Source organism: Mycobacterium sp. NGS11 (genome assembly GCF_059813315.1).
The window spans coordinates 1-40,669 of sequence record NZ_JCALEJ010000035.1 but is presented as its reverse complement, the minus strand read 5'-3'; the positions used below and the strand labels follow the sequence as shown (position 1 = coordinate 40,669).

Below are 40,669 nucleotides of genomic sequence, written 5' to 3'. Positions count from 1 at the left end.
GCATGATCTCGTCTTCTGGTTCGATGCGGCCACAGGCTCGTTGCCGATCAACCGGATGGCCACGCTCAACTTGCATGCAGTGTCGAACTTTTCAATCAGGACCGTCCCACTGCTGCGCGGCGCCGTGCTGATCACGGGTATGTGCGCCGGTCACCCCGCGGGGCTGAGTTCGGCTCAGATCAAGGCTCTGCGCAACGAACACGAACCGGCGTGGCTCGCGGGATGGCTCATGCATATCCGCATTGAACAAGACACGCGGCGACGCCGACGTCATCGTTGAGCCCTTGCCCCGGGCGGCGTCACGGCCGGGCTGGCTGGCTACAGATAACTTGTCGGTCGTCTCTGCGACGATGACTGAGTATGGACACCATCGTGATAGCCACCGGAATGCCGTTTTTGCTGGCGTTCCTCGATCAGCACATCAATGAGGTTGTGCGGCTGTGGGAATCGTGGGTCGACTCTGGCGAATTGGTGCCGGCACGCTACGAACACAGTCAACGCGACGCGGTCATGCGGTTGCGTCCTGCCGTGCTGGGCGCCGTGGAATTTGTACCGAATGAGCCCGGCGGACGGCTTTTCCAGGACCGCGTGTTGTATACCCTGCCCGCCTTGGTCAGGGCCGATCAATCTGCGGATTTGGCCCCTGAACATTCCCACTACTGGACGCTGCAAATGAAGGGATTCGCGGCCACGCCGGAGCCGCTTGCCAAGGGCCGCACCGGTTTGGTGCTGGGGCATTGGGAGTTGGGCCGGCTTTAACGGGAACGCGTTGAGCGTCCCTTGGCCGGGCTGCTGTCTTCGGCGAGGTCGGCTTGGTCAGGTTGAGGGCGACTTGCACGCGGCTGACCGGTCGCGCCGGACCCAGGACCGGCGGGACTGTTGGTGGGCGGCGGCTTGGGGCTGGTGGCGCCGGCGCGGCCCGCGACGGGCGTTGTGGGGGGTTGGGCGGGGTTGCGGGCGGGGCTGGCGTGAGGTGCTTGGGTGGCTGTGCCGGTGGCGGTGGGCTGGGCGCTCCCGCCGGGGTTGTGGTCACGGCGCTGGTGGTGGACGACACGAGTGGCGACTGCGGCGCCGGCGACGACTTCGGGTGCCGCGACGGCGGCGCCGGCTTCTCCGGCCATCACCGCCCCGTCAACAGCAGCCGAGGAAGTTGCCGCAGCGGGTGTTTCGGACGTGGCCGTAGCACCCGGTGTCGAGGCGGGGGTCGGCGCTGTTGGTGTGTGATGGCGGGCGCGGCCGGGCGAGGGTGGTCGTCCGCCGGGTGGTCGACCGTTGACCGGGGTGCCAGTGAGGGGCTGGTCGGGCTCATCAGGGGCATCGGTGGGGTCGTCGCCGGCGGTTTTGGACCAGGGGGCGCGTGAGTTGAGCTCGCGGGCTCGGTCGTAGGCGTCTTGCCCGCGTTGGTAGCCCTCGCGGCTTCGGTGGCCGAGATCGCTGATGGCCTGGGTGAAGTCGTGGCGGGTGTGGTCGCCGAGTTCACGTTTGAGCCACCAGAACACGCCGATCGCGACCGCGGAGACGATGGCGATCATGAAGAGTCGGGCCAGCGGGTGGCTCATGCCGACCTGATCGGCGTAGCCGCCGCGGGCACCCATTTTCAGGACGATCATCGCGGCCATGGAGATGTAGGTGGTGTAGGCGAACACCAGGGCGGCGTGTTTGAAGAACATCTTGATACGCCGGGCGGCGCGCCGCCGCGGGTGGCCATGAATCATGGCGGGCGCGGCGACCACGATGGACAACAGCGCGTTGACGAAGGCCGCGCAGCACACCATGACGTAGCTGTAGGTGACGTAGCAGACGAAGAAGGCGAAGACCGCCCCGAGCAGGCCATAACAGCTGCCTAGGGCGAGGTTGGCGCCGCTGAGGTGTTGGGCGAACGACAGGGCCTGTGGTGCCCCGCAGGACGCCATGGCGTGGGCGGGACCGGCGAGGTCGCTGCCGTCGTGAGGGGTGAGCATGGCGGCGGTGTAGGCACCCCCGCAGGTGCCGATGTCATCGACGGTGGTGCCGAAGTTCATCAGCTGCAACGGCATCCGCACCGTGGCGTCGGCGATGAGGCCGGTCAGGTGTTGCAGCTGGGCTTGACCGCCCCCGGTGGTGATGGAGCCATTGTTGAACGCCGCCTGGGAGACGCTGAATCCGAGGTTTCGGCCTTGGGTGAGCAGCCCGTTTTCGTTGTAGAGGTCAGACAGTGGGTCATGCGTGAGCACGATGCCCAGGACGCCAACAGCGATGGTGGACAGCATGATTCCCGATCCGAAGCCTTTGCGGCCGTGCCACAGGATGTGGTATGCGCCGACGCCGAGGCCCAGCATCAGGCAGATGGGAAAGACCCACAGATCGGCCAGGATGACTCGGATGGTCTCGAAGATGGGACGAAACCAGGTGGCCAGCCACAATAGCCAGGTGTTGGACATGGCGAACCGCAGCAGCCACAGCGACATGGCGATCATGAAAATGTAGATGCCGGCCTGGGCTTGCAGCAGTTCCACGATCAGCTCATGGTCGAGTCCGACTGTGACGGCGTTGGCCAGCCAGCGAGCCCAGCTCGACGGGTCGACGCTCAGACCCGGGCCAGCTTTGGTGATGGCCTCGCTGGTGCTGACCACCGACAGGTAGTAGCTGCCCACGGGCACACCGTGGCTGTCGGTCACACCAGTCCAGTTGAGCGCACCGGCCAGGGTGGAGGCAGCCGCCGGTGGCGCGCCGGCGAGCGCGGCCGCTGCCAGGGTGTGGGTGAGGAGCCAGAAGGTGGTGAAGCGGCGCAGCCGGGGTCGGATGGCCATCTGGTAGCCCAGGTATTCGGCGGCGCGTTGGCTGAATGTGGTTGGCGCGGTGGTCATGCCGCGCGCCCGGGGGTGGTGTCGTAGGCGTGGTGCACGGCGGTGTCGGGTTCGCTGGCGACCCAGATGGGGGATTTGCGGCGGAACTCGTCGACGAAGAATCCGTAACCTTGCCGCCCAGCCCGGTTCGGGCCGGTCTCGGCGGTGGGGCGGTCGTCGAGCTCGTCGAAGGAGGTGGGGTCGCGCATCTCTTCGGGGGAGGGCTGGGCGAGGAAGAATTCTTCGATGTCGGGGTAGTCGTCAAGGCGGATGCCGACTTTGGCGGCGACTTGGCGTGCCAGTTCTTCGTTTTCGAAGGGCATGATGAGCTGCTGGGTGATGAATTCATCACCCATGAGGGCTAGGTCTTTGATGGGGTTTTGGGTGATGATCAACAACCCCGTGTAGTGCTTGCGAGCGCGGCGACTGATCAGGTGTGCGTCGTCGGCGCCGGCGCGCGAGTTGAGTAGCCCGGCGGCCTCTTCGAGGACGATGAGGCCAAAGCGGGTGCTGTCGGCGAAGAATGTCACTCGAGCTAGCCGCACGAGCATGCCGTAGATGGCTACCGAGGCGCGCTTGCGGTCGGAGAGTCGCTCGTAGAGGTGGGGGGTGTTCATTTCGTCGGCGGTGGGAAGATCGAGGCTGCCGGTGAGCCAAATCGTGACGTCGAGTGTGGCCAGGTCGGGAACGGGCAGCGTGGGGTCGAAGATGGCTCTTGTGAAGTCGTGGGTGGCCCACGATTGTAGGGCGGCGCCGATGGGTGCGAGGTCGTCGGCGAGTCGGATGACCTGGGGGGCGCGGTCATCGGGCCCGGTGGTGGGGGCTTGGATGTGGCTGATGTATTTCATGAGCGCGGCGGTACTGGTGATGCCCAGGGCTGCCGCGACGTCGGCTTGCAAGATGGCGCGTAGGCGGCGAACCGCGACGCTGTGCGGGTCCAGGCTCATCATCGGAATCATGTAGTCGAGCCAGTAGCCGCCAGCGAGACCAGGGGGAAAGACACGCAGTGGGTCGCAGCTGAACTGGTTGCCGGCCATGTCGATGACCGCCTTGTTGGCGACGTCGACGAGGGCTTTTTGCCATTCGGTACCGGGGTCGACGATGAATGCTTGTGCGCCGCGCTGGATTTCGCCGCGGGTGATGCGTTTGGCGGCATAGGATTTTCCGTATCCCAGCGCCCCGCTGCACACCAGGCAGGGGTTGCGGTTGCGGCGTGCGGCGGCGGGCAGGTCGAGCAGCACCGCACTGTTGAGGGCGTTGTTTCTGTTGAATCCCAACAGGATTCCGGTGCTGTTGCCGACCATGGAGGAGGTGAACGGCACGAACCGTGACCACTTCTTGGTGGTGGTGGGTTGGGTGAATTGGTCGACGGTGGTTTCGTGGGTGGGTGCAGCGGGGTTGAAGGCCGCCCACAGTTTGGTTTGGGCGCCGCGATAGTGGCGGATGGCGATTTGGCCGGAGGCGGTGAGTTCTTCGCGTAGGCGTTTGATGCTGTAGTCCAGCGTTTCGTGGTCGGGCGCCCCGACGGCGATGAGAAAGGCGGCGTGCAGGGGGCGTTCGTCGATGTTGGCTTCGAGCTGGCGGCGGTATTCGGCGAGTTGGCGCAAGGTGGCGATGAGTTCGGCGTCGCCGTTGCGGACGTCGCGGCGCTGGGTGAATTGGTCGTCGATGTTGCCTTTGGCGCGGTCGTTGCGCACGAATTCCATTTCGCGGCTTAGCGTGACGAGGTTGACGGCGAAGTCGAAGGTGGCGCCGGTGTCGAGGTCGTCGAGGGCTTGGAGAAATTCCGAGCCGGGAAACACGATGCCGGCCTTGGGCATATCCACGACGGGCAGGATGGCTTGATAGCTGTCGGGATAGGTGCCTTCGGGGCTGGACACCCGCAGGGTTTTGCTCCACGAGGGGATACGGCGGATGCCGGCGCTCCAGGCCCCCATCGCCGCCGCGGCCAGGGCGACGATGGGGGCGGCCAGCGCGGGTCCGAGCGCGGTGCCGCCAGCGGCGCCCGCCAGGGCCAGGGCGGCGGCGATGAGGCGCAGCGGCAGTACGCGCCCACCGTGGTGGTGTTGGTCGCCGTCGTCGAACACTGCGGCCGGCAGCGCGGTGGTGTCGAGCTGGCTGGTGGTGTCGCGCCGTGGCAGGGGGCTGTTGAACACTCCCCGCCAGGCGTTGTGGCGCCAAAACCAGGCGATCATGTTCGCGCTGACGGGTTGTGGACCGAATTCTTCGGGCAGGGCGGTGATGATGTCGTGGGCGAGGCGTTGGTAGGCGGCCACCGAGTCGTCGGAGTCTTTGTCGCGGCCGATCACCCAGTCGCGCAGTTTGGTGGCTTGGCCAACAGGGCTGTGCCCGGCCCGGCCGGCGTCGACGGGCATCGCCAGCCAATAGATGCGGTTGCGGGGGGTTTGTTCGGCGATGACGGGCGCCATCTGCTGGCAGGCGTTGATCCAGGGGGGTTTGTCGAGGTGACCGTCGAGCATGGCGCGTAACAGTTGGCGCTGGTTTTGCGGCACCGAGAGCCCGAAGATCCAAGTGCCGGCGGGGATTTCACGGGCGAGGGTTTGGTGTCGGTCTGCCACCCCGATTCGGCGTTTGGTGGATTGCAGGTAGTAGGGCAATCCACTGATCAGGTAGTGGGCGTATACGCCGTGGCTGGTGAAGCTTAGGTTGCCGATGACGGTTCGTGGCGGCGCGAGCAGCGGATCGGTGGAGCTGCTGGCCAGGGCCGGGCGCAGGGCCCGCCAGGCGCTGGCCACCCGAAAGCGCAAGGTGGGCCGGCCGCGGGGCATGAGGGCTGCGGTGCCGCCGGCGGCGCCGGTCGCCAACAGCCCGCAGATCAAGATGGACCGAGCGTGCCCGGAATCCAGTGCCAGGATGGTGAATACGGCGGTCAGGGCGGTGCCCCCGTAGAGGCTGATCGCCACCCACAGCCGCAGCGGCTTCTTGAACAAGATGTCGGTGTAGACGGGGGTGTCGTGGACGCCTTTGAACAGCTGGGCTGATTCGGTCACGGGCTTTCCTCAAGCGTTGTGCCTGCCGACCGCAGAGCGGCTCGGCACTGAAAGGCAGCGTGGCGGTTCGGGTTACTGGCCGAATTGTCCGGTGGTGATGCCGGTGCGGTCGACGGTGTGCTTAGTCGAGACGTAGATGGCGTAGCCCGAGCCGACGATGACGGCGACGATGACCGCGGTCAGCGCCCAGCCCACGGTGGCGCCGATGCGCCCGCCGAAGAAGGAGCCGGCAGCGCGTGCGCCGCCGGCGAGCAGGATGAACACAACCAGCACACCCACACCGATGGTGTAGAGGGAGTGGCTGCCCGAAACCAAGTCGGTGGCTGCCAGAAACGTTGGGGCCGAAGCGATACTCATGTCAGATTTCCTTTCGTGGTTAGTGAGGTCACAAGGGCTTGCAGAAGGGGGCCGACGGTGATGGCGTGGCCGGGTCCGGCGGCCAGCATGAGTGCGCCGCCGGCGAGGGCGACAAGGAGCAGAGCGGTGAGGATCAGCGCGCGCAGCTCGCGGTGCATGAGTCGAAGCAGCCGCAACAGCAGTGTGACGGAGACGATCGCGGTGGGAATGTGCTCAAGGCTCATGGGGTCCTCTAGCGCGGCGCGGCGGCGGTCGGGATGACGGGGGTCAGTTCGGCGCCATCGGCGAGCAGGGGCGCATAGTCGAGGCTTGAGACGCTCCAGCGGCCGCTGGTGACGGTCAACACGATGGGGTAGTCCAGCTGCAGCGGGGCGTATTGGCTGGTGACTGCGTTGACGGTCGCGAGCACGTGCACGGTGGTGCCCTCGGCGGGCACATCGTGGTCACCGAGGCTGTGGTTGGCGATGAGTTTGATGACTTGGGCGGATCGATAGTCGGCCGCGGGCAGCAGCCCGGAACTGGTGGTGACGTAGCGTTCCAGCCCGCCAGCCCCGGTCAAGAAGCTGGTGATGAATCCGGTGACAGTGGCGAACGCTGGTGAGGTGTCAGCGACCGCGGTGGAGTATCCCAGCGGGGCGTCAGCACCAGCGCCGGGCCCGTTGACCCGGGCCGGTAGCGCGCTGGCCCGCAGGCCGTAGTTGCTGTAGACGACGGGCAGCCGATAGTAGGCGGTGCGGGGGGTGGCGGCTTCAAACGCCCGCTCGGAGACAGTGATCACCACGCTCCACTGTTGGGTGGTGCCGGCGTCGCTGACCAAGGTGACCGCAGAGACCGCGGGGGAGGTCACGATGAGCGCGGGGGTGGTGGGCAGCTTAATCGGGTCGCGCAGTGACCAGCAGTCGTGCAGCACCTGTTGGTGGGATGCGGTGGCGGTGAGCCAACGGGTGACGCAGTCTTGGGCGTAGGAGCCGACCAGGGCGGTGCGGTTGACGGCGCTGCGCGCGGGCCCGGCGACGTCGATGGGGTTGTTGAAGATCCAGCCCCAGATGGTGGCGATGGCCACCACACTGCACGATCCGAGGCCGACGACGAGGCCGGCGCGGCGCAGCGCGTTGTGGGTGCCGTCGAGGCGTTTGCGCCAGGTGTTGGTGAGCATGGTGGGCGAGACCTTTACTGGGGCGGGTGGCCGAAGATTTTGATCGACGACACGGCGAAGGTGTTGTCGGCGGGGTCGGTGTGGCTGGGGTCAGCGGGCAGCCCGGGCAGTGCGGGAGTGCTGGTCGGCGTGGGGTCAGCGGGTGCCGCCGGGGGACCCAGCACCTCGCCGAGCACCCCGCCGCCGGGGGCGGGGCTGGTGGTGGTGTCGGCCGGTGCGCGCCCGGTTTCTTGGACGAGCATGATGATGCGCGATGCCAGCACGCCGCGGTTGGGCATGGGTTTGGTGGCTTCGCCGTGCACGCTGCCGGTCTCTTGGGGCACCGCGGTGGGTGGGGCGTCGTTGAAGCTCCATTGCACACGGGTGAGCACGCGGTGTTGGTGCCATTGGTCGGCGCCGGAGGCGTCGGCCCCGACCCAGCCGGGGGTCAGGGAGACGGCGGTGACGACCATGGTGCGGCCGAGATTGATGGTCAGGAATTGGCCGATGTTGCCGCCGGTGACACACACCCAGGCTTGGGTCGGGTCGGCGCCGGCCACGGATTGCGCGGCTGTCGAGCCGGGTAGGCATCCCACCGCTGTGGCGGTATAGGGGATGGTGGAGTCCTGGTTGTCGGGCGCCGCGGTGGTGCTCGACGGCGCGGCGAGAACACTGAGACGAGTGCTGGGCTGGGGTGGCTCACTGGTGTGTGGGTCGCTGCGCATGGCCAGCAGGGCGCCGCTGACAACCAGGGTGGCCGCTACGGTGGCGGCGCCGAAGCCGACAGCGATTCTCTTGTTGTAGCGCGGGCTGCGTGCGGATTCTTCAGCACTACGTGCGGCGTCGTCTGTGTCGCTGCTGGCGGTGAGCTGGTCGACCAATTCCGAACCTGGCAGCGGTGTTTCGTCGCCATCGGGTGCCGCGCTGGTGCCCAGATCATGGTTGTCAGCGCCGTGGGTGTCGGGCTGATCATCGCAGTCGCTGGGCCCGTCGCGATCAATGGGTGGGTCCTCGCTGGGCCGCCGCACATCAACGTGGTCGGCACCGTCGTAGGTGGTGTCGTCGACGTCGATGGGGTCCCCGGCTGGTGCCGCATTGAGTGTGAGCGCTGGGTCGTGGTCGTCGCCGGGCGCGCAGCGCGGTTGACCCTCCAACTGCGCGGGCTGCTCACCCTTGATGGCGCTCAGGTCGTCTCCGTAGATGTCGGCGAGGAAACCTTCGGTCGCCGCGATCGTGTGATCGCGCTGGTGGTCGATCGGGGTTTTGCTCATGACACGCTCCGCGGCGCCAGGGCGGGCCGGTGGCGGCGGGCCGGGACAGCTGCTGAGGACATCTGCGTTGGCGTGCCCCGGACCGGGTGGGGTTGTGTCCGGGCCGAGACGGCCAGGTATCCCGGGGCAGGGTGCGAGCAGCGGGCCTTGCGTCGCCGACGCGCGATGCTCACCAGGGCAGCAGCGGTCACGCCCGCGATCACCGCACTAGCAAACAGATGCTGGGTCACGAAGATCACCGCCGTCATCACGGTGAAAACGGCTCCCATGATGGCGATGAAAGCGACGCCGAAAACCACGCGCATCCACTGACCTCCTGTCCTTACGGGTCAGCCTAAGGGGTGCAGTAACGGATATTCCACGGCCGTAGCGAAATAACTTGATCGGTTGTTACCGTCTTTTGTGTGAACGCATTCCCAGCAGACGGAGTAAGGCGGCTGCTCTTTTTCGTCGAGGACCGTCTGGCGCAGCTGCGCTGGACGCGCGAGGACCTCGCCGCCGCGGGCGGCCCAGCCCCGTCAACGTTGTATAAAGCCGCCGAACGTGACGGTGGGCTGGCGCCCAAGACGCTGGCACGCCTGGATGTGGCGCTGGGGTGGCAAGAAGGTTCCGCCCAGCGGGTGCTGGCCGGCGAGAGCCCCGCAGTTCGCATATCAGAGCAGATCAACCTGTGTGCAGCGGCGATCAACGCGGCGCGTCGCGACGCCGAATGCGGCGGCGTCTCGCGCTGCGCGAGCGAGTTGAAAAACTTTTTGATGGACGTCGCGCAGCGCCTTGACGACTTTTACACTGAGCCTGTACGAGCCGTGGGGGATGCTGCTGATGCCAGTGCCTGCTGATCGGTTCGACGAGATCCGCCGCAAGTGGATCGCCCGTAACCAACGCACGTTTATATTCCAGAAAAGGCGCTCAGAAATTCTCGCGCGCCAAATACGAGACCGTGATACCGCAGCCACCGGTGCGCGGGTTGATCCCGCCGACGATGATGTTATTCACCCTTGGTATGCGCGCCCGATTAAAACGTCGTACGCAATGTTCGATGCGATCATTCTTATGTCGGCAGCGGTATTGGCGCCGCTGGGCTGGCCGGTGGGCAAGGCCATGTCGGTGCGTGTGGTCCAGCTAATTCCCGGTGAGCTACGCTCGTACCCGATCGCCGCGTTCATGTGGGCGGCGGTAGTGGTTGGTCTGCCGCTGCCGCTGCTCTATGAGCCCGGTGATTCCTTGGTGTCAGCGGCTGTGGCGCCGTGGCTGGTGGCCCAAATCCCGGCCGCGCTGCTCACCGCCGGCATCTACGGCATTTTGGAAGGCTGGTTGGCCGTGGACGGGGCCCGTGATTGGTGGCCGATGCGCCCAGCCGAGGAGGTCGACGACATCGATTTCGGCTTCCTACAGCCCGATGATCTCACCGGGCCAGGGGTGTTTCCCACCCGCCGCGATGCGCCACCCGGTGACCCGAGCCCGATCCGGAGGTTCTAGCGATGTATCGCCCGCCGTCTTCGCCGTACTGCGGATTCAGCCGTGACAGCTCGACCCAGCAGCTTTCGGTTGCCGAGGGTGCCTGCCATCTGCTGGTCTCTGCCCCCACCGAAACCGGCAAGACCCGCGGAGTCTTAGCGCCGGCGGCGGTGTTGTGGGGCGGGCCTGCGGTATGCGTGTCACCTAAAGATGACCTGCTGTGGCTGGTATGCCAACGCCGTTGGGGCCCAAAACAAGTGATCGACTTGCGCCCGGACTACTCGCCGGTCTACCCGGCCGATGCGCAGGTGCGCTCGTTTGACCCGACCGCGCTGATCAGCACACCAGACCAGGCGGTGACTGCGGCCAACACCATGATGCAGATGTCGGCGGTCGGGCTGGGCTCGAGCATTGATCAGGTCTCTGATGCTGGGATCTGGGAAGCCAACACCGAGGGCCCGCTGGCCGCGATGCTGTACGCGGCCTCCCCTCGTGGGCACGGCAAAGGCATCGAATGGGTGCTGCTGGCCGTGGACAACTTGGAAAAAGACGACAAGGACCCCGACGCGCCGGGCTGGCACAGCGCCGCGCGTCAGGTGGCCAGCCAGCCGCTGTTTCGCAACGCGCTGATGCGCACGCTGGCCATGGAGCCCAAGCAGCGCGACAGTATCGCGCTGACCATGCGCAAGGCGGTCACCCCGTGGATGCGGCTGGGGCTGCGCGGGGACACCGCACCGTGTTTCGACGATGCGTTTCTGTCTGACCCGGATGCGACGTTGTTCATCCTGGCCCCCGCCGAAGGGTCGATCGCCGGCGCGGCCGTCACACTGCTCGACCACCTGGTGCGCAGCTGGCGCGGCAAAACCGCGCGCAAGGAAATGCTGCACCGGCTGCTGATGGTGATTGACGAGGCCACCAACGTGGCGCCGATGCCCGCGCTGCGCCGCTATGTCTCAGAAGGGCGCGGGCTTGGCGTCAATCTGGTGCTCGCCGTGCAGGCGTCCTGCCAGTTCGACACCGTCTATGGCAGCGCTTATGCCCGCGAGCTGCGCGCCACCTTCCCGGCCGCGCTGATCATGTACGGCGCTGACGAGATGGAAATGTTGCAGCGCGGCGAACAGTGGTCACGTGAGACCACCCGCCGCCAGGAAAGCTTCGATCAGGCCACCGGCGGGAAAACGTTGTCCTCTCAGCTAGGTCCCAGCCTTGACTACCGGCGACTGCTTCCGCAAAACCGGGGGCAAGCCCGGCTGCTGCGCCGCGGAACGGCAGGCATCACCACCGAGCTGCCCGACTGGCCTGACTTCCTCACCAAATACGACCGCGCAGTGAAAACGCTGCTGCAGGCTGACCGGGCCGCCGTGGATAAGCCCAGCACCATGTGGGAATGGATTGTGGCACGCCACCGCCGCGCCGCCGAAGCGATCGCCCAGTGAACGCCGAGCAGTTACGCGAGCATCTCGTCGCGGTTTTGGCTGACGCGAATCAACCGATGTCGACCACCCAAGCCCGCCTGGCTGTTACCGAGGTGTGCCGCCGGCGTGGCCGCCCCGTGGTGGCCGAAGAGGTCTATCGCGCGCTGGTGATTTTGGCGCGGCGCGGTGTCGTGCGCCGCGTCGCAGAGCAGCCTGGCCGTATCACCCACTGGGAACTGACCCCCCACCACCTACGGCGTCCTCGTCAGGTCGCGGCGGTGTTGTCATCGACTGAAAGCCGTGGCGAAAGTGAATGATTCGCGTAAGTTCCCGTGGCTTGGCGGCCTGCTGGCGGCCGTGCTGATCGCTGTGGCGCTAATCGCGGTGGTTGTCCAGGGCACATGGCAGGTGGTCAACGATTTCGCCACCCATGTCGCCGACACCATCTACCAGCCCTGAACCAGTCCGACAGTAGGGAGGCTGCGGTGATCACATCGCATGGCCGCGCAGCAGACAGTCGCGCGCGGCCCAACTGCGTTGCCCGGCAGTCGAAATGACGACGCCGCTGCCGTCGCCTTCGGATACGGCACCGCCACATGTCTGCCATGCCCGCGGCTGCGATGTCGACATCGAGCCGCGGCTATTCATGTGCGCACATCACTGGTCTCTTGTGCCTCCTGCGCTGCGTGAGTCGATCCGATCGACCTATCGGCCCGGGCAGGAAGTCGACAAACAGCCCAGTGCGCAATACCTTGCCTTTGCTGCCGCCGCGATCGCCGACGTCGCACACAAAGAGACCCGTCAGCGCCGGCCAGGCCGTCGCACACCGTCAAAACCGGTGCAGCTGGCCCTGTTCGACATCGCAGCTGGTTCTTAAGCCCATGCTATCGAGAGCCTCACCCCTCGGGGGGAAGCGATATTCCAGAGCTATCAGCGTCGATGAGAACGCTTTTGAGTGCTGGGTGGCGCAATCTTCCTGTGAATTGGCGGTATTCGATGTCTACGACTACCGTCGGGCGTACCCAGCGGGCGCCGCGTAGCTCTGGTATCGGTGCGGCGAACGGTGTGAGGGGTTGCTGCAGGTCGCTGAGGCGCTCCATTAGGCTGGCCCGCGTGCGCGGCGTCATGCCAGCGCCCACGTGCCCGCAGTAGCGCAACTCGCCGTTGGTGTCGTAGGCCCCGACCAGCAGTGCGCCCAGACCGCCGCGGTGGGTACCGGCGCTCGGGATGAACCCGCCGACCACCATGGGCCTTCGTTGGCGGACAACGTGTTTGATCCATGCAGCCGAGCGTCGGCCGGGCTGGTAGGTGGAGTGGGCGTGCTTGAGGACGTAGCCTTCCAAGCCCAGGCCCCGCATAATCTCGGCCATTGCGTCAGTGCCGATACCTGTCCAGTACGGAGAGATGACGATGGGTGGTTTGTGCAGGCGCAGGTCGTCGAGCATCCTGCGGCGCTGCAGGTAGGTGTGCCCGGTGAGGTCATGGCCGTCGAGGTAGATGATGTCGAAAACACAGAACGTCAGCGGCACGGAGGCGAGTAGGTGGGGGCCCGGGCGCGGGGCGCGTAGGCGGCGCTGAATCAGCTGAAAATTTGGTCGAGCGTGGTGATCGAAGGCGACGAGCTCACCATCGAGGATGGCAGTCCGCCCTTCAAGGCCCGCTGAGAGCGCGTCGACGATCTCCGGGAAGCAGGTGGTGAGGTTGGTGGCCTGGCGACTGAATAACTCGACCCGCTCGGCGCATCGCGCAAGCAGCCTGATGCCGTCCCACTTGGCCTCGAAACAGTATCCAGTGGTGTCGGCAGGGGGCGGTGCGGCGCTGGCCAGCATGGGGGCTGGGGGCAAGGGAATGCGCTGCACCACACCATTATGCGTCCGCGGCCTGGCGGGACCCTACGGCGTGGACTGGCGGTCGTCGTTGTCGAAGGTGGCTGCCACGGCGTCGATGACCGGCTTGGCGGTCTGGTTGGTGAGCAGCAAGGACACTTCGCGGTTTTCCAGAAGGTTTGTGGTGGACAGGTTTTGGCTGCCGATGACGAGGACAGTCCTGTCGATCAGGATCATTTTCTCGTGGATATACAGATGCTTGCGGTCGGCGGGGTATTGATGGGTCTTGCATCCGGCGGCAGTGAGTTCATCGACGTTGTGGACGGTGGCCGGGTTGGCGGTCAGCACGATGCGGCAGGTGACGCCACGGTGGGCGGCTTTGGTCAAGGCGGCCACGATGGCGCGGTCTTTGAGTTCTTCGGTGGTCAGTTCGATGCTGTGCCCGGCGGTGTCGAGTTGCTGTAGAAAGGCGGCGCGAGCGTCAGGTGACCAGATCAGGTGGGGGCTTGGCACACCTGGTGCTGGGCGGCCCGTTGCGGCGGTGGCATAGTCGGCGTCGAAGGTGGCGGTGATGGCGGCAATGTCGGCGGGGTCGGTGTCAAGTACCCAGGCGTCGCGGCTAGACGGGTAGTACTTGGCCACGAGATTGGCTGTGCCGATTGCGGTTTCGGTGTCATCGGCGGTCAGTGTCTTTTGGTGGAAGATGGTGGCCGCGGGCGCCCATCGTACGTCGATGCCGGCTGCTTTGAGCTGGTCGTAGGCGGCCGTGTTGGTTTGGCGGCCGTGGAATGCGGCGTCGAGAATGATCTTGGTGTCTACGCCCCTGCGGTGGGCGTCGACGAGCGCGCTGAGCGCGGCGGAATCGGCCAGCTCATACATCGTCATGCGCAGGGTTCGGCGCGCCTGGCCGATGATCCCGAGGATGGCCGCGTAGCCTGCTTCGGGCTCCTGGACCAGACGGTAGACGCCGTGGGTAGCGTTCAACGCCGGCGGCGGTGGGTTGCCGGTGCGCCAAGCCGGTGAGCTGCACCCGGTCAGCAGTGCCGCCGCGGTGGCCACCGAGACGAGGCAACGCCACGCAGGCGAGGTGTGGGCGCAGCTTTTCACTGGATCCTTTTCACTCGTATCGGTTGCAGCACAACGACTGTCGGGGCCAAAGTGATATTTGAATCGAACCTAGCGGTGCTGGCGGGGTTGTGCGACGCCCGCCGAGCAAATCATCGTGAGCGTCGCGCCAGGCCCTGACAGGTCGGTATGGTTTTTCCATGTCGATGCCTGTGGCCCCACCAGTGGATTCGGTGGTCCTCGTGCCTGAGCGGATGCCTGCGCTGCCGCCGGCCCGCGAGTTCCTCACCTCAGCTGGGTTCGGGGGCGCTGCGGCGTTGCTTGCGGCACTGTTGTTGGCTGCGGTGATCCTGATTGGCTTCTGGCGTGCATCCAAGCGGCAAGAGAGCCACAACCGTCAAATTCGTGAGGCCGAGCAACACAACACCGCGGTGGACCGATGCTGGCAGCGGCTGGTGTGGGTGGTGGAAACGGCGGGGATAGAGCCGGCGGCCAGCCGAGGCGCCACGGTGGGTTTGGGGCCAGAACTGGCTCTAGAGCTGTTGCGGGGTTTGTTACGCGACGCCGAGAGTCTCGGTGACGCCACGCTGACGGGCGCGGTGACGGTCTACTTGAGCCAGTTTTCGCAGGTGTTGGCCCAGCAGGGCAGCGTGGCGTCCGAGCCGTCCGTCCCCTCGGCCTCAGCTGAGCCCACGCTCGCTGACGCTCCCTCCGGTCCGAGGGAGACCGTGCAGTCATCGGGCTCACCGGCGCAAGGTGGCGATACCCCACGCCCCCGGCCCGCCAAAGCGGTGGCCGCAGCTCAGGGCAGGCGACGCCGTCAATGACACATCTGCGTCAGCACATCGAAGAACTCGACATCGACCGATGGGCAGCGGTGACCAAGCAGGCCGCGACGGCCGCGGTCGATGCTGCCCAGCGGCTTGGCAAGCCCGCGCCGGCGCAGTTGGCCGCGGTGGCCGCGATGAGCGAAGGCGAGCTGATCGAACATCGCAACCGTAGTGGGCCAGCACCAAAACGGCTCTCACCAGCGATGCAGCTCGTCGAGGCGGACCATTTGCGGGCTGTGGCCGAGCACCAGGCGCGCCAGGCCGAACAAGACAAGCGTGACGCTCAAGCAGCCGCGCACATGGCCCGCGCCGAGGCCGAAGAGGCCGCCCAGGCCGCCGCGCAAGCCCGCGAGCAGGCGCGGGCAGCAGACAGCGCAGCCGCACGTCAGGCTGTCGAACACGCCGCCGAACTGCGCAGCGCCCAACAAGCTGCCGAAGAATTACGTAGCGAATTGGATCGGGTCCGCGCCGACGCCGCCGCCGAGGTCGCCGCCGCACAGGAGCAGGCCCGCGCCGCTGACCGACGGGCCGAAGAACGTGCGGCCGAGCGGATCGAAGAGCGCACGGCGGCTCAGCGTGCCCTCGAAGAACTCCGCAACGAGCTCGAACGGGTACGCGCCGACGCGAGCGCCGAGGTGGCCGCCGCCGCCGAGCAGGCCCGCGCAGCTGACACGCGCGCCGAACAGCGCATGACCGAGCGCGCCGAAGACCGCAGAGCGGCTCAGCAAGACTTGGAAGAGTTGCGCGGCGAGCTCGAACGGGTACGGGCGCTGGCCGCGGCCGAGGTGGCGGCCGCCCGGGGCCAGGCCGACGGTGAGGTGTCAACCGCCCACGCTGCGCTTGCTCGGGCACGCGCAGAAGCCGACGACGCCATCGCCCGTACGAGCGAGGAAATCGAGCAGCTGCGCGCCGAATGCGCGGCGGAAGTGGAAGCGGCGCGTGAGCAGACAGAGCAAGCGCTGGCGTCTCTGTACGCCGCCCAATCCGAGGCGGCGCGGGCACGCGCTCAAGCCGCGCAAGCCCACCCGTCCGCTGAGCTATTGCTGAGTGTCCCTATTCCGGCCGCAGAAATACGCGGTCACACCGGCTATGTCGAAGACGTCCTGACCACGGTGCGGGATCTCGACCTCGCGCTCGAGACGGCGCTGGGTGGCGGCGCCAGACCAGTTGATGCACAGGCGGTGGGCGCCTTGGTGTCCACGGTGCAACGCCAGTCCGGCGATCTCTCTGAGCACTTGCGGGCGTTGACGGCGCAAGGTAGCGATGCCGTGCACGTCTACGTCGAAGCCGCCACCCGCGCCTATGGCGGGCTTCTTGCTCGGATCGCGGCGGCAACCGAACAACTGGCCCGAGAAGGTCGCACCGACCCCGGCGTGATTGAGCGGGTGACCGCGATGCTGGACGCGCATCCGTGGCGGTCCCGTTGATGCCGGCCGCCGCCGTGATAACCCGTGAGCCGCAGATGGAGAGCGCGATGCCCACTTGGCACACCAGGCACCTTCACCCGCTGGGTAGCGACCAGAGCATGCGGGCATGATGGCGTACAAACCCGACGATGGCGAGACCACCAGCCCGTCAGGCTCGTTGCCGTCCGGGGGCCGCGATAGCGCCCAATCCAGCTCTGCTGCAACGCCTGACGACGCGGAGCGCACCATCGTCGTATCCCGCAAGTCGCACGCCGACGAAGAAACCACCGTCGTGGCGAACAAAAAGCCGTTGGTTGACGATCCAGAAAAAACCCTGGTGGCGCCCACACCCAGAGCGCCGCAACGCAATAACGACACCGACAACCCAGACGCGAGGCCCCGCAGTGAGCCAGCCCGGGCGGCGTCCGATGACCAGGACGAACAAACCGTCTACCAACAACCCGTCGTCCACCCGGGCAGCCGTGCGCCAACTGGGCCGCCGCCTGCGACACCCCCATCGCAGCGCCACGGCCCCGACCCGGCTCCGAGCTTCCCGCCGGCAGGGCAGCCCCTCCCGCCGTCACCAGGTCTTGCCCAGCAGCCCGGTTTCGCGCCTCAACCGTTCCCGTATGGACAAGCCAACCCGTACGGTCATCCGCCGCCCGGTCCATACGCCGGCCCGCCCTATGGTCCCCCTGGGTCCGCAGGACTCCAGCGATCCACGCAGTCGACTGCCCTGTTGTGGGGTGGAGTCGGATCGGCTGCTGTCGTCCTGGCAATAGGTCTAGTGATCGGGTTGTCCAATCCCGACTTGCTGTTGACGAAAAAGCTCGACGTCCAGGCCGCCCAATCGGAAATCGAACGAGTGCTGACCGATGAGATCACTGGCTACGGGGATAAGAACGTGGCGGATGTCAATTGCAACCACGGTGAAAACGTCACGATAAAGCAAGGCAACAGTTTTACCTGCCAGGTCAATGTCGACGGCGCCCCGCGACGCGTCACCGCCACTTTCCTGGACAACAATGGGAATTTCGATGTCGGTCGCCCCGACTAACGAGAATAAACCCACAGAGTTTGTTCGCCGAGACCGTATCCTTAAGCCCGACCCTTGGCTGATGCCGCATCAATTCACCCATTAGCACGAACATGGAAAATAGGGGTGCCACGTGACTGGATGGCTCCGTACCGCCGCAGCGACCGCGGTGAGCGTCGTCGTCGTGATCGCTGTGGCCACCGGATGTACCACCGTCGTCAAAGCCCACGGCTCATCCATGTTGTATGACCCTTTTCACGTCGGCGGCCTTCTGGCGGTAGACGGGCCCAGCGGCCCGCGCAGCGACGCGCCGCCACCGACTGGCACCGTGAAGAACACCAACCACGGGGACGAAGACAAGCTGGTACTGCTGTCAATCAACGACATTCAGGATTTTTGGCAATCCAACTACAGCAAATCATTCAAGGGTGACTTCACGCCCGTCGAGGAGCTCATCTCCTATGACTCCGAGGATCCAGCCAGCCCGATCGTGTGCCATCAAAGAACCTACAAACTGGTCAACGCGTTGTTCTCACCGCGCTGCAATCTGATTGCCTGGGACCGCGGCGTGCTGATCCCCACCGGCAAGACCTACTTTGGTCCGATGCCGGTCACCGGAATCTTCGCCCATGAATACGGCCACGCCATTCAGAATATGGCCAAAATCATCGGTCGGGACACCTCGACGATCGTGCGCGAACAGCAGGCGGACTGCTTTGGCGGGGTCTACATGCGCTGGGTAGCCGAGGGAAAATCGACGCGCTTCACCCTCAGTACCGGTGACGGGCTCGATCACGTGTTAGCCGGCCTGATGACTATTCGTGACCCGATCCTGACCCCGCAAGATCAGGAGTTGATCGAAGAAGGGCACGGCACCGCACTCGACCGGGTCAGCGCTTTCCAGATGGGATTCGTATCCGGGGCGTCGGCCTGTGGCGTGATCGATGAGAACGAGGTCAAACAGCGTCGGGGGGACCTGCCGATCGCGTTGACCTACGACCAATCCGGTCGGCTCGAGACGGGGGAGGTGCCGATCAACGAGCAGACCATGTCGTCGCTGATGGACACCCTCAGCGCCATCTTCGCCCCAAAAAGTCCGCCACAGCTGTCTTATAGCGGCGGCAATTGCCCTGATGCGCAAGCCCACCCGCCCGCGTCTTACTGCCCGGCCACCAACACCATCGCCGTTGATCTGGCGCAGCTGCAGAAGATGGGTGCACCCGCTGACGAGCAGTCCGGCCATGTGTTGATTCAAGGCGACGACACCGCCATGTCGGTCGTGATGTCGCGGTATGTCCTTGCGGTACAACACGAACGGGGCCTGAAACTGGACTCGCCGGTAAGTGCACTGCGGACCGCTTGTCTGACAGGGCTCGCGCACCGCAAAATGGCCGGTCCCGTGTCGCTGCCATCTGGCAATGGCCTGACGTTGACTGCCGGCGACCTCGATAAGGCCGTCGCGGGACTGCTCACCAACCACCTGGTGGCCAGCGACGTCAACGGGCAGACCGTGCCCGCCGGGTTCACCCGGATCACCGCGTTTCGCTCTGGGGTTGTCAGCAGCAATGACGACCTGTGTTACCAACGCTTCCCCGACGCCTGAGATCGGAGTTGACAATCGTGGGCCGCAGGCGGCGCCAAAGCCGTCCATCTTCGGGTTGACGGCCTTTAATGCGCAATCCCACTGAGCAATTCACCGCTTTGAGGCAGGCTTACCAACATGAGTGACGAATGGGGGCCCGGGCCTGACGACGAAACGATGAGCGCACACAAGTTTCGCGGCGAGGAGACGATGGACCTATCGCATACCCGGCCGCCGCAATACCCGGTGCCACCGTTCCCGCCGAGTGGATCGCCCGCGCCTCCATCGGGCCCGCCGCAGCATGGGGCGCACGTCGGCCGACCGCCTGGCGCTTCCCCGCCCTGGCAAGCCCCGCCGCCTGGCCCCTCGCACTGGCAGGTTCCGCCAGCCGCGCCGCCATGGCCTGTGCTACCCGGGCAACAGCCGCATCCCTACCCGGCCGGCGCAGTCGGGATAGGTCCGGGCGGATACCCGCCACCGCGGCGCCGTCCGCGTTGGCCATGGTGGGTTGCGGGTGCGGCCGCCGTGGTGGTGACGGGGCTGGTGATCACGCTGGTGGTGCTGGGCAGCAACGAGTCAACAACGACACCGAAGTCAGCGGCGCCGTCGTCCACCCGTGTCCCTTCCTCGAGCAGACCCGCGCCGACGTCATCGGCGACGAGCGCCCCGCCAGCGGCGCCGCCGGTAGACACCGCGGCCTTGCCCAGTCTGTTAGCGTCTGCCGAACAGGTCAGCAACATACTCAACCATGTGCAGATGAACCCGCGTGAGGTGTCGACGTCGCTTTCCTCGGATGCGTCGATAGACCCGGCCAAGTGCGCAAGCGCCGTGGCGCCGGCGTTAGAAGCCACCTACACGGGGTCGGGGTATACCGGGGTGGCGGTCCAAGGGTTGATGGAACCCAGTCCGGGACGTCATAAGGTTATCCAGGCTGTCGCTGCGTTCCCGGATGAGGCCGCCGCGCAGCAGTTTCGAGCCGAGCAGTTATCGGCGTGGCAGGGGTGCCGACTTACCGACGTCACCGTGTCCTTTCCCGGCGGCCAGCCGGCTGACCACGCCACGATCACCATCGTCAGCGACACAGACGGTATCGCCAGCACCGTCCTGTTGCCCGCCGGGGCAACAGGACACAAAGATAGCGAATGCGAACGTGCGATGGCCGTGCGGCGCAACATCATTGCCGATGTGCGCGTGTGTGGGCAAAACACCATCACCGCGGGCGTCATGCTGGTCCGGGCGATCAACGACAACATCACACGCCACCCCTAGCCTAGCCGCGCGAGACGCTGGGGATGGGACGTGCTCGAGACCGTATTCATGCACGATGCATTCGTCGAAACACAGTGCAGCACAGTGCAATGGCCTAGAAAACCAGCCCGTAGCAGAGCCACACAACCAGTAGCACCGGAATGATAACCGCTAGTGTGATTGCCGCAACCACCTGCACGAAGGGGTGCGGGCGCACGGCGACCGTGCTTGCGCCAAGACCCGCCGCGACGGGAATCAACACGGTCGCGGCGAGGACCGCGATGCGGCCCGAACGCACGACACTGCCCGAATTTGGTGGAAAATAACCCTCTTCGAGCTTGACTGCGAACACCCAGTTGCCCAACACGTTGAACAAGAGCAAGGCGATCAGCGACATGACCGCCAGCCCCAGCAGTGCCAGGCCTGCCCCTAAAGCGTTGCGGTAGCGCGGTTTAGGCGGGCCGGGGTCGTCGAGTGGCATGTCTTAGACCTTCGTCCCCTTCGGGGCGTCGATCTCGTAGCTACCGGCGTCATCGGTGAAGGTGACCACGAACTGGTGTTTGATGTGGTCGATGGTCGCCTGGCAGGTGAAGGTATCACCCTTGACGATGGTGGGGTTGTGTCCGTCGTTGCAGGTCACGTCGCTGACGTTTCTGGCCCCGTAACCGTTTGGGTCCGATAAGACGTGAGTGACCGCGGCCTGCACCGCCGTGACGTCGAGTTGTTTGGTCATGAAAAAGCCCGGCGCGCAGAATCCCGTGATGAGCACAGTCGCGGCGATCACGGCAAGCGCTGCACCCAGGTACAGCGGCAGACGTTTGCCGCGCACAGCTGCCCGGGCCCGGGGAGCGCGTGGAGGGAACGGGGCTGGCCCCCAAACACTCCCACCACGGTTGGGCGGGTAGTGGTGCGGGTAGGGCATCGGCCCGCGCTGAACCGGCCCCGGGAACGGTTGTAGGGGGTGCAGCGCCTGGATCGGCGGCCCGTAGGGATGCTGGGGGCCGACGGGCGCGAGGCCCGGTGTGGGCGGGTAGTGCTGTGCTGGCGGGGGCGGCTGCAGGTGGCGCATGGGGAAACCTCTCTGACTGCGGCTGCCGGCGACGGACACCACAGCCTTGCGCTCAACACTAACGCAAGCACTAAACATGGCGCAATGTTCAAAACCATAGCACCGAGCTATCGGATTACACCGGAGTATGTCCACCCAGCCGGGTGGGCGTAACGCCTATCGGGGTAGTAAAACCGCTGGATGGCAGCTGTCAGCGTCACCGGTCACGCTCTGTGTATGCGCGGAGGCGATGCTAACAGGGATCGCGGCCATGCAGTGTTTCATTAGAGGGCGCATGGCCAAGGGGTGTACCCTTCCACCGAGCGCTATGTTTGATAACACCGCAGCAGCGCGGACGAGGGAGCGACAATTGACAACCAGCCAACTGACCAACATGCCCACGCTGATTGCGCGGGTAGGTCGGGCGACTCACACCCTTAGCCCGGCGGCCGGCGTGGCTTTTATCGGTCGAGAGGCCGGGGCCGCGGTCGGCGTGGATGACGAGCGTGTCTCGCGGCGGCATGTTCGCCTCGAACCCCAACCCGCGGGCTGGCAGGCCATTGACGCCAGCACCAACGGAATGTTCGTCGATGGCGTGGCGCGCAGCGCGGTGCTCATTACCGGTGCCACGACCCTGCACCTGGGGGCACCTGACGGGGTGGAAGTGCGCCTTACCTTGGACGTTGCACGTGATGAGTCGACCCAGTCATTGAGTCCGGTTCAGACCGAATACCCGTCGTGGGACGGCGAAAAGGATCCTGGGGTGGTGCGCGCGGGCCGCGCGGTCGCTGAGCGCCGCCAACAATTACGGCTCTCTCAGCGCGAAATCGACCGGCGCGGAATTCTCAACGCGAGCGCCCTGCTTAAGTTCGAAAAAGGTGTGAGCTGGCCACGTGCAAAAACGCTGGCGAAGCTGGAAGAGACTTTGGGGTGGCCTTCGGGCTACATCACAAGCCTGCGGCGAGGCGCTGCTCCGGCGTTGCCCGTGTCGCCCGCCCCTGTTCTGATGCCTGCTACCCGTGAGTCGGTCAGCGACGAGGCGACCGAGGTGTTGACCGAGTCCATTCAGGCGCCGATGATGGCGCGGACGGTGGAATTGGCCATGGAAACCCTGGGCACGGCCATCGCTGATTTGCCTGACCCAACCGCGCCGGGGTTCATCGCCAAAGCCACCACCATCCTGGCTGATCTACGCAAGCTTGAGGGGCTTGCTGCCAGCGCTGCGCGCCACGCCACGGGCGGCCCTGAGGCCGTGAAGGCATTGAGTAGGGTGCGGCGCAGCTACAACGATGTGATGATGCGGGCTGCTGGCTCGCCGACGGCCACTTTGGGCCAGCGGCTTTACGGGGCCCGCCACCGTGCAGAGCTAAGCCTGGAGGAGGCCGCGACTGGCGCCGGCTTGCCCATAGCAGTGCTTCAAGATGTCGAAGCCGAACGTCCCATTGCGCCCGAAGTCGCACAAGCGATCGAGAATCTCATCGCCGAGTTGACGATCACGTAACAGGAAGTGCGCGCGGCTCGACGTCGCGGCCGCGTCGTCAGAAAGCAACCAACCTCACGCAAGCTAGGTAAAGGTCGTGGGGTTGGCTGGCACGGTGGGCTGAATTCACGGAGCGCGTTGGGCGGTGTAGGCCTGGGTGGCTTGGCGGTGCAGTTGCTTTCGCGCACTGTGGTTTTCGACTAAGGCAACCCAATTCCAGATCAGGGCTGACCCCACGCTCCACCAACCGGCGAGCAAATTGTGCAGCAAAGCATTGCGTAGCGCGGCCTCGCATTGAGCGAGAGTCCCTGTGACGGTGTAGGTCTGGTTGAACATGAGGATGATCGCGCCGGTGTGCTTTCTGATGCGCACCTGAAACAGGCGTTGATCGCCGGCTGCGGGGTGCATCGGGTGGCTCGCCTGCGATGACGGCGGGACCGGCCAGGGCGCCGCGGCGGCAGGTGGCTGTGGGGGCGGGGGATAGACCTGCGACGGGACGTAGGGATGTGCCGCAGGGGGGTAGGGCTGCACACCGGGCGGGTACGGCTGCGCGCCGGGCGGGTAGGGCTGCGCGCCAGGGGGGTACGGCCCCGCGGCGGGGGGATAGGGGCGGGGTTGCTGGTGTCCGTATGGCTGGGGGTACCCGGATGGTTGCTGGTTGGCATTGGGCCAAGACATAGTCGCTCCGTAAGGGGTATGGGAGTGCAGGTTTCTAGGATATCGAGGGGAATGGGGCTGGCCCGCCGTTCGTGGCGAGCCGGCGTCAAGTCCCTTGGGGCGCGCTCAGTCTCGGGAGATCCCAGCGGTGGTTTTGGCCACGATGTCGCTTGCTTGCGTGGTGGTGTCCAAGCCACACCAGAGAGCGTCGATGATGACGTTGTTGGCGATCCCCATGGCACGTTGGCAGCTGGCGACGCTCGGGCCTGAGTGGGTCTGGGTGGCGGCCAAGGTGGTGTCGGTGCTCTGTGGCTCGCCGAGATTCCAGGTAAGGGGAGCATGGCCGGGTGTGATGACGGTGATTGACTGGTTGGCGCAGCCCGACCAGCGTGTCTTGGCTTGGCTGAAGAATTGCTGGGCTGAATCGGCGTCGCGGAAGCCGATCAGGGCTTGCATCAGCGCGTGCTTGGGCGCAACGGGTGCCGCGTCGTCAAGTATTTGGCCTTGCAGCGCGGTCCAGTTACTCCCTTGGTAGACGGCGGCTTCGGCCGGTTGGTAGATGTCTAGGCAGCCGGGATTGGACACTGTCTCCTCGTCGTGCCACATCTGCGAGATCGGCTTGCGCACGGCCATGGCGGTGGTGTGCGCGATGGTGTTGACGTCGCTGTCTTTGAGCAGCAGATCGGCAAGGTGCTGAGGCAAGACCGCCGGTGGTTGCCAGCGCCCCAGATCGGGTGCGGCGCTGGGGTGCCCGGCTTCTGTGGTGGTGCAGCCGGTCAGTAGTAGGGCTAAGGCGGCGGCGGTGAGGATGGTCGAGCGCACGGTGGCGGTCAGGCGCGGTGTGCGGCGACCGGTGGCGTGCTTGGCGGTGCCCGATCCACGGGCCGGGCCGCAGACGGGGAGTCGTTGGCTGGCGCTGTCGTCGACGCTGGCGATCGCGCGAGGTTCTGAAATGACGGTACTCATGGGGCTCTCCTATGCGGCGCCGGCACGAAAGCTGGGGGATTGGTGGTGGGTCTCGGTGTGTTCGGTGGGCTGCGGTAGCGGGGCCACCGCAATATCACCGATCTCGGCGTGGCGACGCCGCTCAAACTGGGCGGCCAGGAATGCGTAGACGGGTTTGAGGTCCTGCGGGTAGTCGCCGGGCAGGATCACTCCGCCCCAAACGCCGTGGGTGGCGCCAGTGGCGACCGCGTTGTAGCCGCAGCGGCCCAGAAAGGGGCATTCGGCGCACCGCTTGATCGCGCGGTGCCGGCGGCGTGCATCGAAGAACAGCTCGGGGTCTTGCCGGCAGGCCAAATCTTGGTTCGTGTGGAACAGGCGCACGTCAGCTGGCAGCTGCAAAGACGCGAACGGTCTTGCAACAGACCGGGTCTCGCTGGGGAGAGGAGGGAGGTTTGTCATCGGGGCGGTCCTTTCGTCTTTGGATGCTGGCGGGGGTCGTGATCGAGGTCGGGCGTTTGGTGAACGACGCGGCGCTTACGTGGGTGCTGGTGTCCGGTCCCGGTTGGGATGACGCAGACGCTAGCAATAAAAACACAGCAGTGCAATGTTTCAAAGCATTGCGCCCTGTTTCATGCTGTGTTTCAATGTGGGGCATGCAAATGAACGACTTCGCGCCTGGCGGCTGCGGCAGCGGCCCGGCCGGCGCTGATAACGGTCACCCCACCGCAGCGACCGACCTTTGCGCCACGCCGTCACCTACTCCTGGAGGACACCGAATGCCTGACCAGCCCAACGTGCCGATCACCCGTGCCGCGCATGACGCCCCAACATCACATGTGGTGCCGCAGTGGGCTGCGGCTCCCGCTGACTCCCAGGCCGAGGCAATTGATGTCTACCAACCCGGTCAACGGCCGGCTTTCGGCCCTGGCCCGGGCGAGGAGATCACGACTGTGTTGCCTCGCCGGCCTATCGGTTTTGCGGGGCCGGCTTCGATACCGCCTGCAGCACCGGGAATGCCGGCGTGGGGCGCGCCGGCCGGCTATTCGCCGTCGCCGTCCCGGCCCGCACCGAACCGTCGCCGGCTGCCGTTGGCGTGGATAACGGCTGGGTCCGCAGTCGTAGCCACCGCCCTGTGCGTCGGGCTCGTGATCAATTTCGCCAGCGGCTCCGACGGACCCGCCGACGTGAGGATCGCTCCGCGCTCGAGTGCCACGTCAACCGCGCCCAGCCCCAGCTCCACACCTGCGGCAACGATGCCACTCTCTGCGCTGCCAGGCGTGCTGCTGGATGTGACGACCCTCAACAGCATGCTGGGCGTCTCAAATCTCACGCCTAGGGCCGACGTGTCGCGGAATGACACGCTGGCCTTCTCCGGCGGGGACAACGATCACCCTGAGTGCGGCGGCGTCCATCACCCGGCGCTGCAACGAGAACTCGACAACAGCGGCTATCTGGGGGTGCGGATCCAAGCGGTCTCAGACCCGCGCATGACCGAGAACATCGTCGATGACGGAGCGATCTACTACTCAACGGCTAAGGCGGCCAACGACTTTGTCGACAAGCAAGCCCAAGCCTGGGAGAAATGCAACGGCATCACGCTGCATCCCGACCCGGCCCTTCATGACGGAATCTGGATGGTAGGCACCGTCGCCAATCGTGGCGGCATGGTCAGCGTCATCAATACCCAGGAAGGCGCCGAGGGTTGGCAATGCCAGCGGGCGCTTACCGCACGCAACAACGTCGTCATCGACGTGAACAGCTGCGGTTTCAATCGCAACGATCAGGCCATCGCCATCGCCACCCGCATGGCCGACCGCGTCACCCCGCATTAACCTCTGCCGCCGATGGTGGCCGGCCTCAAAATCGGCTGGCAATGCACTCACCGTGTGGCCGCGAGGCTGCACAAAGAAAGGAATGACGATGACCAGGATGTGGTTGTCGCCCAGGGTTATTCGGCTTGCCTTGCTCGTGGTGTCCTCGGTCTTGATCACGATGACGGTCGGGTGCACCGATGTTGTCCACGGCGCGGTGCGGGCAGCACCCAACCTTAAACCTCGCGCCCTGACCGGCCAGGTCATCAAAGGCGCGATGCTGAGCGACACCGAGCTCTCGCACGTATTTACTCAGTCGTTCGAAATCGACCGGGCACCTGTATTCGGCGGCCCCGGGGAGCTGTTCTGGGATTGGCCCGGCGCTAGACAAAGCGATTGCGCGGGGCTCAGCCACATCCTGATGGGTGAGGTGTACACCAACGCCCAGGTCCTCAATGTCGCGCACGAACAGTGGTGGGACTCGCACGCCGATCACGATCCGACGGTGATTGACCTGGAGGAGGGTGTGGTTGCGCTGCCGACAATGGCCGCCGCCGATGCGCTGTTCGCGAAGTTCACCGAGCAATGGACCAGATGTGTTGGCGCACGCGTAGATGCCGGCGTGGGTTATCACTACGAGGTCGGCGACGTGCATGCTGACGCCTCTGTCGTGGAAGCCACCGTGGCAAACCAAGACCAAGAAACCCGGTTGCGCGAGATGCATGCGCTCGGGGCGCGCGACAACTGCATCGTCGAGGTCTCTATCACCTACTTCCGCGACACTGCTGCTACTGCACCCGCCCCAGGCCACAGCGCGGGCGACGTCACCCGACTGATCATGAACAAAATTGGCGATCGCGCCTGACGTGCTGGTAGCAGCGGCTACCATTTTCTGATCTGGTTCCAGACCGACACAGTCGCGCGGCAACGCGGCAAAGGGGGAGAGGGATGGGCACACACGGCGTAGCCGATCCCGAGGGATCACCCAGTGCGCTCGTGACCGCAGCGATGAGCCAACCGCGAGCCCGCCATCTCAACTCCGCTCAGCGGGCCCGTCTCCAACGCGCGGCGCGCGATGCCGCGCTGCTCTACCCTGACAATTCCGACCTGCAGCAGTGCGCCATCGACGCCGCACTCGACTACCTCAACGACAGTGCTGACCTGGACGCCGACGGCGCCAAATGGCACCGAATCCGCCAGGAAGAGAGACGACTTGGTGCCCGGGTACGACAGCTGGCAGTGATGGCGGTCGCCGACAAAGCGATTTCAGAACGCCGGGCGGCTAGCGCGATCTTCGTCGATCGCATGGCCTTGCGCCGCTGGTCGGGAAAAACAGGCCACTCGCGAAAGACGGAGTCACCGCGGGGTCAGGAATCATCCCGGTGACACCGACACACCGAACCATGGCTCACACCGCGGGGATGTATGCACGCTGGAGCGCATCACTGCCGCTACTGACCGCCCTCATTACCGCGGGGATCGCGCTCAGCAGCGGCTGCTCGTCGGTCGTGACCGGTAACGCCGTGAAGTCCGGCGGCCCAGCACCGGCGGCGGCCAACGCGGCGCTGCTCGACCCCGGCAACTATCCGCGCCGACCCCGACCGCCATTGGGCAACGTGGCCGATGACGCCGCCGGGCACCGCGTCGAAGCCCAGCGCATGGCCGACATGGTAACCGGACCCTGGCAGATCGATGACAAGCTCATCAGCCCGACGAACGCGGAAATCGCACCCACCACCGCCATATCCGACCCGGGCCGGCTTTCGGTGCTGGTGCGCGGCGAAACAATCGCCCCGATCGCCACCGCACATCACTTCGTAGCCGGCTTCGTCAGCGGCCGCGCCACCCCGCCACCACCGAAAGGACAGGCCGACAGCGACAATCCCAAGATCCTGGACAACGGAGTGTTGCGCTTCCCCACCACCCAAGACGCCGCCGACGCCGCAGCCGCCATGGGCGCAGCCGACTTGGCCACCGTGCGCCCAGGCAACATTTGGGCCACCCGACTCCCCATTCCGCGCTACCCGGCCGCGGTGGCCGACGTTGCCGCCCTCTCAGGAGGCTTTGAAGCCGAATCGTTCACCGCGCACGGACCCTACGTGTTCTTCCAGTTCGCCGGCTCCAAAGAAAGCGCCGCCGCAGCCGCCGACATGATCGCCAAAACCCTGGACCTGCAAGGCCCTTCGGCCGACCACTTCCAAGCCACACCTGTAGACCAGCTGGCCTCCTTGCCCGCCGACCCGACCGGGCTGCTGGCCCGCACCGTGCCGGCCACCGAGCCCAGCATCAATCAGTCCGCGGTCTACTCCCCGCACGCCTCCCTGCATTTTCGGTCTGACCCAATCGCTACCCAAGCGATGTACAACGACGCCGGCATCGCCCGCGTCGCCGTCGACCGCACCACCGTCTACGAGGCAGTCGATACCACCGGCGCCCAGCGCGCCGCCGACGGTCTCGTGCGTATCGACGTCCCGTTCCTGGGCTACCACTCCGCGCCCGGCATCAACGGGCTACCCTCAGCGCGCTGCTTTGACCGCGGATCCGACAGCACCGACCTGGGCGCCGTGCGTTTCCTGTGCATCGCTACCGCCGAGCGGTACGCCTTCAAAGCCACAGCGGCCCAAGAGGTCGAAGCCCACCAAGTCATCGCCGCCCAATACCTGATGCTGACCACATCATGAAGGTCCGCGCACTCACCTTGATCCTCGCCGTCGCGGCCGCGGCGATCACGGTGGCATGCAGCACGACGATCGCGGGCAGCGCCATCAAAGCCCCGGGAGAGGCCAGTTCGGACGGTGTCGATCTCGCATTGCTCGATGTCGGGAATTTTCCCACCGCCCCGCGCCCCCCGATCGGCGTGGCCAGCGACGCGCTGCAAGGCGGGTGGGCAGAAGGGCGCCGCCTGGCCAGCGCTGTGGTGGGCCCCTGGGAGGTCGACCCCGACCTGATCGACTTCGCGCAAATGGAATCCGGCGTGGTCAAAGACACTGACGCGGTCAACTCGCTGCTGGGCGCCCCGCTGGGTGAGGCCCTTAACGGCCACCACTTGCTGGCCGGGTTTTCCAGCGCCCGTCACACCGACAAAGGCGCCTACAAAGACCTGCTCAACATGGTGTTGGAACTGGCCAGCCCCGCCGACGCCACCGCCGCGATCGCCGACATGGCCGCCAAAGGCGCGTCCTTGACCATGCCATTCGACACCAAACCTGTCCCCACCCAACCAGTCTCGATTCCCCGGTACCCCGCAACGACTGCGCTGAGCTACACCTGGACCGCGCACTACCCCGAACCCGGGGGGCCGCGTTTCACGGTGACCGCCCTCAGCGCTCACGGACAATACGTGTTGGCACAAGCCGCAACGTCGGCCGACAACGCCGATAGGGCAGCCCAATTGATCGCCACCACCCTCGATGTACAGCAGCCGCTGGTCGACCAATTCAAACCCACGCCACCTGATCAGATGGCTCAACTGCCGCTGGATCCTGATGGCCTCATGGCGCGCACCGTGGCACCCCGGCAAGAAAACGAGTCGATCAGCGACGGCGTCTATGACGCGCACGGCGCCCTGCACCTGGCTCCCGACGACCCGGTGCATTTGGCGGCGCTGTTCAAATCCGCTGCCGTGCAACAGGTGGCCTGGGTGGTGGAAACCAGGATCTACCAAACCCCGGACAGCGGCTCAGCCGCGCGCCTGGTGGCTGACATGACCGGCCCGAACCAGGTCGGCGGGATCAGTGGCATGCCCAAAGCGAAATGCTTCAACGAGACCCTGGCCTACTGGTGTGTGGCCCGCGCGGACCGCTACGCCTACGAGATGCAAAACGAACAAGAACACGCACTACATCAGATGATGGCCGCCCAATACCGCATGCTGACCGGAAAGTAAGCCCCTCATGCCGCTTGCCGTAGGAACCGTCATCGCCGGATACCGCATCGAAAACGTGCTGGGCTCAGGTGGAATGGGCACCGTCTACCTGGCCCGCCACCCCACATTGCCGCGCAGCGATGCACTGAAGATTCTGTCCGCCGAGCTGTCGGTGGACCGCCAGTTCCGGATCCGGTTCACCCGCGAAGCCGACCTGGCCGCCACCCTCAACCACCCCAACATCGTGCGGGTCTACAACCGCGGCGAAACCGACGGGCATCTGTGGATCGCCATGGAGTACGTCGAAGGAACCGCCGCTAACGATTTGGCGCGCGCTAACCTCACCCCGACCCGCATCGTGCGCATCATCACCGACGTCGCCGCCGCACTCGATTACGCACACTCGCGCCGGGTGCTGCACCGCGACATCAAACCCGGAAACTTCCTAATCTCGTCACCGGGCAGCGATCACGAGCGAGTGTTGTTGGCCGACTTCGGCATCGCGCGCGCCCTCGACGATGCGACCACGTTGACCGCGACAGGCTCGATGGTCGGCACCGCGGCCTACGCGGCGCCCGAGACCATCGAAGGCCGCCCGGCCGATCACCGCACCGACATTTATTCCCTGGGCTGCGCCTTGTTTCGGCTACTGACCAGCCGCACCCCCTACGAAGACAACTCATTGTCGGCAACGCTGGCCGGACACCTGATGCGACCCGTCCCGCACCCGACAGAAATCAACCCCTCTTTACCACCTGAGATCGACGACGTGATCGCCCGCGCGCTCGCCAAAGACCCCGATCAGCGCTTCCAAACGGCCGGCGCGCTGGCCGCGGCGACCAGCGCCGTATTCACCAATAACCCTGCGCCACCGACCACCACCGGCCCCACCGGGCCCCGGGCGAGCAACGCGACCAATCCCACGCTGAGCTATCCACCGACGCCGCCCCACGCCCAGCCGGTGTGGCCCGCCTATGATCCCCGCGGAGCAGCCGCGCCACCGAACAGTGCTATGCCCCAACAGTTCGCAGGTGTACCGTCCGGCCCAACGCCGACTGGCCCTGCCGGTTCCGCACCAACGCCCAAGGGCCGCAAACGCACTCGTCTCATCGTGGGCGCGACAGTGCTTGTTGCTGCCCTGGTCGCGGCCACCGTGGTGGGCATTCACCTGTTCGGTCACACCAGCGGCGACTTGGGCCCCTACCAGCCACAAACCCTGAACACCAAATTCGGCACCCTCAAACTCGAGCACCGCCCGGTGGCCATCGCCGCACTCGGACCCGGCGACCCCGATGCTGTGCTCTCGCTGGGCGCTCAGCCGGTCTTGATCAACGCCGCTGGCGCCACCACACCGAGCTGGTTGCAACCGCTCATGCACTCAACCCCACCGGTATTCGCGGCCGCTGATGCCGCCGCCATCACCGCGGCCAAACCCGACCTGATCATCGACACCGGCGACGTCGACCAACCTACCTACAACGCGTTGGCCTCGATCGCGCCGACACTGACCCGGCCCGCCGACAACAGCCAAGACTGGACGTGGCAGACACAACTGAACTGGGTCGCCACGGCACTGGGTCGCACCGACGCCGCCAAGACGCTACTGGACAAGGCGCAATCCGAGCAGAACACGATCCGCTCCGAGCACCGCAGCTTTCTCGGCAAATCGGCCGTCGTGATCAACTACACAGGCACCACGACCACGACCACGGCCGCGGCGACCCCGTCACCGCCGAGTAGCTACCTGGAAAGCATCGGCTTCACCTACAACCCCCACTACAAGCGCAGCCCTGGCGGCCCACCGCAGGTTCCCTTCAACATCAACGACGTCGACTACATCGGCCAGCGCAGCGACGTCATGCTGCTATTGCGGACCGACCCCGCCGCCGGCGGCGGCGGGTACGCCGGCTTGCCCGCCAAATACACCAGTTTCGGGGGCACCCTGGTCGTCATCGATGATCCCGCGACCATCACCGCCCTCAATACCGGCGGACCTGCGGCCACCAGCTACCTCAACACCGCACTGGTCACCAAGCTCACCAACCAAATCCACTAGCGCCTGTCCGACAATGTCGAGTCAGACGGCCCGCCACTGGTCCGGCTTCTTCTTGTCGGTGAGATGCCGAACGCGCGCCACCAGTGGTGAATGACCCTGCTTTTTTGCCCAGTCGATCGCATCCTGCTGGGTTGAGGCCCGGTGGAGTTCGCTATCAGCGTGGTCTTCGACGACATAGTGCGAGATAGCGTCTCCTTCGCGGCCTTTGGGTCGCGGTTCGACGTAGACGTTGCCCATGAGTGTTTCTCCGTTCTGCGTGCTGGTCAGACAATCTCTGCGTACCCAGCCCGTGGGCCCGTGTCACACAGCGCCGCGAGGTGACACGTGCGGCAGCCTGAAACGGGCGGCGACCATCCGCCACCTGTAACCAGGAGAGTCAGGACGTTCGCCGCAAGCGCCGCACGTCGTGTTCGACACAACCCACGCGTTCGGCCGCCTCTGCGACCGAGAGCTCGGGGTTAAGGAGGATTTGCAACTCGGCGGTAGTGAAGGTCGGTTCGACGTCCCAGGGAGCCTCATCCCACCCGGTTTCACTGAAGCCAGAAAACAGTTCGTCGCACATAGCTATCCTCACGAAACATGGAGAAGGACCGAAGATTTCGATGAATGAGGTAGGGGGCTGCGTCGCCCGCCGGGATGACCTCCGTGTGTTGATCGTACCGTCGCGGTGTTCCATTTGCTGGCTTACAGCCGCGTGAGATCGCAGGCTGTACGTCACTAGCCGATTCGAGGTCATCGCTCGTAACCACCCGATGCACGATCGAAATTCGGTGAACGACGCAGAAAAGTGCGGAGAGCGACGAGTGGGAAACCTGCGTAGACCCACTGGTGTCGAAGGCGCGAGGTCGGCCGCGATCGGGTGAACTTTAGAGTTCGAGGCCGTTGCCGCGGTTCTGGTGGCGGCCGCGGGTGCGGTCGCGTTCGGCGATGGAGTCCAATCGCTGTGCGGTGGCGGCGATGTCGCGCAGCTGCGCAAGCACTTGGGTGCGTTGGTACAGGACTTCGACGGCGCGGCTGCGCTCGGGGCTGGGTGTGCTGGTGGCGGCGAGGTAGTGTTCGGCGCGCTCGATGGCGGTGCGAGGTTGGGTGCGGCCGGGGTCGGGGGTGCCGAGGTGTTGGGTGTTGGGCAGGTCGTTGGTGAGCACGGCGATCAGGGTGTGGGTGGGCTGTCGATCACCGGGGGTGGCGACCAGTACAAGTTTGGTGTTGGTGGCCGCGGCGGTGTGGGCGAGCCAGCGCAGTTGTGCCGGGGTGAGGGTGTCGGCGTCGTCGACGATGATCAGGCTGCCCAGCGGTGGTTTGTGTCGCTGGGCGGTGAGGTCGGCGCGGTAGTCGTCGATGCTGGTGGTGGTGTCGGCGTAGGTGTGGTCAGGGGCGTTGTCGGAGCCGGTGACCGCCAAGGTGGTCTTGTTGTGGTGGTGGGCGGTGTCGGCGAGGGCGCTCAGGGTGGCTGTTTTGTCGGCACCGGGATGCAGGTGGAGCAGCTGGACGCTGTGAATGTTGGTGGTCAGCGCGCTAACGGCGCGGCGATGCGCGTCGTCGAGGCCATCGAGGGCGGCCGGCGGAGGTGTGTAGAGGGCGGCGGGGCTGGCAGCGCTGGCCGCGTCCAGGAAGTCGACTTCGGCCTGAAGCTGGTCGAGATCGGCGCCCAGATCGTAAGTGTGGGCGGGGGTTTGGGCTAGCGAGCGGGCGGCTGCGGCTTCGGCGCGGGCGAGCTGGTCATCAAGGTCGCGGGCGCGTCGGCGGGCGAGGTTGAGGGTGTCGGTGTCGGCGCGCACGGCTTGCGCGCGGCGCGCGTGCAGGTGGTGTTCGGTGACGATGCCGGCCTGGCCGCCGGCGCTGTCGATGAGGTCGGCGCGCGCACCCTCGAGGCGGTCGCGCGCGGTGCGTACCGCGGCGTCGACGTGCTCGGTTTGTTCGCTGACCTGAGTGTGGTGTTGCTGGTAGCGGTCCGCGATGTCGTGGTCGCCGCGTTCGGTGGCCGCGGTGATCGCGGCGGCAAGCTGGGTGAGGAGTTGATGGTGCAGCTCGGCGGTGTCTTCGGCGTGCACCCAGCGGCCATGCGCCTGGGCGAGAGCCTGCTGGTAGGGGCGTTGTTCGACGAGCCGTTGGTGCAGCTTGGCGAGTTCTGCAGCGGCCGCGCGTTCAGCGGGTCCACCGCCGCCGGACAGGATGGCGTCGACGAGTTGGCGGGCGTGGTGGTGGGCGGCGTCGCGGCGGGCCCGTAGGGCGGGGATGTCGATGTCGTCGACGTGGGCCGGGGTGTGGGGGCGGGTGGTGGGCAGGTCGGCGATGTCGAGGTCGCCGAGGTCGTCTTCGACGAACCCGTAGGAGTAGTCGTGGGGGTCGGGTGGGGGCTCGTGCAGGTCGGCGTCACCGATGTGGTGGTCGGTGAGGTCGAATTGCTGTTGGCCGGTGAATGTTTCGGCGCGCTCGGCGGGGTGGGGGATGTCGGGGTCGATGGTGGCGGCGTGGTGGGTGAGCAGTTCGACGCGGTAGGTGAGCAGGCGGGCGTATTCGTCGGGGCGGATGGTCTGGGTGGCCGAGATGTCGTGCAGGTGTTCGGCGGCGGCGGCGAGCAGATCGTGTGGGGGCCAGCTCGCGGCGGTGACCGCGGCGACCAGGCCGGGCCAGGCGGGGTCGGTGATGATGGCTTCGGCGATGCGGGTTCCGAATAGGTGGTGCAGCTCGGCGGTCCAGGGGGGCCGCAGTTTGGTGTCGGTGCCTTCCAGTGAGGGGGGTGCGAGGGTGCCGGCCAGGCGCCACCACAGGGCGGCGGCGGGCATGTCTGCGGGCAGGGGCCCGTGTTGGGTGGCGGCGTCGTGGAGGAGGGCGGAGACGTCGGCGCCGGCGCGGGCGGCGCCCTCAAGGTGGGTGGCCAGCCGCGGCCAGTAGGGGTCGTCGGTGAGGTGGGGGTTGATGGTGTCGGCCAGTTGGCGCCAGCGGGCGGTGTCGGCGCCGGCGCGGGTCAGGGCGGCGTCGAGGCGCGAGTGGATGACTTGTTGGATGATCGCGGAGCGGTTGGCGTGCTGTTCGGGGCCGGTGATGCGGGTGTCGGCGGGATCGACGTGGTGGGCGGCGCGAAAGACCGCGATTTCGGCCAGCAGGTTGCGGTTGCCGTCGAGCAGGGGCCGCGCCCAGGCGGGTGCGGTGGTGGCATCCCAGGCGCGGGCGGTGCCGCGGATGTGATCGGCGAGCTCTCGCACGAGGTCAGCGCGGGCGTGTAGGTAGGTCGCCCATGTTGGGTCGGTCGTGATGACGTCGGGGATGGCGGGCAGCCAGTGCAGCGGTCCACGGTCTGCCGCGTCGACGCCGGTGGGGGCTGGCAGACGCCAGTCCAGGACGGCGGCCGGGTCATGTGCGTCGCCCAGCGGGGTGGCCGCGGCGTCGTGGAGTGCGTCGATGGGGTCGTGTCCTTCGATGGCCAACAGGGCCAGGTGGCGGCGCAGCACGGGCCAGGCTTGGGCGTCGGTGAGGTGGTGGCCCAGGTGTGCGGCGGCAGTGTCGATGCGGGCCATGACGTCGGGGCCGGCGTGTTGTTCGGCGGCGGCGGTCAGCGCGTCGGAATACATGTCGGCGGCCAGGTGCAGCCGGTTGAAGGGGTCGGTTTCGGCGGCGGCGAGGGTGTGGGCGGATTGTTGGGCGCCGTCGCGGCCCAGGATGGTGGTCAGGATGTCCACGGCGGTGGGGGGGTGGGTGGCTTTGGGGGTCAGGATGCGGTGCGGGTCGGCTTCGGCGGTCGAGACGTAGAGATGGTTTTCGGTGCGGCCGCGGGTGAGCGCGACGTAGAGCTGTTGGCGTGAGAGGCGGTCGGAGCCGACAATGTGGCAGGTTCCTTCGGTGTCGCGGCCGCCGGCGGTCATGCCTTGGGCGGCGTTGATGGTGCTGGCGTATCCCAGCGTGGTGTAGGTGGTGACGTAGCGGGCGGGGAGGCGCACGGGGGTGGCCGGACCGCGCAGGGGGACGACGGTGATCGAGCCGTCGTCGTGCACGGTGCGGATGATCCAGCGGTGGCCGTTTTTGACCCAGGCGCCGTGGGTGGTGGTGCGTAGCCAGCGGGCGTTTTTGCGGGTGGCGACCCAGTCGCCGGCAGAGGCGGTTAGCCCGTCGGCGAGGGTGACGGTGGCCGCCGAGTGGGGATCGTGGGGGTTGCTGGCCGGGGAGTTGGGGGTGTGGGTGAGCCGGTCGAGGCGGGCCCGTTCGTTGAGTTGGGCGACCAGATCATTGGTGGGGGCGAGCAGGATGGAGTCACGCCCGGCGGCGCGGTCGGCGGCCCACGCGGTGTAGGCCAGGTCGGCGGCGGTGGCATCGGCGCCGACGTGGACGCGGTGGTGGTCGATGTAGAAGCCGATTCCGGCGGGATCTCCGGCGCGCATCGCCAGGCTGGCGGCGGCTTCGGCCTTGCCGGTTTCGGGGTGGGTGAAGCGCACGACGGTGCTCAGGGTGACGGTGTCGTGGCGCTCGGCCAGGTCGCGCAGGACACCGCCGGCCGAGACCGAGGCCAGTTGTTGGTCGTCGCCGATGAGGCGCACGCTGGCCCCGCGGGCAAGGGCGTGGGCGATGAGGGTGTCGAGGTCTGCGGTCGAGGCCATGCCGGCTTCGTCGACGATGAGCAGGGTGTCTGATCCGATGCGGTCGAACCACGTGCGAGCGGGGTCATCGGCGGCGGCGGGGCTGCCGTGGCCGGTGTCGGCGAGCTGGATGAGTTTGGCGATGGTGTCGGTGGGGGAGGCGAGGTCTTGGGCCAGGACTTCGGCCGCGCCGGCGGTGGGTGCCAACCCGATGACGGTGCCGCCACTGTTGCGCCAGGCAGCAGCCAGGGCGGTCATGGCGGTGGTTTTGCCGGTGCCGGCGGGGGCGAGTGCGAGCTGCAGGCGGGCTCCGGAGGTGGCCATGTCGCGCACCATGGCGGCTTGTCCTTGGTTGAGTTCCAGGCCGTGGTTGGCATGTGTTTCGGCCAGCGCTAAACCGATGCTGGTGTCATCGACGGCGCGCCCGTTGCGCAGGGTGGCTGCGGCCAGGATGCGCCGCTCCGCCGCCATGATGGCCGCACTGGTGTAGACGGTGGTGTCATGGCGGGTGTAGACGCTGGAACCGTCGCGCCGCAGCAGCGGCGCTGGCTCGTTTTTTTCCGTGTCGGCGTGGCTGCTCAAGGTGATGCTGTGCGCGGCGAGCGCGCTGGCGACGATGCGGTTCACCAGGTCGGGTCCGCCCGGGTGGTTGGCGTAACGCAGGGCGCGTTGGGCTTGAGCGCGTACGTGGTTGACCGTCCAGGTGGCTCGGTTCTCTGAGACGGTGGCGATCACGGCGGCGGCCTGCTCGTCGACCCATTGATCGGTGATGGCGACTTGTTGGGACGGGCTTTGGTTGGTGACGTCGGCGACCATGGCCGTGAGGGCTCGTTGGCTGCCGAGCACTTCGACGGCAGCCACGCGCCAGGCGTGGCGCTGCTCGGCCAGCGAGCGTGGTTCGTGCTTGGCTTGGCGTGTTTCCAAGGTGGCCTGCTGGGACAGTGCGAGCATCTCGACCACGGTGGGTTCACGCCCGTGGGTGGTGTGGAATTGCTTGGCCAGCTGGCCCACGCGGTGGTCGATCGCCGCGCTGCGTGAGGAGTATTTCTCTATTAGTTCGGCGGGGATGCCGACGATTTCGCGCACCGGCCGTTTGCCGGGTTTGGCCGCGGTTTCGGCGAAGTCGACGCCCAGTTTCGCGATTGTCAGGGCTTCGAGGCGGGTGTTGTACAACTCCGAGGCCGCGACCGTGGCGTGGTGCAGGGGGGTGCCGTCTAAGGCCAGCCAGCGCGGGACGCCGTCGGCGGCGATCGCTTGCACTTTGTTGCTGATCACCAGGTGGGTGTGCAGGTTGGGATCTCCGGCGCGGCTGTCGCGGTGATCGAAGGCGGCGGCGATCAATCCGGTGGTGTTGACCTGAGCAACACCGTGGGCGCCCATGCGGGAAAACGCGGCGTGTTCTTCGAGGAATCGCAGCGTGTCGGCTACGGCCTGGCGGTGGCATTCCTCGATCGCGCGAGCGATCGGTGTCGGCGCGATCGCCCATAACGCTGAGACGGATTTGACCGGGGTGAAGGTCAGGTCGTAGCCGGCCACTGCGGTGGTGGCTGCTCGTGAATTGCGTGCGATGAATCCCGACAGTTCCCGGTCATCGGCGGGCGGGCGAGCGTGCTTCTCGGTGAACATCTCGCGCCCGAGCGCGGTGCGGATCCGGGCCCGCACGTCGGCGGCGATGCTGTCGTGTTCACCGCTGCCGACCGTGATGTTGTAGTCGCGGTAGGCCTGGCGCAACCGGGTGACGAACTGGTTTTCGGTGTCGTGGACGGCAAACGGGCGACCCAGCCGTGCGGCAGCAAGCGCCCCGGATTGGCCCAGGCCAATGCCGGTCAGATGCTTGGTGATTCGATCGGCGTTGGGGTGCAAGCCTTCCCCGAATAGGGCTTTCATTTGGTCTTCGCTGACCTGAGATCCCGCCGCCACTGCCCATAGGTCGGCGACGATCGGGTCAGAGGGGTCGCGTGAGACGGGCTGGCCGAGTGCGGCCAGACCACCGCCCATCCACACGCCGGGGGATTCACCTTTGGTGCTGTAGTAGTCGCTGAGGCTGGGGCGACCGCGCTCGGTGGCATCGGCGGCCGCGACTTGCCGTATCAGGTACATGTACCCGTCTCCGGCGGTCAGCTTGTGTAAGCCCATCACCGCGACATCACCACGGTTCAACTCTCACATCGCCTCGGGCGTTACGCGACGCCCGCGACCGACAAGATGACGCCCGGGAGGTGCTCTCACAAACCGCCGTTACCGAATCGTCACCCTGAGTGCAAGAGGTGTGATGTTCAGTGAGTGGTGGTAGTTAGGTTGGCCTAAGTGCCGGTGGGCTGGTGTGGTGAGTGGTCGGGTCCGGGCATCGGGAGCGGGGGCAGTGGTGAGATTTTTGTGTCCGGGTGCGGCGTAAGGGTTTTGCGGGCTTTAGCGTGTGATGGATGGGAAACAAGGCGGTCAGCAAGGGAGCCCGGCGGGCGGCGCGCGAAGCGGCGGCCGCGGCGCAGGAAGAAGTCATCCGACGCACGAAGGCCAACGTCGAGGATCTCGCGGCGTTTTTCGACGCGCGCGATCGGGCCGAGGCGGTCGATGTGTGGTTGGCCGGGCGTCAGCAGGTGTTGGTCGAGCAGGCCGCGCAGCGGCGCGCGGTTCAGCGCCGGCAGTGCGGCCTGGCGCTGCGGTCGATGCGTGACCGCGGGGAGACGCTGCGCGAGATTGCACGCATGGCCGGGGTTAGCGAGAAAGCGGTGCGCGAGTTGATCCGCGAGGTCGAATCACCTGAGGCGGTGGCTGAGCCGGTCCAGGCGTCCGTGGGCGTTGGTGAGGGAACGGCGCGGGCGTCGGCTGCGCAGAGTCTGGCGGCCAATGGGCTTAGCGGCGCGGGTGCGTACGCGGATGGGCGCGTGGGAGAGCCGGTGTCAGCGCGGGCCTAGTGCAGGTTCGGTCGCGGTGTCGGTGTGCGCTGAGATGATGGCGGCGACAGGCGACTTGGGGTCGCTGGAGCCGAAAGCAGTGGGAGTTATGGGGGTTTCGCAACCGCTACGGTTGGTGGTCGATCCGCGGGCGCATGTCGAGGAGTTGTTGCGGTTCGAGGCGAACGTTGTTCGCGGCCCGGGTGCGGAGGACTGTGCGATCTGGTGTTCGGCGATCGGCGCGGATGGGTACGGGCGCTTTTGGGTGCGCCGTGGCGGCGCGCGGATCATGGTCCGGGCCAACCGTTATGCGCTCGCCGCGGCCTTGCAGGGGCGAGCGTTGGAGCCGTGGGTGCGCGCACTGCATGGTTGTGATAACCCGGCGTGCGTTCGAGTGAGCCGGCGGGGCCAGATCGGTCTGCTGCACATCATCGGCGGCTCGCAACGCGACAACATGCAGATGATGGCGCGCGCTCGGCGCGGCGGCGGCCGGGTGGTCGTTCGCCGCGGCGATCACGGGATTAAAGCGCGCCGCGCGCGGGCAGTGGCGCTGCGCGAAGCGGTGCGCCATGGGTGGGACGCCGAAGCCGTCGAGGCGGCGCTGCTGGGGTCGACCGACCCGACCCTGTGGTGAGCGCATGGGCGGTAACGGCATTGTGCCTGTCGACGGGGTGGCGGAGTCTGTCGTAGGAGGATCCTGGTGATGCGCAGTGCGGCGCGTGGAACGCAGCGCTGCGAGAGCCCAATGCAGTGTCAGCGATGGGCGTGTGGCGGGTAGGTGTCGGCGGGCATTGCCGGGCGGAACGGATTGGGAGCTGTTTGTCGCGAGCGCCCGGAGTGCGGCGCGCGCGGAGCGCGTTGCTGGCGACGGGCTGGC

Annotated in this window: 39 protein-coding genes and 1 pseudogene; 22 read left to right on the top strand and 18 right to left on the bottom strand. The window is 66.3% G+C overall.

The features are described 5' to 3' along the window. Positions 1–280 (top strand): annotated as a pseudogene (locus AC5Y4T_RS24490) (hypothetical protein); the annotation flags it as partial. A gap of 80 nt (positions 281–360) precedes the next feature. Beyond that, positions 361–759, top strand: a complete 399-nt coding sequence (locus AC5Y4T_RS24485) for a hypothetical protein (RefSeq protein WP_047323683.1) — start codon at positions 361–363, stop codon at positions 757–759. Here the strand turns inward: AC5Y4T_RS24485 and AC5Y4T_RS24480 are convergent. From AC5Y4T_RS24480 to AC5Y4T_RS24450, 7 genes are all read right to left on the bottom strand, one after another. Then, a complete protein-coding gene (locus AC5Y4T_RS24480; RefSeq protein ID WP_047323682.1) occupies positions 756–2,846 on the bottom strand; it encodes a hypothetical protein in 2,091 nt (696 codons plus the stop codon). The genes AC5Y4T_RS24485 and AC5Y4T_RS24480 overlap by 4 nt on opposite strands. Beyond that, positions 2,843–5,836 carry an ATP-binding protein gene (locus AC5Y4T_RS24475; protein WP_499955881.1) on the bottom strand — a complete coding sequence of 998 codons (2,994 nt, stop codon included), beginning with the start codon at positions 5,834–5,836 and terminating at the stop codon, positions 2,843–2,845. Before AC5Y4T_RS24475 ends, AC5Y4T_RS24480 begins: the two co-directional genes overlap by 4 nt. Before the next feature lie 72 nt (positions 5,837–5,908). Further along, the gene (locus AC5Y4T_RS24470) at positions 5,909–6,193 is read right to left on the bottom strand and encodes a hypothetical protein (protein ID WP_047323680.1); all 285 of its coding nucleotides are present in this window, start codon (positions 6,191–6,193) and stop codon (positions 5,909–5,911) included. Further along, positions 6,190–6,417 (bottom strand): hypothetical protein, encoded by a 228-nt coding sequence (locus AC5Y4T_RS24465; RefSeq protein ID WP_047323679.1) that lies wholly within the window; start codon positions 6,415–6,417, stop codon positions 6,190–6,192. Before AC5Y4T_RS24465 ends, AC5Y4T_RS24470 begins: the two co-directional genes overlap by 4 nt. An 8-nt stretch (positions 6,418–6,425) precedes the next feature. Next, complete coding sequence (locus tag AC5Y4T_RS24460; RefSeq protein ID WP_499955879.1) at positions 6,426–7,349, bottom strand: conjugal transfer protein; 924 nt, start codon at positions 7,347–7,349, stop codon at positions 6,426–6,428. Positions 7,350–7,363: 14 nt separating this feature from the next. Next, positions 7,364–8,599, bottom strand: coding sequence for a hypothetical protein (locus AC5Y4T_RS24455; protein ID WP_499955877.1), 1,236 nt, complete (start codon positions 8,597–8,599; stop codon positions 7,364–7,366). Beyond that, complete coding sequence (locus tag AC5Y4T_RS24450) at positions 8,596–8,904, bottom strand: hypothetical protein (protein WP_047323677.1); 309 nt, start codon at positions 8,902–8,904, stop codon at positions 8,596–8,598. Before AC5Y4T_RS24450 ends, AC5Y4T_RS24455 begins: the two co-directional genes overlap by 4 nt. A 99-nt stretch (positions 8,905–9,003) precedes the next feature. On the opposite strand from AC5Y4T_RS24450, the gene AC5Y4T_RS24445 reads away from it, so the two are divergent. From AC5Y4T_RS24445 to AC5Y4T_RS24420, 6 genes are all read left to right on the top strand, one after another. Next, on the top strand, positions 9,004–9,438 hold the full coding sequence (locus tag AC5Y4T_RS24445) for a hypothetical protein (RefSeq protein ID WP_052955338.1): 435 nt from the start codon (positions 9,004–9,006) through the stop codon (positions 9,436–9,438). Then, on the top strand, positions 9,413–10,078 hold the full coding sequence (locus tag AC5Y4T_RS24440; RefSeq protein WP_085293099.1) for a hypothetical protein: 666 nt from the start codon (positions 9,413–9,415) through the stop codon (positions 10,076–10,078). Before AC5Y4T_RS24445 ends, AC5Y4T_RS24440 begins: the two co-directional genes overlap by 26 nt. A gap of 2 nt (positions 10,079–10,080) precedes the next feature. Continuing rightward, positions 10,081–11,493: a type IV secretory system conjugative DNA transfer family protein gene (locus AC5Y4T_RS24435; RefSeq protein WP_047323676.1), complete on the top strand. Its 1,413-nt coding sequence runs from the start codon at positions 10,081–10,083 to the stop codon at positions 11,491–11,493. Then, positions 11,490–11,789 (top strand): hypothetical protein, encoded by a 300-nt coding sequence (locus AC5Y4T_RS24430; RefSeq protein ID WP_499955874.1) that lies wholly within the window; start codon positions 11,490–11,492, stop codon positions 11,787–11,789. The genes AC5Y4T_RS24435 and AC5Y4T_RS24430 overlap by 4 nt, the downstream gene beginning before the upstream one ends. Continuing rightward, positions 11,773–11,931: a hypothetical protein gene (locus tag AC5Y4T_RS24425; protein ID WP_156181215.1), complete on the top strand. Its 159-nt coding sequence runs from the start codon at positions 11,773–11,775 to the stop codon at positions 11,929–11,931. The genes AC5Y4T_RS24430 and AC5Y4T_RS24425 overlap by 17 nt, the downstream gene beginning before the upstream one ends. A 94-nt stretch (positions 11,932–12,025) precedes the next feature. Next, positions 12,026–12,349 (top strand): hypothetical protein, encoded by a 324-nt coding sequence (locus AC5Y4T_RS24420; RefSeq protein ID WP_499955872.1) that lies wholly within the window; start codon positions 12,026–12,028, stop codon positions 12,347–12,349. Positions 12,350–12,368: 19 nt separating this feature from the next. Here the strand turns inward: AC5Y4T_RS24420 and ligD are convergent, their stop codons facing one another. Next, a complete protein-coding gene (gene ligD, locus AC5Y4T_RS24415) occupies positions 12,369–13,331 on the bottom strand; it encodes a non-homologous end-joining DNA ligase (RefSeq protein WP_499955870.1) in 963 nt (320 codons plus the stop codon). Positions 13,332–13,364: 33 nt separating this feature from the next. Further along, a complete protein-coding gene (locus tag AC5Y4T_RS24410) occupies positions 13,365–14,357 on the bottom strand; it encodes a phospholipase D-like domain-containing protein (RefSeq protein WP_499955868.1) in 993 nt (330 codons plus the stop codon). Between the two features lie 206 nt (positions 14,358–14,563). Between AC5Y4T_RS24410 and AC5Y4T_RS24405 the strand changes: the two genes are divergently transcribed. From AC5Y4T_RS24405 to AC5Y4T_RS24390, 4 genes are all read left to right on the top strand, one after another. Then, the gene (locus AC5Y4T_RS24405; RefSeq protein ID WP_499955866.1) at positions 14,564–15,190 is read left to right on the top strand and encodes a hypothetical protein; all 627 of its coding nucleotides are present in this window, start codon (positions 14,564–14,566) and stop codon (positions 15,188–15,190) included. Beyond that, entirely contained in the window at positions 15,187–16,620 is a 1,434-nt protein-coding gene (locus AC5Y4T_RS24400) for a coiled-coil domain-containing protein (RefSeq protein ID WP_047323673.1), read from the top strand. The genes AC5Y4T_RS24405 and AC5Y4T_RS24400 overlap by 4 nt, the downstream gene beginning before the upstream one ends. Positions 16,621–17,386: 766 nt before the next feature. Beyond that, positions 17,387–17,656: a DUF4333 domain-containing protein gene (locus AC5Y4T_RS24395; RefSeq protein ID WP_052955334.1), complete on the top strand. Its 270-nt coding sequence runs from the start codon at positions 17,387–17,389 to the stop codon at positions 17,654–17,656. A 112-nt stretch (positions 17,657–17,768) separates the two neighbouring features. Next, positions 17,769–19,238, top strand: a complete 1,470-nt coding sequence (locus tag AC5Y4T_RS24390; protein ID WP_047323672.1) for a neutral zinc metallopeptidase — start codon at positions 17,769–17,771, stop codon at positions 19,236–19,238. Between the two features lie 410 nt (positions 19,239–19,648). Here the strand turns inward: AC5Y4T_RS24390 and AC5Y4T_RS24385 are convergent, their stop codons facing one another. Next, entirely contained in the window at positions 19,649–19,909 is a 261-nt protein-coding gene (locus AC5Y4T_RS24385) for a hypothetical protein (protein WP_074020917.1), read from the bottom strand. 7 nt (positions 19,910–19,916) lie between these two features. On the opposite strand from AC5Y4T_RS24385, the gene AC5Y4T_RS24380 reads away from it, so the two are divergent. Continuing rightward, positions 19,917–20,486: a sensor domain-containing protein gene (locus tag AC5Y4T_RS24380; RefSeq protein ID WP_074020913.1), complete on the top strand. Its 570-nt coding sequence runs from the start codon at positions 19,917–19,919 to the stop codon at positions 20,484–20,486. 94 nt (positions 20,487–20,580) lie between these two features. Here the strand turns inward: AC5Y4T_RS24380 and AC5Y4T_RS24375 are convergent, their stop codons facing one another. Both AC5Y4T_RS24375 and AC5Y4T_RS24370 read right to left on the bottom strand, forming a co-directional pair. Continuing rightward, on the bottom strand, positions 20,581–20,946 hold the full coding sequence (locus AC5Y4T_RS24375) for a hypothetical protein (protein WP_047323669.1): 366 nt from the start codon (positions 20,944–20,946) through the stop codon (positions 20,581–20,583). A 3-nt stretch (positions 20,947–20,949) separates the two neighbouring features. Beyond that, complete coding sequence (locus AC5Y4T_RS24370) at positions 20,950–21,534, bottom strand: DUF4333 domain-containing protein (protein ID WP_231614245.1); 585 nt, start codon at positions 21,532–21,534, stop codon at positions 20,950–20,952. A 349-nt stretch (positions 21,535–21,883) separates the two neighbouring features. Here AC5Y4T_RS24370 and AC5Y4T_RS24365 point away from each other — a divergent pair, with 349 nt between their 5' ends. Then, positions 21,884–23,014, top strand: coding sequence for a helix-turn-helix domain-containing protein (locus AC5Y4T_RS24365; RefSeq protein WP_499955863.1), 1,131 nt, complete (start codon positions 21,884–21,886; stop codon positions 23,012–23,014). Between the two features lie 105 nt (positions 23,015–23,119). Here the strand turns inward: AC5Y4T_RS24365 and AC5Y4T_RS24360 are convergent, their stop codons facing one another. The 3 genes from AC5Y4T_RS24360 to AC5Y4T_RS24350 form a co-directional block, all read right to left on the bottom strand. Next, entirely contained in the window at positions 23,120–23,671 is a 552-nt protein-coding gene (locus AC5Y4T_RS24360) for a hypothetical protein (protein ID WP_499955861.1), read from the bottom strand. Positions 23,672–23,776: 105 nt separating this feature from the next. Continuing rightward, positions 23,777–24,616: a sensor domain-containing protein gene (locus AC5Y4T_RS24355; RefSeq protein ID WP_047324250.1), complete on the bottom strand. Its 840-nt coding sequence runs from the start codon at positions 24,614–24,616 to the stop codon at positions 23,777–23,779. 9 nt (positions 24,617–24,625) lie between these two features. Continuing rightward, positions 24,626–24,994, bottom strand: coding sequence for a WhiB family transcriptional regulator (locus tag AC5Y4T_RS24350; protein WP_499955859.1), 369 nt, complete (start codon positions 24,992–24,994; stop codon positions 24,626–24,628). 83 nt (positions 24,995–25,077) lie between these two features. Between AC5Y4T_RS24350 and AC5Y4T_RS24345 the strand changes: the two genes are divergently transcribed. From AC5Y4T_RS24345 to AC5Y4T_RS24320, 6 genes are all read left to right on the top strand, one after another. After that, positions 25,078–26,427 (top strand): sensor domain-containing protein, encoded by a 1,350-nt coding sequence (locus AC5Y4T_RS24345; protein ID WP_082147704.1) that lies wholly within the window; start codon positions 25,078–25,080, stop codon positions 26,425–26,427. A 97-nt stretch (positions 26,428–26,524) separates the two neighbouring features. Further along, the gene (locus AC5Y4T_RS24340) at positions 26,525–27,271 is read left to right on the top strand and encodes a sensor domain-containing protein (protein ID WP_499955856.1); all 747 of its coding nucleotides are present in this window, start codon (positions 26,525–26,527) and stop codon (positions 27,269–27,271) included. 83 nt (positions 27,272–27,354) lie between these two features. Further along, a complete protein-coding gene (locus tag AC5Y4T_RS24335) occupies positions 27,355–27,792 on the top strand; it encodes a hypothetical protein (RefSeq protein ID WP_047324254.1) in 438 nt (145 codons plus the stop codon). A gap of 17 nt (positions 27,793–27,809) precedes the next feature. Continuing rightward, positions 27,810–29,087, top strand: coding sequence for a DUF7373 family lipoprotein (locus AC5Y4T_RS24330; protein WP_231614292.1), 1,278 nt, complete (start codon positions 27,810–27,812; stop codon positions 29,085–29,087). Then, positions 29,084–30,292 (top strand): DUF7373 family lipoprotein, encoded by a 1,209-nt coding sequence (locus AC5Y4T_RS24325; RefSeq protein WP_499955853.1) that lies wholly within the window; start codon positions 29,084–29,086, stop codon positions 30,290–30,292. The genes AC5Y4T_RS24330 and AC5Y4T_RS24325 overlap by 4 nt, the downstream gene beginning before the upstream one ends. Positions 30,293–30,299: 7 nt before the next feature. Continuing rightward, positions 30,300–32,327: a serine/threonine-protein kinase gene (locus AC5Y4T_RS24320; RefSeq protein WP_499955851.1), complete on the top strand. Its 2,028-nt coding sequence runs from the start codon at positions 30,300–30,302 to the stop codon at positions 32,325–32,327. Between the two features lie 21 nt (positions 32,328–32,348). On the opposite strand, the gene AC5Y4T_RS24315 is transcribed toward AC5Y4T_RS24320, so the two are convergent. From AC5Y4T_RS24315 to mobF, 3 genes are all read right to left on the bottom strand, one after another. Beyond that, complete coding sequence (locus AC5Y4T_RS24315) at positions 32,349–32,564, bottom strand: hypothetical protein (protein ID WP_047324258.1); 216 nt, start codon at positions 32,562–32,564, stop codon at positions 32,349–32,351. Between the two features lie 139 nt (positions 32,565–32,703). Beyond that, a complete protein-coding gene (locus AC5Y4T_RS24310; protein ID WP_047324259.1) occupies positions 32,704–32,889 on the bottom strand; it encodes a hypothetical protein in 186 nt (61 codons plus the stop codon). A 304-nt stretch (positions 32,890–33,193) separates the two neighbouring features. Next, positions 33,194–39,058 (bottom strand): MobF family relaxase, encoded by a 5,865-nt coding sequence (gene mobF / locus AC5Y4T_RS24305; RefSeq protein ID WP_499955849.1) that lies wholly within the window; start codon positions 39,056–39,058, stop codon positions 33,194–33,196. Positions 39,059–39,321: 263 nt separating this feature from the next. On the opposite strand from mobF, the gene AC5Y4T_RS24300 reads away from it, so the two are divergent. Both AC5Y4T_RS24300 and AC5Y4T_RS24295 read left to right on the top strand, forming a co-directional pair. Further along, complete coding sequence (locus AC5Y4T_RS24300) at positions 39,322–39,813, top strand: hypothetical protein (RefSeq protein WP_074021723.1); 492 nt, start codon at positions 39,322–39,324, stop codon at positions 39,811–39,813. An 88-nt stretch (positions 39,814–39,901) separates the two neighbouring features. Next, the gene (locus AC5Y4T_RS24295; protein ID WP_047323391.1) at positions 39,902–40,426 is read left to right on the top strand and encodes a hypothetical protein; all 525 of its coding nucleotides are present in this window, start codon (positions 39,902–39,904) and stop codon (positions 40,424–40,426) included. Positions 40,427–40,669 lie beyond the last annotated feature (243 nt).

Coding starts and splice junctions, on each gene's coding strand:
- AC5Y4T_RS24485 (WP_047323683.1), top strand. CDS start 361: ATGGACACCATCGTGATAGCCACCGGAATGCCGTTTTTGCTGGCGTTC.
- AC5Y4T_RS24480 (WP_047323682.1), bottom strand. CDS start 2,846: ATGACCACCGCGCCAACCACATTCAGCCAACGCGCCGCCGAATACCTG.
- AC5Y4T_RS24470 (WP_047323680.1), bottom strand. CDS start 6,193: ATGAGTATCGCTTCGGCCCCAACGTTTCTGGCAGCCACCGACTTGGTT.
- AC5Y4T_RS24465 (WP_047323679.1), bottom strand. CDS start 6,417: ATGAGCCTTGAGCACATTCCCACCGCGATCGTCTCCGTCACACTGCTG.
- AC5Y4T_RS24460 (WP_499955879.1), bottom strand. CDS start 7,349: ATGCTCACCAACACCTGGCGCAAACGCCTCGACGGCACCCACAACGCG.
- AC5Y4T_RS24455 (WP_499955877.1), bottom strand. CDS start 8,599: ATGAGCAAAACCCCGATCGACCACCAGCGCGATCACACGATCGCGGCG.
- AC5Y4T_RS24450 (WP_047323677.1), bottom strand. CDS start 8,904: ATGCGCGTGGTTTTCGGCGTCGCTTTCATCGCCATCATGGGAGCCGTT.
- AC5Y4T_RS24440 (WP_085293099.1), top strand. CDS start 9,413: ATGCTGCTGATGCCAGTGCCTGCTGATCGGTTCGACGAGATCCGCCGC.
- AC5Y4T_RS24435 (WP_047323676.1), top strand. CDS start 10,081: ATGTATCGCCCGCCGTCTTCGCCGTACTGCGGATTCAGCCGTGACAGC.
- AC5Y4T_RS24420 (WP_499955872.1), top strand. CDS start 12,026: ATGACGACGCCGCTGCCGTCGCCTTCGGATACGGCACCGCCACATGTC.
- AC5Y4T_RS24405 (WP_499955866.1), top strand. CDS start 14,564: ATGTCGATGCCTGTGGCCCCACCAGTGGATTCGGTGGTCCTCGTGCCT.
- AC5Y4T_RS24400 (WP_047323673.1), top strand. CDS start 15,187: ATGACACATCTGCGTCAGCACATCGAAGAACTCGACATCGACCGATGG.
- AC5Y4T_RS24375 (WP_047323669.1), bottom strand. CDS start 20,946: ATGCCACTCGACGACCCCGGCCCGCCTAAACCGCGCTACCGCAACGCT.
- AC5Y4T_RS24370 (WP_231614245.1), bottom strand. CDS start 21,534: ATGCGCCACCTGCAGCCGCCCCCGCCAGCACAGCACTACCCGCCCACA.
- AC5Y4T_RS24360 (WP_499955861.1), bottom strand. CDS start 23,671: ATGTCTTGGCCCAATGCCAACCAGCAACCATCCGGGTACCCCCAGCCA.
- AC5Y4T_RS24355 (WP_047324250.1), bottom strand. CDS start 24,616: ATGAGTACCGTCATTTCAGAACCTCGCGCGATCGCCAGCGTCGACGAC.
- AC5Y4T_RS24345 (WP_082147704.1), top strand. CDS start 25,078: ATGCTGGCGGGGGTCGTGATCGAGGTCGGGCGTTTGGTGAACGACGCG.
- AC5Y4T_RS24340 (WP_499955856.1), top strand. CDS start 26,525: ATGTGGTTGTCGCCCAGGGTTATTCGGCTTGCCTTGCTCGTGGTGTCC.
- AC5Y4T_RS24335 (WP_047324254.1), top strand. CDS start 27,355: ATGGGCACACACGGCGTAGCCGATCCCGAGGGATCACCCAGTGCGCTC.
- AC5Y4T_RS24330 (WP_231614292.1), top strand. CDS start 27,810: ATGGCTCACACCGCGGGGATGTATGCACGCTGGAGCGCATCACTGCCG.
- AC5Y4T_RS24325 (WP_499955853.1), top strand. CDS start 29,084: ATGAAGGTCCGCGCACTCACCTTGATCCTCGCCGTCGCGGCCGCGGCG.
- AC5Y4T_RS24320 (WP_499955851.1), top strand. CDS start 30,300: ATGCCGCTTGCCGTAGGAACCGTCATCGCCGGATACCGCATCGAAAAC.
- AC5Y4T_RS24315 (WP_047324258.1), bottom strand. CDS start 32,564: ATGGGCAACGTCTACGTCGAACCGCGACCCAAAGGCCGCGAAGGAGAC.
- AC5Y4T_RS24310 (WP_047324259.1), bottom strand. CDS start 32,889: ATGTGCGACGAACTGTTTTCTGGCTTCAGTGAAACCGGGTGGGATGAG.
- AC5Y4T_RS24300 (WP_074021723.1), top strand. CDS start 39,322: ATGGGAAACAAGGCGGTCAGCAAGGGAGCCCGGCGGGCGGCGCGCGAA.
- AC5Y4T_RS24295 (WP_047323391.1), top strand. CDS start 39,902: ATGGGGGTTTCGCAACCGCTACGGTTGGTGGTCGATCCGCGGGCGCAT.